Here is a 57,671-nt window from a genome sequence, read left to right as displayed (position 1 = left end):
CGGACGGACCGGCATGTCGGGACGTCCGGCCCTCTCGCCGGGCCCCCGATGGGCCCAAGCTGGGAGGAGAAGGGCCCTGCCGTCCGGCGGGCCCGACACCGCGCGCACGGAGGCATCCTGATGAGTCATGAGATCGTCGCTGGGGTGGACGGTTCCCCGGAGAGTCTCGCCGCGGCCGACTGGGCCGCCCGCGAAGCCCTCCACCGGGGGCTCCCGCTCCGGCTCGCGCACGCCTGGCGCTGGGAACCGCTCGACCTCCCCCTCGTGCAGGACCGCGCCGCCCAGGAGCGCGTCGCGGAGGCGGTCGTGCGCGAGGCGGAGGCCACGGTCGCCGCACGCCATCCGGACCTCGCCCTCACCGCGGAGGTGCTCGACGACACGCCCGTCACCGCGCTGGTCGCGGCGGCGGAGCGCGCCGAGATGCTCGTCATCGGCTCGCGGGGCCACGGGGCCGTGACCGGGTTCCTGCTCGGCTCGTACGGGCAGCAGATCATCGCCGCCGCCACCCGGCCCGTGGTGGCCGTCAGGTCCCGTGACGGCGATCCCGCCGAACCGCCCACGGGACACGTGCTCGTCGGGCAGCACGGCGACCCCGAGGACAGCGCCGCCGCGCTGCGCTTCGCGTTCGAGACGGCCGCCGCCCGCGGGGCCTCGGTGCGGGCCGTGCGCGCGTGGAGCCTGCCGCCGCTGTTCGCGTACAGCCCCACGTCGATGCGGCTCGCCGACGAGGCCGGCGGGCTCGTCCCGTACGAGGAGAAGGCGCTGCGCGAGGCGCTGGCGCCGTGGCGCGAGCGCCACCCGGACGTGCCGGTCACCGAGCACGTCGAACTGGGCAGCGCCGGTCAGGTGCTGCTCTCCTCCTCGGGGGCCGCCCAGCTCATGGTGGTCGGCCGGCGGGCCGGGCGGGGCGCGGTCGGGCCCCGGATCGGTTCCGTCGCGCACGCGGCACTCCATCTGGCTCCCTGTCCGGTGGCGGTCGTCCCGCAGGGCTGAAAGGGTTCGGATGGCGCACAGGGGGTGACGCGTCGCGTTGACGCGTCACGTTGACGAGGAGTGTCGGGGCGGACGGGGCCGGACAGAGTCACGTCGTCGCCCCGGTGGCTCTCCCCAGCGCCGGACCGTCCGGCGACCGAGAGAGCGGAGTTCCATGCGGTACCACGGCCACCCCCGTCGCCCCGAGCGCACTGAAGCCCTGTCGCGGCGGCGCCCGCCCCGCCGTCCGCCCTACGGCTCCTTCGTCACCGTCGCCGGGGCCGCGACGGCCGTCCTGACGGTGGCGACCGGCGTGTACCTGGCGACCTCCCCCGCCCCGGCCCGCCCGGCAGCGGCTCCCACGGTCGCCCCCTCGGGCGCGGACCCCTCGGGCGCGGTTCCCACGGTCGCGTCAGGGGCGGGCCCCGCGCCCGCCGCTCCCGCCGTCGTGGAGCCGGCACCGCCCCAGCGGGTGCCCCAGGGCGCGGCCAGGGCGGCCGAGGCGCCGAAGGGGGAGGCCGCCGGCTTCGTCCAGGATGTCGTCGGCCTCGTCAACGCCGAGCGTGAGAAGGCCGGTTGCGGTGCCCTGCGCGACGAGCCCCATCTGCGGGCAGCCGCCCAGAAGCACGCCGACGACATGTCCGCCCGCGACTACTACGCCCATGACAGCCCGGAGGGCCGCAACGGGGGCGACCGGATGAGCGACGCCGGGTACGAGTGGTCGGCCTGGGCGGAGAACATCCACCGGGGGCCGAAGACGCCGGGCGCAGCCATGGCGGACTGGATGGAGAGCTCGGGCCACCGGGCGAACATCCTCAACTGCGCGTTCAAGGACATCGGGGTCGGCGTCGCCCTCGGCGCCGACGGGCCCTGGTGGGTGCAGACCTTCGGCGCCAAGCGCTGAGCCACGGGGTCAGGAGAGGGGAGCCGCCAGCTTCTGCACCCATATCGTGCCGCCGGGGCCGGGCGCCGACGCCACCCCGGTGTCCCGGTACCGGCAGTCGAGCATGTTCTCCTCGTGCATCGCGCCGTCCGTCCAGTCGTCGACGACGGACGCCGGGTCGGCCGTACCCCGGTCGAGGTTCTCGGCCCAGGCGCTCCAGTCGTAGCCGGCGGCGGTGATCCGCTTGTCCGCGTGCTCTCCCTCGGGGCTGGCGTGGCCGAAGTAGCCGCGCGCCGCCATGTCCTGGGCGTATCCGCGGGCCGCCGCGGTGAGGCGGGGGTCGACGCGCAGCGGCGCGCACCCGCGCTCCGCCCGGAGCCGGTTGACGAGTCCGGTCACCCGCTCCTCGGCGTCGGGCGTCGGGGTGGGGCGGGGTGCCGGCGGCGTGGTCGGGGGCGTCGTCGTCGGGGCGGGCGCGGCGACGGTGGTGGCGGGGGCGGGGGTCGTCGGGGCCGGGGAGGGGACCGCCGGGGGCGCCGCGGCGGGTTCGCCGGGGCGCACGCGCGCGTGCGGCTCCTGCGGTACGAGGAGGGCGACCGCCCCGAGGACGGCGACGGCCGCGGCTCCGGCGAGTCCGGCGCGCCGGAGGCCGGCCGGCGTCCGGCGGGAGACGGTCTCCACGGCGAGGGGGACGGGGGTGGGACCGTCCATGACGGCGGCGGCGAGCGGGGGCACGAGGCCGAGGCCGACGAGGAGGCCTTCGACGGGGGCGAGACCGCGGCGGCCGGCCACCCGGGCGGCGCAGTCGTCGCAGGTCCGCAGATGGCGGGCGACCCGCTTGCGCCAGAGCGGGGAGGGGCGGCCGTCCCAGGCCGTGACGGTCTCGGCGAGGCCGGGGCACAGGGGTACGGCGTCGAGGGCGCGGACGACGGCCCGGCCGGTCTCGAGACGTTCCTTCATCCGCTGCACGCGGACGGCGGCGTGCTGCGTCGAGATGCCGCCGAGGCCCTCGGCGAGTTCGGCGCGGGTCAGCTCGCCCGTGGCCTCCAGCCACCAGAGGGCGAGGAGTTCTCGGTCCTCCTCGTCGAGCCAGCGGGTGGCGCGGGCGACGTCGCGGCGCTGTCCGGAGAGGCCGAGCCGGAGGATGGTGATCTCGGTGAAGTCACCGGCCGGGTCGGCGAGGTGGGCGGCACGGTCGAGGCCGGGCACGGGCGCCTGCCGGTGTTCGCGCCAGCGGCGCCGTACCCCGTTCATGGCGATGGCGACGAGCCAGGAGCGGAAGCGGGCCGGGTCGCGGAGGCCGGTCAGGCCGTCAAGGGCCCGGACCATCGTCTCCTGGACGATGTCGTCGGTGTCGGCGTGGCCGTCGAGGGCCCGGCCGACGATGTTGTGGACGAGGGGCAGGTACGCGCGCACCAGTGCGTCCTTCGCCTGGGCGTCACCGGCCCTGGCCGCTTCCACCAGCGCGGTGGTGCGGCCCTCGTCGATGTGCATGGATCTGCTCCCTCATCCCTGGTACGAGTCCCCCGTCGTACGGAGACCCGTGGGCGCGGGAGGGATAACGTTTTTCACGGTGCGGGGCGCGGGCCCCTACACCGGTGGTGCCGTGGGCAGGGTCGGGACCGTGGCCCCGTTCCCCTCCCGGACGGCTTCCACGACGTCGTCGTGGAGATCGCGGCTCTCCTCCTCCGTCGCGCACGGAACGGGACTGCCCGACATGGTGAACCAGTCGGACGCGCCGCTGTACTGCACGGCCACGCGTGCTTCGCCGTCGGCCCAGGTCGTGTGGACGGTCACATCGCCCGTCACGACGCCGGCCTCGTCGGTCAGCACCCCACCTCGCCCGGTGTAGACACCGGCGGTCGTCCAAGATGCCCAGCTCATCCATCCAGGTTCACACCCGGACGGCGGATGCGCCACCGACGGGACCGCCCCGGCCGGAGGAGTTCCGGCCGGGGCGGTCGAGGGTGTCCCGCGCCGGTCAGGCGAGGGACGCGACCGCCTCGTTGAACGTGGTGGACGGGCGCATCACGGCCGCGGCCTTGGCCGGGTCGGGCTGGTAGTAACCGCCGATCTCGGCCGGGGAGCCCTGGACGGCGACGAGCTCGTCGACGATCTTCTGCTCGTTGGTCGAGAGGGTCTCGGCCAGCGGGGCGAAGGCCTTGGCCAGGTCCGCGTCCTCGGTCTGGGCGGCCAGCTCCTGGGCCCAGTAGAGGGCGAGGTAGAAGTGGCTGCCGCGGTTGTCGATACCACCGAGGCGACGGGTCGGCGACTTGTCCTCGTTGAGGAAGGTACCGGTGGCGCGGTCGAGGGTGTCGGCGAGGACCTGGGCGCGGGCGTTGCCCGTGGAGGTCGCGAGGTGCTCGAAGCTGGCGGCCAGGGCGAAGAACTCGCCGAGGCTGTCCCAGCGCAGGTAGTTCTCCTTGACGAGCTGCTGGACGTGCTTCGGGGCGGAGCCGCCGGCGCCGGTCTCGAAGAGGCCGCCGCCCGCCATCAGCGGGACGACCGACAGCATCTTGGCGCTGGTGCCCAGCTCCAGGATGGGGAAGAGGTCGGTCAGGTAGTCACGGAGGACGTTGCCGGTGACGGAGATGGTGTCCTCGCCGCGGCGGATGCGCTCCAGGGAGAACTTGGTGGCCTCGACCGGGGACAGGATCTTGATGTCCAGGCCCTCGGTGTCGTGCTCCGGCAGGTACTGCTTCACCTTGGCGATGAGCTGCGCGTCGTGGGCGCGGTTCTCGTCCAGCCAGAAGACGGCCGGGGCGCCGGTGGCGCGGGCGCGGGTGACGGCGAGCTTGACCCAGTCCTGGATGGGCAGGTCCTTGGTCTGGCAGGCGCGGAAGATGTCGCCCTCGGCGACCTCCTGCTCCAGGACGACGGAGCCCGCGGCGTCGACGAGGCGGACGGTGCCGGCCTGGGCGATCTCGAAGGTCTTGTCGTGGGAGCCGTACTCCTCGGCCTTCTGCGCCATGAGGCCGACGTTCGGGACGGAGCCCATGGTCGCCGGGTCGAAGGCACCGTTGGCGCGGCAGTCGTCGATGACGACCTGGTAGACGCCGGAGTAGCTGTGGTCCGGGAGGACCGCGAGGGTGTCGGCCTCCTGGCCGTCCGGGCCCCACATGTGGCCGGAGGTGCGGATCATGGCCGGCATCGAGGCGTCGACGATGACGTCGGACGGCACGTGGAGGTTGGTGATGCCCTTGTCGGAGTCGACCATCGCCAGGGCGGGGCCGGCGGCGAGTTCGGCGTCGAAGGAGGCCTTGATCTCCTCGCCGAGGCCGTGCGGGAGGGACTCCAGGCCCTTCCAGAGGCCGCCGAGGCCGTCGTTCGGGGAGAGGCCGGCACCGGCGAGCACCTCGCCGTACTTGGCGAAGGTGGCCGGGAAGAAGGCGCGGACGACGTGACCGAAGACGATCGGGTCGGAGACCTTCATCATCGTGGCCTTGAGGTGCACGGAGAAGAGCACGTTCTCGGCCTTGGCGCGGGCGACCTGCTCGCTCAGGAAGGTGCGCAGGGCGGCGGCACGCATGACGGCGGCGTCGACGACCTCTCCGGCGACGACCTTGAGCGGCTCGCGCAGCTCGCTGGTGGTGCCGTCGGCGGCGGTGAACTCGAACCGGAGGGTGGTGTCCTCGGCGACGACGACGGACTTCTCCGTGGAGGCGAAGTCGTTCTCGCTCATGGTGGCGACGTTCGTCTTGGACTCGGGGGTCCAGGCGCCCATGCGGTGCGGGTGGGCCTTGGCGTAGTTCTTCACCGAGCCGGGCGCGCGGCGGTCGGAGTTGCCCTCGCGCAGGACCGGGTTGACGGCCGAGCCCTTGATCTTGTCGTAGCGGGCGCGGATCTCGCGCTCCTCGTCCGTCTTCGGGTCGTCCGGGTAGGCCGGGAGGGCGTAGCCCTGCGCCTGGAGCTCGGCGACGGCGGCCTTGAGCTGCGGGATGGACGCCGAGACGTTCGGCAGCTTGATGATGTTGGCGCCGGGCGTCTTGGCCAGGTCACCGAGCTCGGAGAGGGCGTCGGCGATGCGCTGGCCCTCCTCCAGGTACTCGGGGAAGACGGCGATGATGCGGCCCGCGAGGGAGATGTCCCGCGTCTCGACCGTGACGCCGGCCTGCGAGGCATACGCCTGGATCACGGGCAGGAACGAGTACGTCGCCAGGGCGGGCGCCTCGTCAGTGTGGGTGTAGATGATGGTCGAGTCAGTCACCAGGGTTCTCCAGCTCCACGTCTGCGTATGCGAGATTGCTCGACATCAAGATATCTCGTGATCGAGGTCCTCGGTAAAGGGGCCCACGAGCTCGGCGTCCGCGGGTGCTCCGGCTGCCTCGACGAAGGGTCCGCCGAGCCGGAACGGAACCGGGGGGCGCTCCAGCTCGACGTGGCGGAGCAGGGCGAGCAGGAGGAGCCCCGCCGCGGCGACGACGCCCGCGGCGAGGGCCTGGCCGCAGCGGTGGGCGAGCCGGAGCTCGGCCGGGTCGTAGGGGGCGGTGGCGGGCAGGGCGAGGGTGTCGCCGAGCAGCCAGAGGCCCGCGCCGAGTCCTGCGGCGGCGACGAGGAGGAGCGGCAGGGTGGCGGGGAGGCCGGACAGGGCCGCGCCGCGCCGGGCGCCGGGGCGGACCCGTCCCTTGCGGGCGAGCAGGGAGTGGAGGCCGCAGTGGACGGCGAGGACCACCAGGGCTCCGGCGATGACGTCGCCGGGCCGGTGCCGGCCGTCCGCGAGGGTGTACGCGCCGACGGCGACGGCCCAGAGGGTGGCGGCTGCGACGACGAGGCCGCGCTGCCGTTGCGGGACGACGAGCGCCAGGCCGAGGGCGATGCCCAGGGCGAGCGTCGTCTGGGCGCTGGGGAAGCCGCTCGGGACGAGCGCGCCGCCGGGGTCCAGGAGCCGGGGGCGCGGCGCGTAGCGCTGCAGCAGCGCGGTGAGCGCGAGGGCGGTGACGACCGCGCCGGCCGCCAGACCGGTGAGGGCGTACCGCCTCCGTATGAGGCCGACGACGGGCAGCAGGAGGCAGCCGAGGACCAGGGAGAGGGTGATGAGTCCGGAGAGTGAGGGGTGCTCGCGGAGGAGGGTGGTGACGACGGTGTCGGCGCGCCGACCGGTCAGGGCGGCGTCGCCCCAGCGGCGGCCGGTCGCGGTGAGCACGAGGCCCGCGTAGACGACCGTGAGGACGAGGACGGCCCCGAGACAGGCACGCCGGGTCCGGGTGCGGACGCGGGTGCTGAACGAGCCGGGCGCCTCGGCGGCCACGGCGGCGTACCACCAGGTGTCACCGGTCCTCGGCGGCCTCGGGGAGCCGCCCGCGCGGGACCTGTCGTAGGAAGCCATGCCCCGATTCGAACCCACGGCCGGTGGCCCCGCCCGCTGGACGCACCCGAACGGCACGCCGACCGTAGCGGGCTCAGCGGTCCCGGGCGGGGCGCTGGGCGAGGACGAGGAGGACGAGTCCGCCCGGCAGGCCCATGCCGGAGGCCACTCCGAGGCCGGCGCGCAGTGCGCGGTCGTCGGTGAGCTGTCCGCGGGCCTGGAGCGCGAACACCGGGGCCCACCAGCCGGCCCCAGCCGTGCGGCGCCGCCCCGAGGACGCGCCACCGCTGCCAGGACGGGACCCGGCCGTGCGCGGGGCGGCCCCTCCGGAGCACACGAGCAGGAGCGCGAGTGCGCCCGGTATGACGACGTGCCCGTCCATGGCGGCCCCCTGGCTCCTCCGGCTCCCTGCCGAGGGCGGCGCGATCACGCCACGGCGAGGTGACGGGAGGGCGTACGCTCGCGGCGGCGCGAGCCGTACAGCGTGAACGCGGTGTTCACCAGGGCCACATGGCTGAGCGCCTGGGGCATGTTGCCGAGCTGGCGTCCGGCCACCGGGTCCCATTCCTCTGCGAGGAGGCCGACGTCGTTGCGGACGTCGAGGACCCGCTCGAACACGGTCCGGGCCTCGCCGGGGCGGCCGGTCAGGGCGAGCGCGTCGGCGTACCAGAACGTGCAGGCGAGGAAGGCGCCTTCGGTGCCGCCGAGGTCGTCGAGCTCGTGCGTACCGCCGTCGCCGACGTCGCCGTAGCGGCGCAGGAAGCCGTGGTCGTCGAGCCGTTCCATGGCCCGTACGGTGCCGAGCACTCGGGCGTCGTCGGCGGGCAGGAAGCCGAGCCGGGGGATCAGCAGGGCGGTGGCGTCGATCTGACTCCCGCCGTAGTACTGGGTGAAGGAGTGCTGCTCCTCGCTCCAGCCGCGGGCGCAGACCTCCGTGCGGAGCTCGCGGCGGAGGGCCTGCCAGTGGCGGAGGGAGCCGCGGAGTCCGGCGACGCGGGCGAGGCGGACGGCGCGGTCGGCCGCGACCCAGGCCATCACCTTGGAGTGGACGAACTGGCGCCGTGGTCCCCGGACTTCCCAGATGCCCTCGTCCGGCTCCTGCCACCGCTTGCCGAGGTACTCCAGGAGCGAGGCCACCAGGGCCCAGGCCGGGGCGTCGAGGGCGACCCCGGCCCTGACGGCCGAGTAGACGGTGTTGAGGACCTCGCCGTAGATGTCGAGCTGGAACTGGCCGACGGCGGCGTTGCCGAACCTGACGGGGCGTGAGTCCTCGTAGCCGGGCAGCCAGTCGGCGCACGTCTCGGGGAGCCGGCGCTGCCCGTCGACCCCGTACAGCGGCTGGAGGTCGGCGGGGTCGCCCGCGACGGCGCGGACCAGCCAGTCGTTCCAGGCGAGCGCCTCCCTGCGGTAGCCGCCGCGCAGCAGGCAGGAGAGCGTGAAGGTGGAGTCGCGCAGCCAGCAGAAGCGGTAGTCCCAGTTGCGCTGCCCGCCGATGGACTCGGGCAGGGAGGCGGTGGCCGCGGCGACGACGCCGCCGGTGGGGGCGTACGTGAGGGCCTTGAGGGTCAGCAGGGAGCGGATCACGGCGTCGCGGGCGGGCCCCTCGTAGCGGAGCGTTCCGGCCCAGTCGCTCCAGAAGGCGAGGGTGCGGGTGAGGGCGGCGTCGATGCCGGCGGGCGGGGCGGCGGGCGGCGGCGGCGCGTGCGAGGGGCGCCAGCCGAGCACGAACGCGATCCGTCGGCCGGCCGTGACGGTGAAGTCGAAGGTGGTGCGGTCCGGTTCGACGACGGGTTCCACGCCGGGACCGCAGGACAGGTAGGCGGCGTCGGGTCCGGCGACGGAGGCGACGGTGCGGCGGTCGAGCGTGCGGGTCCAGGGCACGATGCTGCCGTGGTGGAAGCGGACGCTCAACTCACCGCGCACGGCGACCCGTCCGGCGATGCCCTCGACCACGCGGACGATGCGGGGCGCGTCCTCGCGCGGCGAGCGCGGGGGCATGAAGTCGGTGATCCTGACGGTTCCGCCGAGGGACTCCCAGACGGTGTCGAGGACGAGCGAGTCGCCCCGGTAACTCCTGCGCGTGCAGCGGCCCTTGCCGACGGGTGCGAGGAGCCAGCGGCCGTGCCCCGCGTCGCCGAGGAGGGCGGCGAGGCAGGCGGGCGAGTCGAAGCGCGGCGCGCACCACCAGTCGACGGACCCGTCGGTCCCGATGAGCGCAGCCGTCTCCAGGTCACCGACGAGGGCGTAGTCCTCAATTCGCCCTGCCATGACCGGATTGTATGCCTCCTGGAATGCGTGGTCGATTCGACCGGTAATCGTTTCACGGGCGGTCGCATATTCTTTCGCCCCTCCTTGACGAGGTGACTCCCGCGCAGGATTCTGAAAAGCCACGGGATTTCGAGAACGCGGACCCGCCGCGCGGAGAGCCGTACCGATGAGTAGCGATTCGCATCCCCTGCGCCGCTCGACCGACCGCTCACCCGGCCCCGGCACGCGGACGGTGAGTCTCGTCCTCACGGTCCGCCCCGGCGACGGGGATCCCGGACCGGCGCTCGACCGGCTCCTCGGCGAAGTACCGCCGAGCGTGCGGGACGTGGTCCTGATGGGCGGGCCGGCCGGGGACCGCCGGGCGCGGGCCGGGATTCCCGTGCGCGGACTCGGTGCCTGGGACTCCGCCCGGGGCGACATCCCGCACGCCGGACTGCTCGCGGCGACAGGGGACCTGATCGTGGTGATGAACGCCGACGGCAGCATGTCGCCGCACGAGATCCCGCATTTTCTGCATTACCTGGAAAGCGGTTACGACTTCGTCAAGGGATCGCGTTTCATCGCGGGCGGGGAATTCGTCGACCATTCGCTCCCCCGGCGGCTCGGTCACCGTGCCCTGCTGCGCGTGGCCCGGCGCCTGTACGGCCAGCACCTGACCGATCTCTGGTACGGGTTCTGCGCGTTCCGGCGCCCCTTCGTGGACCTCCTCGACCTGCGCGAGGACGGAGTCGAACTCGGCGCGGAACTCGTGACCCACGCCCTGCACTACGGCCTGCGCGTCGCCGAGGTGCCCAGCCGCGAACTGCCGCGCCGTCACGGCCCGTCGCACCCCCGCACCATCCGTGACGGCGCCCGCATCCTCGGGACGCTCGTCGGCGAACGGCCGCACAACGCCCTGGGGCGGATCGCGCGCCGCCGGGCACCGTCACCCGGCGTCTCCGGTTGACGAACCAGCCCCATCGGTGCTAACCGTGGAAACAGCATCATTTCAGGAAAAAGATCCTGATACCCCGTGTGCGCGGACCCCTCAGAGGGTCGGTTGCCGGAAGAGGCTCGTCGTGACCTCCACCCCCCTCGGCCGAGCGCCGGCGGCACCCGTACCGCATCCCCTGCGGCGGATGACCGACTGGCCCCTCGCCGATGCCCGGCACCCCTCACCCCGGCGCTCCGCCCACCACCCGGCACGCCGGGCGTCCGACCGGGCCACCGCCGCCGTCCCGCCGCCCCGTAGCCGGGCCTGCCGGCCACGCGGTGCCGCGCGCCGACGACGCGCCCGTGTGACCCACGCCCGCACCGCACGCCGCAGCCGCGGCTCCGGCGGACCAGCCGGGCCACCGGCCGGGCCATCGGAACCGGCCGGTCCCCCCGCACCCGTACCCCGCGCGACCGAGCGCCCCGCGCCCCGCGCCCTCCCCCGAGGAGGCGAGGCGTGATGACCGCCGCTCGCGCGCACGCGCCGCTCCCCCGCCGGCTCGTCCGACCGCCGGTGGAACTGGAACTCCTGATCCCGGCCTTCAACGAGCAGCGCCGGCTGCCGGCGACGGTGGCCGCCAGCGTCGACTACCTGACCGAGCGACCCTGGTCCTCCGCCGTCGTCGTCGTGGACAACAACAGCGCCGACGGCACCCTCGACGCGCTGGAGCGCTTCGCCGGCTCCCCCGTCCCGGTGCATGCCATCGGCTGCGGCGACCAGGGCAAGGGGGCGGCGGTCCGGCGCGGCATCGAGACCTCCTCCGCGCGGTTCATCGGCTTCGCCGACGCCGACAACGCCACCCCCGTCGAGACCCTGGACCGGGTGATGGAGCTCCTGCGGGCGGGGCACGGCGCCGTCATCGCCTCGCGCCACGCGCCCGGCGCCCGCCTCGAGGTGGAGCAGTCGGCGCTGCGGCGCGGCGGCGGCCTGCTGTTCCGTTCGCTCGCGCGTCTGTCGCTGCCCGGAGTCACCGACACCCAGTGCGGGTTCAAGTTCTTCTCCGGCCGGCTCGCCCGCGCGGTCGTGCGGGACTGCCACATCGACGGCTTCGCCTTCGACGTGGAGCTGCTCGCCCGCGTCGTGCGCGCCGGGCGCGACGTCGTGGAGGTGCCGGTGGTCTGGCACGACGTGCCCGGCTCGACCTTCTCGGTACGGCGCGACGGACTGCGTTCCATGGCCGACCTCCTGCGCATCTCGCTGGCCCGGTGATTCCCGTGACCGCTCTCGAACGGCTCGCCCGCACCGACATCGCCTTCCTCAACTGGCGCGACCCCGGACACCCCGACGCGGGCGGAGCCGAGGCGTACTGCTGGGAGATCGCCCGGCGCTTCGCGGCGGCCGGAGCCCACGTCACCCTGATCTCCTCGCGGTACCCCGGCTCACGCGCCCGGGAGTACCGCGAAGGCATCCGCCTCGTGCGGGGCGGTGGCACGTTCGGCGTGTACGCGGCCGCCGCCGCGCACCTGCTGCGGAACCGTCACGCGTACGACGCCGTGGTCGACTTCCAGAACGGGATCCCGTTCTTCTCGCCGCTCTTCACGCCCCGGTGGACCGCGGACATCTGCGTCATCCACCACGTCCACCAGCGCCAGTTCGACACCCGGTTCCCCTGGCCGATGAACGCCGTGGGGCGGCTCCTGGAGAAGCAGGTCAGCCGGCGCGTGTACCGGGGGCGGCCGGTGGTCGTCGTCTCGCCGTCCACGCGCGAGGCCACCCGCCGCGAACTCGGCTTCGGCAACCCCCTGCACATCGTGCCCAACGGGCGCCCCGACCCCGCCCTCACGGCCACCGCCGGACACCGGTCCGCCACCCCCGTGCTCACCGTCGTCAGCCGGCTGGTGCCGCAGAAGCGCGTCGACCTGATCCTCCGTGCCGTTCCCGCGCTGTTGCGGGACCGTCCTGAGCTGCGCGTCCATCTGTGCGGGGACGGGCCGGAGGGCGAGTCGCTGCGGAAGCTCGCCGCCGGACTCGGCATCGGAGCCGCCGTCGAGTTCCACGGACACGTGTCCGACGAGCGCAAGGAGGAGCTGTTCCACCGGGCGTGGCTGACGGTCGTGCCGTCCGTCGCCGAGGGCTGGGGGCTCGCCGTCATCGAGGCGAACGCCGTCGGCACCCCGGCCCTGGCCTTCGACGTGCCGGGGCTGCGGGACGCGATCCGCCCGGGCGTGAACGGGTGGCTCCTCGACCCGGACGCGGACCTGGCGGCCGGCGTCGCCTCGGCCCTCGACGCGCTGTCCACGCCGGAGGCACGGTCGCTGAGCTCCGTCCGCTGCCGTGCCTGGGCTGCCGCGTTCTCCTGGGACGCCAGCGCCGAGCGGCTCGCCCACGTCGTCCTGGAGGACCTCCAGCGGGTCCACCGCCACCGGCGTTCCCGCCGTTCCCCCTGCGACCTGTCCGTCCTCACCCGTTTCCTCTCCCCCGACCCCGAGAACACCGAGCGCGCGGTACGGAATTCGCTGCGTCAGACCGACGCCTGGCACCGGGACGGTGACGCCTTCCGTCTGCTGCTGCACGGCTGCGATGAGGTACGGGCGCTGAGGGCCCTGCACCGCCTCGATGTGACGGAGGCCGACATCTCCCTGGCGCACGGCCACGACGTGCTGCTCGGCGCCGCGGAACCGGACGACGGCCCCGAGCGGGGCCGGGCCCCCGGGCGGCGGCCGTGATCGCCGCGGAGCGCGTCGCCGAGCGGTCCCGCGTCCTCCAGGACGAGGTGACGGCGGTGCTCGGCGCGCGCTGGATCGCCACCTCGGTCGTCGTGGTCGGCGCCCTCAACTACGCGTACACCCTGGTCCTCACCCGGCTCCTCGACGTCTCCGGGTACGCGACCTTCGCCGCCGGTCAGGGGCTCGTCGTGTGCACCGCGGCGGTCGCCGTGGTCACCGTCCCCTGGATGCTGGCGCAGGCACTCGCCCGGGCGCGCTCGGACGCCGAACGGGGCGAGGCGGTCCGCTTCGCCGTCGTCACGGCCGTCGTCGGCGGCACGGTCGCGGCAGGCGTGGTGGGCGTCGTGGCGATGGAGTTCGCGAGCACACCGACGACGCTCGTCATCGCCGGCTCCACGCTCGCCGTCTACGTCACCCGGGTCAGCGCCGGCTGGCTCCAGGGCACCGAGCGGCTGCGGACCCTCGCGGTGCTCATCACCGCGGAGGCCGCCCTGAAGTTCGGCGTGGGCCTGTTCTTCGTGTCGGCGCTGGGCCTCGGCGAGACGGGCGCCCTCGCGGCCTTCGGGATCGCCGTCCTGCCGTACGTGTTCTTCCGGCCGCGACGGTTCCGCGACGGGCGTCACCGCACGTGGCGGGCGGTGAGCGTCGACCGCGACCTGTGGCGGCGGGCGGGCGGCGTCGCCTCGCTCCAGGGCGTGGTGGCGGTGCTCGCGGCCGTGGACATCGTCCTCGTCGCGATGCTGCCCACCGACCGGGCGGCGGCGGCCAGTTACCAGGCCGCGGTCATGCTCGGCAGGGTCCCGCTCTTCCTCGCCGGGGCCGTCTCGATCGCCTTCCTGCCCGCGCTGTCGCGGCGGCGGGCCGGTGACCCCCTGACGGCGGGGGCGCTGAGGATGTACGTGACCGCGGCGCTGCCGCTGACCGTGGTGGCGGCGACGGTGCCGGGCGCGGTGCTCACGCGCGTGTTCCCCTCGGGGTACGAGACGGTCGCCACCCTGATGGCCTGCACGGCGACGTCGGGCCTCGCGCTCGGCGCGCTCGTCCTGCTCGTGACGTTCGCGCAGGCCGTCAACGACTACGCGTGCCTGCGGACCCTGCTCGCCGGCCTCGCCCTGTACGTGACCGCCCTGGTGTCCGGCTGGGTCACCGGCGGCGTGCTCGGCATGGCGATCGGCGGGCTGTGCGGCACCACCGCCGCCCTGGCCCTGCTGGCCGCCCGGCACGCCCGCCGCCACGGGTTCGGGCTGGCTGAACAGCCGTTCGGGCGCATGGTGATCCCGGTGCTCGTGCTCGTCGGCGGACTCGTGCTGCTCCACCCGTACCCCGTCGCCTGGTTCACCGCCGCGCTGGCGGTCACGGCGGCCGCCCTGTGGCGCTTCTTCGGACTGCGGCGCGAGGCCCCCGCCCCCGTGGAGGGCCCGGAGCCGGACGGCGGCGCGAGCCCCCGGCCGGCGGCGGAGCCCGTAGCGGACCGCCGACGGGAGCGGTCGTCCGACCGCCGCCCGTACTGGACGCCCGACGGGCACGACGGCCGGACGGCCGGACGGCCGGGGGCGCCGTCCGTGGTGGACGGCGAGCGGCCCGCGCCGCTGCTCGTCGACGCCGTGTGGCGGGGCCGGCTCAGGCCGGCCCGTGACGAGGAGCTCCTCGCCGCGCTGGCCGAGGCCCGGCGCAACCAGGTCGAGGGCCGGCTGGCCCGTGCCTACCCCCGTCAGCTCGCGGCGACGCTCACCGAGGTGGAGCTGGCGACCGGGCTGTTCCGGCGGAACCTCGTCGAGTCCACGGACCGGCTGCGGGCCGCGGGCATCCCGACCGTCCTCATCAAGGCCGACCTCGCGGGGGACTACGTGTACGGGAACTTCGACCTGGTGGTGCCTCCGGGACGGCTCCGGGCGGCGCAGGCCGCGCTCGACGGCTGGTACGCGCACCGCACGACGTACTGGCTGGAGCGGTCGACCAAGGTGCTCCTGGAACCCCCGAGCGGCCCGGCGGCCCATCTGCACGGTTCGGTCTCCTGGTTCGGTGTACCGGTCGTCCCGACGGAACGCCTCTTCGACCGCGCCGAACGGCCCGCCTCGACCGACGGCCGCGGCGACGGCTGCGCCTGGCTGACACCCTGTCCTTCCGACCGGCTGCGGATCTGGCTGGCACACGCCCTGTTCCAGAACCTGAGCCTGGATCTCTCCGAACTCCTCGCACTGCGCCCGCTGCTGCGCCCCGAGGTCCTGGCGGAGGCCCGTGACGAGGCCGCCCGCGAGGGCTGGTGCACGGGCGGGCGGCAGGCACTCGCCGCCGCCACCGAGGCGATGGCACGGCTCGACCGGGGCGAGTCCGTCCCCCTGCCGCTGCCGCTCCCGGTGCGCACCTCGCTCCGGGCGGGGGCCGAGCACTCCGGCCACCTCCTCGTCGAGGGCCGGGTGCGGGCGGCGACCCGTGAGGCATCCCTCCGGATACCTCTCGTGATGACCAAGAGACTGCGGAGGCGGGTGCCATGACGACCCCACGAGGCCCTCTCCTCGTCGCCGTGTCAGGACCCGACGGCGCCGGCAAGTCCTCGCTCGTCGGCCGGCTCGCGGCGATGCTCGCCGAGCGCGGCCTGACCGTCGTCACCCTCCACTGCTACGGCTGCTTCCTGTGCCGCAGGTTCCCGGTCCCGCCCCGTGTGAAGGACGCGGCGGAGCCGGGCGGGGACGGGTGGGCACGGCGCGCGACGGATCCACAGCGCGGGGGATCCCGACTGCGCCGTGCCCACGCGTTCCTGGACGCGGGTGAGCTGGCCGCCCGGATCGCGGTCGCCGGGCTCCGGGCACGTGCGGGAGCGCGGGCGCGCGGCGGGGAGGCCGTGATCCTGACGGACCGCGGGCCGCTGGACGGTCTGGCGAAGTTCGACCCGCCGGCCGGCTCGGGGGCGGCGGCCGTCTTCCGCCGGATCGCCGGCCGCTACGCGCTGACCCTGCTCGTGGAGACCTGCTCCGACACCCTCCGGCGCCGTGGCTGGGAGGAGGTCGCCGGGCCCCCCGCCGGGTGGTGGGCGCGCTACCGCAACTGGTCGCGACGGCTGCCGCGGATCGTACGGCTCGACGGCGAACGGTCGCCGTCCCTGGTCGCCGGCGAGGCCCTCGACCGGATGCTCGACGCCGCACGGGAACGGGACCGCGCGCATGCGGTACGGGAGGATGCCCCCGTGCCGGACCGGCGACTGCGGCACGTGGTGATCTCCGTCTACGACGACGCGGAGAACCCGGCCTATCGCGGCGGAGGCGCCCTGGTGGTGGGGAAGGTGGCCCGCCGGCTCGCCGAGGACTTCCGGGTCACCGTCGTGACGGCCGGACGGAGCGGCGGCACCGAGGAGCGCGACGGCATCCGGTACGTCCGGCTGCCGGTCTGCCGGGCGGGTCCGCGCGCCGGCCAGCTGCTGTTCCTGACGCTGCTGCCGTTCGTCGCCCGACGCGTCCGGCACGACCTGTGGCTGGAGAGCTTCACTCCCCCCTTCTCGACGAGCTTCCTGCCCCTGGCGACGCGCGCCCCCGTCGTCGGCGTCGACCAGGGCCGCAGCGCCGAGGCCCTGTGGCGGCGCTACCACATCCCCTTCTTCCTCGTCGAGCGCCTCGGACTGCGCTGCTACCGGCACATCGTGGTGATGAACGCGGCGGACGGTTCGGTGGTGCGGCGGCTCAGCCCCCGGGCCGACGTGCAGGTCATCGCCAACGGGGTCGAGCAGCGCACGCTCGACGAGTCCGGGCTCGGGACGGGGCAGTTCATCCTCTTCCTGGGGCGGATCGACACCTGGGTCAAGGGCCTCGACCTGCTGCTCGACGCGTACGACCGGGCCGCGCCACCGCTGGACCTGCTCCTCGCGGGCAGCGGCACTCCGGCCGAGGAACGCCGGCTCGCCGCGCTCGTCGCCGCCCGCGGCCACGGGCCGAGGCCCCGGATCCACTGGGTGGGATACGCCGAGGAGGAGCGCAAGCACCAACTCCTGCGCGACAGCGCCTTCCTGGTGATGCCCTCCCGCCACGAGACCTTCGGCCTGGTGGCCCTCGAAGGCATGTCGTACGGCAAGCCCGTCCTCCACTTCGACCTGCCCGCGCTGCGCTGGATGCGTGACGGCGGCGACGTGGCCGTCCCGCCGTTCGACGTGGCGGCGTTCGGCCGACGGATGACCGAGCTGGCCACGGACGCGGCGCTGCGCCGCCGGCTGGGGCGGCGCGCCGGGCTCGCCGCCCAGCGCTACACGTGGGACGAGATGACGGGTCGCTATCTGGCCCTGGCCCACCGACTCGTGGACGCTCCCGCCGCCGTACGGCGGCCCGGCAGGAGGGGTACGCCATGGCTGACGACCCACTGACCCGATTCGTCCGGACCCTCGTCCGATCGGAGGTCCCGGTCCTGGTCCTCTCGCCTCACCTGGACGACGCGGTCCTGTCGTGCGGCGGACTGCTCGGATGGGCGGGGCGCCGGGCGCCGGTGACGGTCGCCACGCTGTTCACGGAGGCCGCGCCGCCGCCGCACACCCTCTCCGCCCGGCAGTACCTGAAGCAGATGGGCGCCGGCGACGCGGAGGAGCTGTACGCCGAACGGCGGGCCGAGGACCGGCGGGCCCTGGCGCGCCTCGACGTCCGGCGGTACCACGCGGGCCTGGTCGACGGGCTGTTCCGGCGGCTCCCGCGGGCCCGTCCCGGCACGGAGCGGCTCGCCCGGCTGGTGCCCGAGGCCGTCCACGTGTACCCGACGTACCGGCTGCACCTCTCCCGGGGACACGTCTCCCCGCACGACACCGGAACGCTCCGCGCGGTCGGGGAGACCGTCGACGCCCTGCTGCCCGGACGCACCGGCGGGCTGGTCCTCGCGCCCCTCGGGGTGGGCGGCCACGCCGACCACGTCCTGGTCCGCACCGCCGCCGAACGCAGCGGCCGCCCGGTCGTGTACTACAGCGACTTCCCGTACGACCTGCACGCCGCCGCCGACCCCCGGTTCACCGCCCGGCACCGGCTCGTGGCCCGTGACTGGGTGCGGGGCCTCGACCGCAAGGCGGAGCTGATCCGGGAGTACCGGACCCAGGCCGACGCCCTGTTCCCCGGCGGCCGCGTCCCGCGCGTGCCCGAGGTCTACCTGCTGCCGGAGGCGGCCTGGGAGACCGGGCCGCCCGCGTCGGCCGCACCCGCGCAAGGCTCCGGTCGGCGGATCCGTACCGCGGGAGGTGTGCCGTGACGGTACCGCGCACCGCTCCGCCGTCCGCCCGGGCCGAAGCGACGACGGCGGCCCCCGCCCCGCCCCCGCGCGGGCGGCGTGGCCCCGCGCCCACCGTCGTGTACGCGGCGGTGGCGGCCCTGCTCGCCGTTTCCCTCCGGCTCGTGCAGATCGGACGGGCCGGGGACCTGTTCATCGACGAGCCGATCTACCGGCGGCTCGGGGAGAGCGCCGCCGCGGGCGGCTTCCCCCGGACCGACGAGGGCCTGTTCTTCCTCCACCCGCCCGGCTACTTCTACCTGGAGGCGGCCTGGACCAAGGTGGTCGGGGAACACGCCGACATCATCGCGGGCGTGCACTCCTCACGGGTGCTCAACGCGCTCCTGGCGGGGGCCACTGCGGCCCTCCTCGTCCTCCTCGTCGCCCGGGTGCGGTCGCCCGCCGCGGGTCTGGTCGCCGGGCTGGTCTTCGCCGTCGACATGTTCTGCATCCGGCAGAACGACCGGGTGCTCCTGGAGACCGGGACGATGGTGTGGGTGCTCGCCGGATACCTGGTCCTGGTGGGTCTGGCCCGGCCCGACCCACCCGCTCGGCCCCGGGCCCGGGCCGTGCTCGCCGGGCTGTTCCTCGGGCTCGCCGTCCTGACGAAGGACCACGCGGCACTGATCACCGTGCTGCCGCTGCTCGCCGCCCTGGCCCTCGGCTGGGGGCCGCCCCGGCGCCTCGTCGCCCTGACCACGGCGACGACCGTCCTCGTGTACGGCGTGTACGTGGCCCTGGTGGTCGGCTTCGGGCACTTCGAGGCCTTCTGGGACGCGAAGGCCGCCGGCGCCCGACGGCTCCTCGGGGTCGTGCAGGAGACCGGCTTCAACGCGGAGGGCACGCCCTCGCTGGCGGGCCGGCTCGTCGCCGAACTCCCCGCGTACGGGACCACCTACCTGCTGCTCGCCCTCACCCCCGTGGCGCTCGTCCTGCTCCTGCGCCGCAAGGAGCCGGTGTACCGGCTGCTCGCGCTCTTCCACGCCTCGGCCATCGTCACCCTCGGGTACGCGATCGGCGTGGGCACCCTGGAGGAGCAGGCGCTGTACCTGCTGTTCGTGCCGAACCTGGTGGCGCTCGCGGTCACCGTGCCGATGCCGTCCCGGCTCCGGCCGGGGCTGCGCCTGCTGGCCTGCGGCGCGCTGGTCGCGCTGCTCGCCGTCCCCGCCTCGGTGTACGCCCGTGACCGGGGGGCCGCCGACGACGGCTTCCAGAGACTGCGGACGTACCTGCTCACCCATGTGCCGGCCGGCAGCGGGATCGTCACCGTGGACGGGCAGCGGACCCGGGGCGTGACGAACTGGACGCTGCGCGACACCTACCGGCTCGGCCACTGGACGACGCCCGAGCAGCGGGCCGTCAACGGCGCCGCGTACGTGGTCGTGCCGTGGCGGGTCCTGGAGCAGGGGTACGGGCACTCCACGCTCGCGGAGGTGCAAGGGCTCACGGCCGGGCTGCGGCCGGTGTTCTCGTTCGACGGGGACATGTACGGCACGCTGGCCCTGTACCGGCTGCCGTCGCCGGTCCCGGGACCGAGCGTCGTGGAACTCGCCGTGCCCGGTTCGGCCGTGACGGGACCGCTGCTCCCGGCGCCGGCTCCGGCGGGCGCCGCGACCGGGACGTCCGTGCCGGAGGCGGGCGATGCGGCACGCTGAGCGGCGGCCCCGCGTCCTCCTCCTGACCAGCAGTCCGCTGGACGGGGCGGAGGGCTGCGACGTGCGGCTCGCCACGGACGTCCTCGACGTGCTGCCCGATGTGGACTTCGTCTGGTTCTCCCAGTGGCCCGGCCGGCGGCAGCCCTCTCCGACGCGCGGGCGCGCCGTCCGCATCCTCTCCCGGGACGGTGTGCCGCACGTTCCCGAACGGGCGCAGTCCGCGCTCGCCGGGGCCGTGTTCGCCCGCCGCGTCGACCTGGTCCACGCCTTCCTGACCATCGGCCGTACCTTCCCGGCCTTCTCGTGGCTGCGTCCGCTGCTGCTCGGGAGGCGGCCCGTCGTCCACACCGTGCCCGGGGCGATGGACGCCCGCTATCTGACGCACACCCGGCCGCTGGGGACGACGGTCGCCCTGTCCGAGTCGATGGCTCGACGGCTCCGGGCGGCGGACTTCGGGGACGTGCGGGTCGTGCCGCCGATGATCTGTCTGGACGCGTGGCCGTACCTGCCGCGTCCGGAGGGGTTTCCCGTGGTGCTGTTCGCGGGGCACCACGATCCGCACGGCGGGGCGGAGCTGGCCATCGACGCGGCGGCGGAGGCCGTCGGGGCCGGTGCCAGGTTCCGGCTGGTGCTGGCGATGCGCGGACGTCCGGGCCAGGACCACGCCGCCCTGGACGAGGCCTTGCGGGAGCGGGCCGGGGCGGCGGGCCTCACGGACTTCGAGGTGCGGGGGTACGTCGAGGACATGCAGGCCCTGCTGGCCTCCGTCCAGGTGCTGCTGTTCCCGCCGCCCGTGCTCGGCGGCAAGGCGGACGTGCCGCTCACCGTGCTCCAGGCGCTCGCGTCGGGGCGGCCTGCGATCCTCAGCGACCTCCCCCAGTTCGCCGACTTCGGCCACGCGGTGCTGCGGGCCCCGGCGGGTGACGCCCGCCGCACCGGGCAGCAACTGGCGTGGCTGCTCGCCCAGCCCCGCTCCTGGGACGTGCTCGCCGAGCGGGGCCGGGCGGTGGTCGAGGAGCACTTCGGGCCCGAACCGTTCGCGGCCCGGTACGCGGCGCTGTACCGGGAGCTCCTGACATGACGGCGCCGCGGTGGACGAGGGCCCGCGCGGCGGCCGCGACCGCGCCGGCGGCGGTGGTCCTGCTGCTCGTGGGGACCTTCGGCGCGATACGCCCCGAGGCACCGGACCCGCGGCCGGAGCCGTACTGGTACGGCACCCTCCAGACCGATCCGGACCGGGCGCGCACCGAGTACGAGCACGGCCTCCGGGTGGCCCATCTCCAGATCGACTGGGGCAGGTTCGAACCGGAGCAGGGCGAGTACGACGAGGAGTACGCGCGCGAGGTACGGGACCGGCTCGACACCTTCCGTGCGGCGGGGCTGCGGGTGGAGGCCGGACTCGGCCTCAACCATCCGCCGTCCTGGCTGCCGGACGCCTTCCCGGAGTCCGTCTACACGAACCAGTTCGGCGTGCGGTCCACCGAGACGCCCAACATGGTGTTCAGCGAGCCGGTACGGAACCACATCGCCGAGTACGCGCGCGCGGTGGACCGCATGATCGGTCTGGAGAACTTCTGGGCGGTCCGGGTCGGCGTCAACGAGAACGGCGAGTTCGCCTACCCGTCCCCCATGTCGGAGGGGGACGGCCCCGGCGAGTTCTGGGCGTACGACAACCACGCCCAGCGGAGCAGCCCCTACCCGGGCTGGCGGCCCGGCGAGCGCACGTACAAGGGGAAGCCGTTCACCCGGGAGCAGGTGGCACGCTGGTACGACTGGTACGCCGGGGCGCTGGCAGGGGCCGTGAACTGGCAGCTGGACCTGTACACCTCGCTCGGGTACCGGGGAGCGCTCAAGGTCCTGGTGCCGGGGGCCGGTTTCTACCCCTCGGACCTGCGGGCCGCCGTCGACGCCCGGCTCGTCGACTCGCCGTCGATCCGGCTCGTCGCGCGCGGCGCCGGGTTCTTCGTGACCCTCCCCCGCGTCGAGCACCATGAGACGGTGCGGATCGTCACCACCGCCCTGGTGGACGGCACCGGCGATCCCGACGACAACGGCTGCGCTCCGGCCGACGCGAGGACGGACGTGGCCCACCCGGACGACGCGGTGGTGCGCGACTGGTCCTCGGCGCGCTGGGTGGTGGCGGTGGCACGGAGCGCCGGTTTCACCCGGCTGGCCGGGGAGAGCGCGGGCCCGCAGGTGGCCGCGTACCGTCCCGGGGTGACGGAGACGGCGTACCGGCAGATGGCGTCCTGCGGTCTGGAGGGCATGATGTGGGCCTTCGACTGGCAGCTGTACGACGGGACGCCCGGTTCCTCGCTCGCGGAGTACGCGGAGACCATCCGGCGTCACGACTGAGGCGCCGGTGCGGCCGGGTCACGCCGCCGGGCCGTGAGGAGCAGGATGCCGGTGTCCCCGTACTCGGGGAGGGTGCGGTCCTTCGCGAGCCGGGAGATGCGCAGCCCGGTGGTGCGGGGGGTGAAGACGGCACGCAGGGCGGCCTCGTCGACCGGGTGGGCGGGCCAGACGGGGCCTTCACCGATGCGGTAGCTCGGCATGCGTTCCATGAAGGCGGCGAGGAGCAGGCCGCCGGGCCTGACCGCGCGGACGAGGGCGGCGCAGACGGCGGCGAACTCGTCGAGGTCCTCGGTGACGCTCTCGGCGACGAAGTGCATCGAGGCGAGGTCGTAGGCGCCGGGGGTCAGGTCCTCGGCCGTCCCGCGCACGACCCGCACCGGGCGGAGCGCCTCCGCGCAGCTCGCCGGGAGGGCGGGGTCGAGGGAGCGGCACAGGCGGTAGAAGGGCTCCCAGCTGTCGTCGGGGCCGTGGTCGAGCTGGCGGCGCAGATAGCGGACGTTGGCGGCGCTCGGTTCGACGGCGTCGACGCGGCGGCTGGCGGCGCCCGCGAGCATCAGCGGGTAGAGGTTGGGCCCCGCCCCGAGTTCGAGGGTGCGGGCCAGGCTGCCGGGGGCGCACCGCCGGTAGACGGCGGCGTGGTGGCGGATGACGCCGACGTCGCAGGGGTGGAGGCTGCGGTAGTTCTCGGCGAGGTAGTCGGCGACGGGCCAGGCGTTCCAGTCGGCGTCCCGGTTGCGGCGCACCGGGCGCGTCTCCGGAGGGCCCGTCCCGGTCCCTCCCGTCCGCGGGTCCATCACTTCTCCGGTACCGGTAGGGCGTCGGGGCGCGCGGTGGGGGCGGGCTGGAGGGGGAAGCGTCCGGCGAGCTCGGTGAGGGCCTGGCACAGCTCCTCGATCTCCTCGTCGGTGTTGGCGGCGGTGATCTGGACGCGGAAGCCGACCCGGTCGCGGGGGACGAGGGGGTAGGAGGCGAGCGTCACGTAGATGCCGTGTTCCCAGAGGAAGGCGGCGACGTCGTCGAGGTCCTCGGCGCGGCCGAGGGGGATCTCGACGATCGGCAGCCCGTCCGTGTTGGGCGTGGCGATGCCGAGGGCGCGTACGTGGCCGAGGACGCGGGCCGTCTTGCGGTACAGGGCGGCCCGGATGTCGTCGCCGCGTTCGTCGTTGACGTCGAGACCGGCGAGGGCGGTGGCGAGCGAGGCGGTGGGCGAGGGCCCGGAGTACAGGTAGGGGGCCGCCGCCACCTTGAGGTGGTTCTTGAGCCGTTTCGGGACGGCGAGGAAGGCGAGCAGCGAGGAGAACGCCTTGGAGAAGCCTCCGACCAGGACCAGGTCGTCGTAGGTCTCGCCGAGGTGGCGGACGAGGCTGTTGCCCCGCGCGCCGTACGGGCTGCTCTCGCCGGGGCGGCGCTCGCCGATGACACCGAAGCCGTGGGCGTCGTCGACGTACAGCAGGGCGCCGTTCTCCCGGCAGACGGCGGCCAGGGCGGGCAGGTCGGGGAAGTTGCCGGTCATGCTGTTGACGCCGTCCATGCAGACGAGCCGGCTGGCGTCGCCGGGCGCGCCGCGGAGCAGCGCCGCCAGTTCGACGGGCCGGTCGGCGTGGAAGCGGTGGATCTCTGCGCCCTGGCCACGGGCCGCGACGCAGCCGTCGTACACGGTGCGGTGGGCCTGCGCCTCGACGAAGACCTGTCCGGTGCCGGCGAGGATCGGGATCACCGACTGGTGGATGAGGGTGATGGTGGGCAGCAGCAGGGTGTCGGGGGCGCCGAGGAGTTCGGTCAGCCGCTCCTCGATACGGGGGTAGAGCCGGGGGCTGCCGATGAGCCGGGACCAGCTGGGATGGGTGCCCCACTGCCTGACCTGCGGTTCGATGGCCTCGATGACCGTCGGGTCGAGGTCGAGGCCCAGGTAGTTGCAGGAGGCGAAGTCGATCAGCCAGTCGTCGTGGACGCGGATGCGGCGGCCGTCGATCTCGTCGATGACGGCGTCGCACATGCGGCTGGTCCGGTGCAGGTGCTCCAGGTCGCGCCAGCGGGACGCGCTCGGGGGGTGTCCCACCCGGCCGGCGGGTCGGGGCGCGGGCCGCTCGGCCGGGGGCCGGCCGGTGGGGGGCGGGGCGCGGTGCAGATAGGACTCGGCCTGCTGGGCGGTCATGGGGCGGGCGAACAGATAGCCCTGTCCGTAGCGGCAGCCCATCTCGGCGAGGAGTGCCCGTTGTTCCTCGTACTCGATGCCTTCGGCGACGACCTGGAGGCCCAGGACCTCGGCGATGCGCACGATGCCTTCGACGAGCGCCACCTGTTGCGGGTCGGTCGTGATGTCGTCGATGAACGACTTGTCGACCTTGAGGACGTCGATGGGGAACTCGCGGAGGTAGCTGAGCGAGGAGAAACCGGTGCCGAAGTCGTCCACGGCGATGGAGACGCCCATGTCCTTGAGGGCGGCCATGGTGGTCTTGATCTGGGCGTCCCCGCGCATGAGGACGCTCTCGGTGAGCTCGAGGACGAGCGATCCCGGTGCGAGCCCCGAGGAGCGGAGGGTGCGCCGTACCCCGTCGAGGAACCCGGGGTCGCGGAACTGGCGTGCGGACACGTTGACGCTGGCGTACAGGGGGGCCTGGCCCGGGCCCGCGCGCTGCCAGCGGGCGATGTCGAGGGCGGCGTGTTCGAGGACCCAGGCGCCGAGGGGCATGATGTGGCCGCTCTCCTCGGCGAGGGCGATGAACCGGTCCGGGGGGACCATCCCGCGCCGGGCGTGGGGCCAGCGGACGAGCGCTTCGAGGCCGGCCGGCGCTCCGTCGCGCACCTCGACGATCGGCTGGTAGCGCAGGGCGAACCTGTGGTCGGCGATGGCGGCGTCCATGCCCGCCTGGAGTTCGTGCCGGGCGACGAGCCGGGAGTGGAACTCGGGGTGGAAGAGCCGCCACCGCTTCTTGCCCGCGGCCTTGGCCGCGTACAGGGCGAGGTCGGCGTGGCCGAGGAGTTCCTCGGCGTGGGCGCTGTCGAGGACGGTGGCGATGCCGACGCTCGTGGACACGGACACCGCTCCGTCGGTGAGGTGGAAGGGCTGGCTCAGGGTGTGCACGATCTCCGCCGCGAGGGTCTCGGCGTCGCGGGGTTCCCGTGCGCCTTCGATGAGGACGGCGAACTCGTCGCCGCCGAGCCGGGCGGCCGTGTCGCTGAGCCGGAGGACGGAGGTGAGGCGTCGGGCGACGGCGACGAGGAGTTCGTCGCCGACGGAGTGCCCCATGGTGTCGTTGACGACCTTGAAGTCGTCGAGGTCGACGAAGAGCATGCAGGTCAGGGTGGATTCGCGGCGGCCCCGGAGCAGGGCGCGCTCGACCCGTTCGAGGAGGAGGACGCGGTTGGGCAGTCCGGTGAGGGAGTCGTGGAACGCCCGGTGCGTCAGCTCGCGTTCCAGTTTCCGCTGCTCGGTCACGTCGCGGAGGGTGAGGACGAGGCCGTGCACGGTGCGTTCGTCGCGGAGGTTGCTGCAACGGACCTCGACCTCCAGGTCGGAGGAGCCGCCGTGGACCAGCTTCCAGTCGTCCCGGGCGTCGACGGCGGCACGGGACCGCGTGTCGGCGAGGACGCGCAGGGCGGCGCGGGTGTCGGCGGGGGCGATGAGGTCGGTGAGGGGTGTGCCGGGGAGCAGGGGGCGGCCGAACATGGACTCGGCGGAGGGGCTGGCGTAGCGGACGGTGTCGTCGTCGTCGACGATGAGGATGACGTCCGAGGTGTTGTGCACGAGGGTGCGGAAGTAGGCCTCGCTGGTGCGGCGGTTGACCTCCTCGCTGAGCGCGAAGCGTTCGAGGGCCAGGGCTGCCTGGGAGGCGAGGGACTGGGCGGGGCCGGAGATCTCGGCGAGCTTCTTCTCGGAGCCGGCGAGGAGGAGGACGCCCAGCAGCGGTTCGGGGCCCGCCGGGGCCTGGAGCTCCAGGGGGCAGAGCAGGGCGAAGTGCTCGGGAGCGGCCTCCGCGGCGACGGCGGGGTCGAGCCGGGACACGGGGAGGATCCGGGTGCCGTCCGCCACCGAGGCGGGCCAGGGCGTGGCGGTGGGGCGCGTCGGCGGGGTGGTGGGCCGGGGCGGCCCGTGTGCCGGGGGCCCGGGTTCCTGGTCGGCCCGGGGCAGGGTCAGTACGTCGGTGCGGCAGCTCCAGGGGTGGTCGGCGGTGGCCACGGCGCTGAGGCCTCCCCGCTGGTCCCGGATGAGGAGCAGGGCCCGGTGGTCCGTCCCGGGGCCGAAGAGCGTGGAGGACGCCGTCTCCACGGCGCCGGCGACCTCTCGGGGGCTTAGGGCGGCGACGAGGGAGGCGGCGGCGGTTCTGAGGCTGCGCTCGCGTGCCTCGGCCTTGCCGTGGTCGTTCATCATGCCCCAGAGCCGGGCGAGGACCAGCAGGAACATGAGGGCGGAGAAGATCGCGATGACGGCGATGTCCTGGTCCCGGTCGTCGCGCAGGGTCTGGAGCAGGAGCAGCACGGGGGCGACGAGCGAGGCGCCGGCGAGGAGGGCGAGTCGCCGCTCGGCGACGCGTGGGGCCGGTTCGGGGGCGCGCTCGGTGAGTCCCCGCATGGAGGGGTGGAGGGCGGCGAGTCCCCAGGCGGTGAAGAAGACGACCCAGCCGAGGTCCCAGGGGGTGCCGACCTGCCAGGTGCCCTTGAGCTGGAGCGTGCCGTAGGTGACGTCGGAGGCCAGGATGCCGCAGGTGCCGAGGGTGAGGAGCTGTACGGACCGGGAGCGCAGCCCGCCGGGGACGAGGAGCCGGGCGAGCATGGCGAGCATCAGCACGTCACCGAGGGGATACGCGATGGAGATGGCCTTCTCGGTCCAGCTCATGTCCTCGCTCCTGGCCAGCGGGGTGATGAGGTTGACCCAGGAGAGCAGGGCGAGGCCCGAGGTGAGGATCAGGGCGTCGAGGACGACCCCGAGGTCGCGTCCGACGGCGCGGTAGCGGATGAAGCCGAACAGTCCGATGGCGAACAGCGGGTACGTGATCAGGTACAGGGCGTCCGCGACGGAGGGGAAGGGTCTGGTCTGGCCGAAGAAGGCCTCCAGGGCGTTGTACGCCGTGTCGCCGCCCACGAAGGCGAGGTTGGCCGCGGCGAGCACCAGCCAGGGCCAGCGGCGGGAGGGCCGGTGCAGATGGACGCCGACGAGGATCGCGACGACGCCGCTGAGCCCGATGAGCGCCCACAGGACGGTGTGCCGCGCGGGGAACTTCAGGTAGCCGACCGTGAGCAGAGTCACCGTCAGGATGTACAGCGATACCCATCGGCGCAGTCTCCCGGTCGCGGTGGGCGGCCGGTTCGGCCGGCGCAGCGACATCGTCGACCGCCCCCTCGCCGGGTCGGACGCCTGATGCGCCCTGGTCGCGGACATGGGCTCCGTACGGTCTCCATTGTCCGGGGCTCCCGGGGCGGCTGCATCTCGGCCGCGGGACGCCGGCCGGTTACGGAGAACGGAGGCCCGGCGCTCAGGAGGACGCGCGGACCACGAGTTCCGTCGGGAGCATGCGGCGGGGCTGGTCGTCCGGGTCGCTGGGCGCGGCGATCTCCTGGAGGAGCAGCCGGGCCATGGCGCGGCCCATCTCCTCGATGGGCTGGCGGACGCTGGTCAGCGGCGGGTCCATGTGCCGGGCGACGGCCGAGTCGTCGACGCCGACGAGCGCGACGTCCTCGGGGACGCGGCGGCCCGCCTCGCGCAGCACGCCCCTCGCGCCCGCCGCCATGACGTCGGATGCGGCGAAGACGGCGTCCAGGTCGGGCCTGCGGTCCAGGAGTTCCCGCATGGCGCGGCGGCCGCCGTCCTCGGTGAAGTCACCGCCGGCGACGAGGGTCTCGTCGGAGGTGAGTCCGGCGTCGGCCAGGCCCTCGTGGTAGCCGTCGAGGCGGCAGCGGGCCACGTACATGTCGAGGGGGCCGGTGATGGTGGCGATCGCGCGGCGGCCGCGCGCGGCGAGATGGGCGACGGCGGTGCGGCCGGCGCCGGTGTTGTCGGAGTCGACGAAGGCGACGCGCTCGTCCTCGGTGCGGCGGCCGTTGAGCACGGCGGGCAGGCCGAGGGCGCGGACCTGGTCGGGCAGCGGGTCGGCGCCGTGCACGGAGACGAGGAGGACGCCGTCGACGCGCTGGGCGGCCAGGTACTGCTCGAAGCGCTGCCGTTCCTGTTCGCTGCGGATCAGGGTGAGCAGCAACTGCTTGTCGGCGTCGGCGAGTTCACCGCTGACGCCGCGGATGATGTCGAGGAAGTACGGCTCCGCGAAGAGCCGGGCCTCGGTCTCGGGGATCACCAGGGCGACGGCGTCGGTCCGGCTGCCGGCGAGTGCGCGGGCGGCCCGGTTGGGCACGTAGCCGAGCTCGGCGACGGCCCGTTCGACGGCGGCCTTGGCCTGTTCGCTGACCCGGGGGGAGCCGTTGATGACCCGGGAGACCGTGCCGCGGCCGACTCCGGCCCGCGCCGCGACCTCTTCCAGGGTGGGTCTGCCGGTCTGTCGCCCGCTCACCGCCATGTGCCGCTTCCTCCTCGGGCCGCCGCCCCGCCTGCGTGTGGACGCGAACCTATCAGGCGGTACGGCGTGTCCCGAGGGTGCCGGACACCGGCTCAGGCGCCGGTCGGCGCGAGTTCGGCCATGGCTCCCCAGCCCTGTTGGGGCACCTCGACGTTGATGATCTCGGGGGTGGTGGCGATGGCTCCGGCCATGGCGGCGAGGCCGGCCGTGAAGTGCGCGGACGCGACGTGGGCCGCGCCCGCCTCGGCGTCGGCGAAGGCTTCGAGGAGGACGAAGACGTTCGGGTCGTCGACGCTGCGGGACCAGTCGAAGAACAGGTTGCCGGGCTCCTCGCGGGTGGCGCGGGTGAAGTCGGCGACGAGGTCGAGCCAGCGGTCGGCGTGGTCGGGACGGGCGGTGAACCGGACGGCGATGAAGATCATGCGTCCAGCCTGCGGCGTGCCGGCGGGCGCCGCCAGCCGGTGCGGTCAGGATTCCGGCAGGGCCGGAAACTCCGGCACGGCGCGGGTGAGCGCGGCCCGGATCTCCCCCTGCCGGCGTCCGAGGTCCCCGGTCGGCAGCGACACGGAGAGGGCGTGCACGATGCCGTCGCCCCGCTCGGGCAGCGCCACGGCGAGACAGGTGTACGCGAGGTCCGCCTCGCCCACCGACACGGCGAAGCCCTGGTCGCGGACCAGGCCGATCTCGGCCTCGAAGCGTTCGGCGCTGGTGATGGTGCGCGTGGTGAAGCGGGCCATCCCGTGGTCGGTGAGGTAGCGGCGGCGCAGGGGGCGCGGCAGCGCGGCGAGCAGCGCCTTGCCGTGGGCGGTCGCATGAGCCCGGCCCTCGGGGCCCGGTGCGAAGGGGTGGGCGGTGTCGGTGACGGGGGCGGTGGTGTCGACGACGGTGATCAGGCCGTCGCGGTAGGCGGTGTGGTACGCCTCCGCTCCGGTGGCCCGCCGCAGCCGGCCGAGGAGCTCTCCGGTGCCGGCGCCGAGTCCGTGGTGCCGCTGGTGCGAGCGGTGCAGGGCGGGGACGCGGGGTCCGGGCGCGTAGCCCTCGGCGGTGCGGACGAGGTAGCCGCGGGCGAGCAGGGGGCCGGTGAGGTGGTAGACGGTGGAGAGGGCGCAGTCGAGTCGCCGGGCCAGGGCCTTGGCGCCGATGGGCCGGGCGGCGTCAGTGACGGCGTCGAGGACGGCGAGGGCCCGGTCTACGGACTGCGGCCCGGGGATCGGGGTGGCTGGCATCGCTCCAGCGTAGGGGGCGGCTCCGCCGCCGGGCGCGGGGCCCGGCGCGACCGTCCGGGGACGTTCCGTAGGCGCCTCGCTCCCCTTCGTATTGCGCCAGGTCAGACCGTACTTATGTGCATAAGACACTCTTTTGGCGTACCGTCGTGTGGATTCCCCTCATCGCCGACGCCACGGGAGAGCGTGTGCCCCGCTCCAGGACCGACCATGTCCCGACGCCCCAGGAGGGGCGCCGTCCGCGTCTTCGGCCGGTGGTCATCGCGGCCGGTGTGGTCGCCGTCGCCGCGGGCGGGCTCTACGTGGCGGGGCTGCTCACGACCGGTGACGACATATCCGCCGGCACCCGGGTCGCCGGTGTGGACGTCGGCGGGATGAGCCGCGCCGAGGCCCGTGCCAAGCTCGCCGCGGAGGCGCCGGCCGCGTGGAGCGCACCGATACCCGTGCGGGTGGGCGACCGCACCACGACCGTGCAGCCCGCCTCCGCCGGTCTGACGGTGGACCTGGAGAAGACCGCCGACGAGGCGGCCGACCCCTCCCGTGATCCCGTCACCGTCATCCGGCGTCTCTTCTCCTCCGGTGAGCGGGACATCCGCCCGGTGTTCGCGTACGACGCGGACAAGGCGAAGGCGGCCGTGGCCGAGCTGGCGAAGAAGAACGACCGCGCGGTGCGGGAGGGGTCGGTCGCCTTCCGCGGGGGCGAGCCCGTCGCGACCCAGCCGGTGACGGGCCAGAAGCTGGACACCGGGAGGGCCGTCGAGACCCTGCGCGCGGCCTATCCCGCCTCGGGCTCCGCGCCCGTGACCCTGCCGGTCGCCGTGACCGAGCCGAAGCTCGGCGCGACCGAGGTGACCCGTTTCCTCGACACGTACGCGAAACCCGCGGTCTCCGGCCCGGTGACGCTCACCGCGGGCACCGACCGGCTGCGGATCTCCGCAGCCACCCTCGGCGACCACCTCACCGTGAAGGCCGCGAACGGCCGGCTCGCCGCCACGCTCGACGCCGAGGCGCTGCTCCGGGACCCGGACGTGGCCCGCCCGGTCGCCTCGCTGACGAACGCGCCCGTCGAGGCCACCCTCGGGGTGCGGGACGGCAAGGTCGTGGTGGAGTCCGAGGGCCGGCCGGGCCACGAGGTGACCGCGAAGGCCCTCGGCGAGGCCGTGAACCCGCTGCTCACCAGGACCGGCACGGCCGCCCGGACCGCTCCGGTGGCCACCACGGTCACCGAGCCCGAGCTCACCAGCGCCTCCCTCGCCCGTCTCGGCATCACCGAGGAGATGTCGACGTTCACGGTGGACTTCCCGACCGCGCCGTACCGCACGACGAACATCGGCCGGGCGGCCGAGCTCATCAACGGCTCCGTCGTACGCCCCGGTGAGGTGTGGAGCTTCAACAGGACGGTCGGCGAGCGCACCCCGGACAACGGTTTCGTCGACGGCACGATGATCCTCGACGGCCAGTACCAGTCCGCGCCCGGCGGTGGGGTGTCGGCCATGGCCACCACCGTCTTCAACGCCATGTTCTTCGCCGGGGTCAAGCCCGTCGAGTACGGCGCCCACTCCTTCTACATCGAGCGCTACCCGGCCGGCCGCGAGGCGACCGTCGCCTGGGGCAGCCTGGACCTGAAGTTCCGCAACGACACCGGGAAGCCGATCTACATCAAGGCGGGCGCGACGGACTCCTCGGTCACCGTCAGCTTCCTCGGGACGAAGAAGTACGACTCCGTGGAGGCGGTCGCCGGACCGCGCACCAACCTCAAGGAGCCCGCGAAGCGCGAGGGCACCGGCGAGAAGTGCATGCCGCAGCAGCCCCTGGAGGGCTTCGACATCGCCGTGGACCGGGTGTTCAAGAACGGCGGCGCCGAGGTCGGGCGGGAGACGTTCAAGACCCACTACACCCCGCGCGACGAGGTGACCTGCGACTGACCCGCGCGGGTCCCGACAGGCGCGCACGGACGGAAGGGTGTCTTCCTGTACGGCCGGGGCATGACTCCGGAGCACGGCCCACCAGGCCAGGGCCGCCCGCTACCCGTCGGAGGCACGCCTTGGCGCAGCGCAGCGACCCGTTCGAGCGGCTCCTCGGCGACGCGGTGCGCGCGGGCGTCTGCCCCGGCGCCGTCTGGGCCCTGGGCGACGCCCGTACGACCGTGTCGGAGGGGGCCGTCGGGCTGCTCGACCCCGCCCGCCCCGGAGAACCCACGCGGCTCGACACGCTCTTCGACGTCGCCAGCCTCACCAAGATCCTCGCCGTCTGGGCGGTGACCGGCACCCTCGTCGACGCGGGAAAGCTCGATCTCAGCGCGCCGCTCGGCTCGTTCTGGCCGGAGGCCGCGGGACGGCCCCTCGCCGATGTCACACCCCACCATCTGCTCACGCACACGGCGGGGCTGCCGCTGCGGGCCAACCTGCGGCACAGTTACGGCTCCGACCCGCAGGACGTCAGGGACGGCGTCCTCGCCGAACCGCTGCGGCACCGGGCCGGAGCGGCCGTCGCGTACACCGACCGCGCCGCGCTCATCCTCGGCTACCTGGCCGAGCACCTGACCCGGCGACCGCTCCCCCGCCTCGCCGAGGAGCGGGTCTGGAGCCCGCTCGCGATGACGGAGACGCGGTACGGTCCGCTCCCGGCCCCGGTCAGGGAGCGGTGCGCGCCCACGGAGTACGACGAGGAGAGCGGCGCCCCGCTCCGGGGCGTCGTGCACGACTTCTCCACCCGGCTCCTCGGCGGCGCCTGCGGGATCGCGGGGGTCTTCACCACGGCCGCCGACATCGGGCGGTTCCTGCGCCACCTCCTCGCCCCGGTGCCCGGTGTGTTCTCCGCCGCGTGGACGGCGGACTCGCTCCGCGTCCACACCGGCGAGCTCGTCCCGCCGCGCGGCCTGTTCTGGCATCCCGCGCCCCGCACGGCCCCCGCGGACGACGTCTGGGCCCACTTCGGCTTCACCGGCACCGGCCTGTGGGTGTCGCCCGCCCAGGACCGGTGGGCGGTCCTGCTCACCAACCGGCTGCGTCTGACCCGCGACCCGGGCCCGCTGACCGCCGTACGGAACGCCTTCCGGACCCTCGCCTTCCGCTGACGGCCGCCAGGAATCCGGGTGCCGTCCGGTCAGCGCTCCGCGACCCTGCACCTCGGCCGGGGGATCGTCCCCCGCCCGACGCGAACGGAGTGCGCACCATGGGTTTCACGCTGGTAGGGCCGGTCCTGGAGGGCGCGTTCGTGCGCCTGGAGCCGCTCGGGCGGCACCACGCGGTCGGTCTGGCCGAGGCGGCGGAGGAGGACCGTGACGCGTACCACTACACCTGGGTGCCGGGCCGGAGGACGTCGGGGCGTACATCGAGGCGCAGCTCGGTCGCGCGGCCGACGGCAGGCTGGCCCCGTACGCGCAGGTGGACGTGGCCACGGGCCGTGTCGTCGGACACACCTCCTTCTGGGACCCGCGTCCGTGGCCCTCCGGTGAGGGCCTCTGCGCGATCGAGATCGGCTTCACCTGGCTCGCCGCCTCCGCGCAGGGCACCGGGGTGAACGCGGAGGCCAAGTACCTGCTCTTCCGGCACGCCTTCGAGAGCTGGGACGTGGCACGGACCGACCTCAGGACCGACGCCCGCAACGCCCGCTCCCGGGCGGCCATCACGAGCGTCGGCGCGAGCTTCGAGGGCGTCCTGCGCAAGTCGGTCCGCTCCTGGGCCCCTGGCGAGGACGGGCGCCTCCGCGACTCCGCCGTCTTCTCGATCATCGCCGAGGAGTGGCCGGACCGCCGGGCGGCGCTCGAACGGCGCCTGGCCGCCATCCGGGAGCGCCGCGCGGGGTGACCGAGGCCCGGTCCGGCCCCCTTGATGGGGCGGACGGGCCGGGGGTTACCATATGAGCGCCGCCTAGCTCGAAAGATAAACTTGTGACTGTCAATGACGACTCGTTCACCAGCTGGAAGAACCGCGAGGAGATCGCGGAGTCGATGATCCCGATCATCGGGAAGCTGCACCGGGAGCAGGACGTCACCGTCCTCCTCCACAGCCGCTCCCTGGTGAACAAGTCGGTGGTCAGCATCCTCAAGACCCACCGCTTCGCCCGGCAGATAGCCGGCGAGGAGCTGTCGGTCACCGAGACGCTCCCCTTCCTCCAGACGCTCACGACCCTCGACCTCGGCCCGTCGCAGATCGACATCGGCATGCTCGCCGCCGAGTACAAGACCGACGACCGCGGTCTCTCGGTGGCGGAGTTCACCGCCGAGGCCGTCGCCGGCGCGACCGGTGAGAACAAGATCGAGCGCCGCGACGGACGCGACGTCGTCCTCTACGGCTTCGGCCGCATCGGCCGCCTCGTCGCCCGCCTCCTCATCGAGAAGGCCGGTTCGGGCAACGGTCTGCGCCTGCGCGCGATCGTCGTCCGCGGCGGCGGCGAGCAGGACCTCGTGAAGCGCGCCTCGCTGCTGCGGCGCGACTCCATCCACGGGCAGTTCCAGGGCACGATCACGGTCGACGAGGCGAACAGCACCATCGTCGCCAACGGCAACACGATCAAGGTGATCTACGCCAACGACCCCTCCGAGGTCGACTACACGGCGTACGGCATCGACAACGCCATCCTCATCGACAACACCGGCAAGTGGCGCGACCGCGCGGGCCTCTCCAAGCACCTGCGCCCCGGCATCGACAAGGTCGTCCTGACCGCGCCCGGCAAGGGTGACGTGCCGAACATCGTGCACGGCGTCAACCACGAGACGGTCAAGCCGGACGAGAAGATCCTGTCCTGCGCGTCCTGCACCACCAACGCCATCGTCCCGCCGCTGAAGGCCATGGACGACGAGTACGGCGTGCTGCGTGGCCACGTGGAGACGGTCCACTCGTTCACGAACGACCAGAACCTCCTGGACAACTACCACAAGGCCGACCGTCGCGGCCGTTCCGCGCCGCTCAACATGGTGATCACCGAGACCGGTGCCGCCTCGGCCGTCGCCAAGGCCCTGCCGGACCTCAAGGCCCCGATCACCGGCAGCTCGATCCGCGTCCCCGTCCCGGACGTCTCGATCGCGATCCTGAGCCTGCGCCTGGGCCGCGAGACCACCCGCGACGAGGTCCTCGAGTACCTCCGCGACGTCTCGCTGCACTCGCCGCTGAAGCGTCAGATCGACTTCACCACGGCCCCCGACGCCGTCTCCATGGACTTCGTCGGCTCGCGCCACGCGTCGATCATCGACGCCGGTGCGACCAAGGTCGACGGCGACAACGCGATCCTCTACCTCTGGTACGACAACGAGTTCGGCTACTCGTGCCAGGTCATCCGGGTCGTCCAGCACGTCTCCGGCGTGGAGTACCCGACCTTCCCGTCCCCGGCGGTCTGATCCCCGCCCCGCCCGACGGTCCGACGGCGCGCCGCATCCCCACGGGGGTGCGGCGCGCCGCTCGTCGTGGGGGGCGGGCCGCGAACCGACCACGGCGGCCCGGCGTCCCTCCCGCCATGAAGACGTTCACGCACGGGATACACCAGCTCCTGGTCTTCGCGGTCCTCCAGGTACGGTGCTGCGCCTTCGCCTTCGCGCTCATCGGCGGCATCGCGGTCTCCACCCTGCCGCCCGAACTGCCGGTGGCCCGCTACGACCTGCTCCTGGTGTACGGCATCGGGCTCACCCTGCTCGCGTGGAAGGTGGGCTGGGACACCGGCCGGGACGTCGCCGTCATCGCCGGCTGCCATGTCATCGGTCTGCTCTTCGAGTTGGTCAAGGTACGGATGGGGTCGTGGAGTTACCCCGAGGAGGCGCTGACGAAGGTCGGCGGGGTGCCGCTGTACGGCGGGTTCCTCTACGCGGCTCTGGGCAGTTACGTCTGCCGGGCCTGGCGCCTGTTCGACCTGCGGCTCACGGGCTACCGGCCGCGCGTCACGGCGGTGCTCGCCGGTGCCGTGTACGTCAACTTCTTCAGCCACCACTGGCTGCCCGACGCCCGCTGGGCCCTGGCCGCGCTGCTCCTGGCGGCGACGGCGGGGACCTGGGTGCGGTTCCGGGTGGGCGAGCGGGACCACCGGATGCCGCTGGCCCTGTCGTTCGTCCTGATCGGCTTCTTCCTGTGGGTCGCCGAGAACGCCGCCACGTACGTCGGCGCCTGGAGCTACCCGGACCAGCTGGACGGCTGGCAGCCCGTGTCCTTCGCCAAGTTCGGCGCCTGGGCGCTGCTCATCACGGTCACCTTCGTCCTGACGGCCCACCGGGGGCGGCCGGCGGATCCGACCCCGTCGGCCGGGAAAATGTTCCCGACCCGCCGGCGAGGGCAATAGGCAATTCCGTGCACGCCTCCCGCCGACGTGCTACAGTCAACAGCAGTTGCAGTCGTGGTTCCCAAAGAAACTTACAAGTGCCTTTGACGATTCGACATCGTCAGGCACTTTCTGTGTTTTCGGTGCAGTTTTCCGGACGGGGCAATCATCACGGCGACTCCGGGACCCGCACAGTGCGGTTCCCTGGGCTACGCCCCGAAGGAGATTTGACATGGCTAACGGCACCGTGAAGTGGTTCAACGCTGAAAAGGGCTTCGGCTTCATCGAGCAGGAGGGTGGCGGCCCGGACGTCTTCGCCCACTACTCCAACATCGCCACCTCTGGCTTCCGTGAGCTCCAGGAAGGCCAGAAGGTGACCTTCGACGTCACGCAGGGCCAGAAGGGCCCCCAGGCGGAGAACATCCTCCCCGCCTGACGTTGACACGTCCGACGCAGCTGGGGCCCTCACCCGTGTGGTGAGGGCCCCGGCTCGTTGCTTTTTCCAGGTATTCTCACGGACCGGACGCCGATTTCCACCCCCTCGGCATGGCCGGATCCGCACGCATATGGCGTTCGGTACGTTCCTGTAATTCATTGGGCTGGCTGCCCGTCGCGAATTCCTCGAAGCGCACCGTCTCGAGGAAGGTCCCCATGGACAGCACGCACAGCACCTCCCGTACCGACAAGGCACGACGCGCCGCCGCGGCGCGGGACGAATTCGCGGTGACGGCCTCCGTCACCCCCGCCCTGCCGCCGGCCGCCACCTTCGCCGAGCTCGACCTGCCGGCCGAGGTACTCGCCGAGCTCACCCGGCTCGGCGTCGACGAGCCGTTCCCGATCCAGTCCGCGACGCTGCCCGACGCCCTCGCCGGCCGTGACGTCCTCGGGCGGGGGCGCACCGGCTCCGGCAAGACCCTCGCCTTCGGCCTGGCCCTGCTGGCCCGTACCGCCGGGCAGCTCGCCGAGCCCCGTCAGCCGCTGGCCCTGGTCCTGGTCCCCACCCGGGAACTCGCCCAGCAGGTCACCGACGCCCTCACCCCCTACGCCCGCGCCGTGAAGCTCCGTCTGGCCACCGTCGTCGGCGGGATGCCGATCGGCAGGCAGGCGGGCGCGCTGCGCGGCGGCGCCGAGGTCGTGGTCGCCACGCCCGGGCGCCTCAAGGACCTCATCGACCGCGGCGACTGCCGGCTCGACCGGGTCGCGGTCACCGTCCTGGACGAGGCCGACCAGATGGCCGACATGGGCTTCATGCCGCAGGTCACCGCCCTGCTCGACCAGGTCCGCCCCGACGGCCAGCGGATGCTGTTCTCCGCGACCCTGGACCGCAACGTCGACCTCCTGGTCCGCCGCTACCTCAGCGACCCCGTCGTCCACTCCGTCGACCCCTCCCAGGGCGCGGTCACCACGATGGAGCACCACGTCCTGCACGTCCACGGCGCCGACAAGCACCGGCTGACGACGGAGATCGCGGCGCGCGACGGCCGGGTGATCATGTTCCTGGACACCAAGCACGCCGTGGACCGTCTCACCAGGCACCTTCTCGGCAGCGGCGTCCGCGCCGCGGCGCTGCACGGCGGGAAGTCCCAGCCGCTGCGGACCCGCACCCTGGAGCGCTTCCGGAGCGGCGAGGTCCCCGTCCTCGTCGCCACCAACGTGGCGGCGCGCGGCATCCACGTCGACGAGGTCGACCTCGTCGTGAACGTCGACCCGCCCGCCGACCACAAGGACTACCTGCACCGGGGCGGGCGCACCGCCCGCGCCGGCGAGTCCGGGGCCGTCGTCACCCTCGTCACCTCCGAGGAGCGGCGGGACGTGGCGCGCCTCATGACGGCCGCCGGAATCGTGCCCCGGACACCCAGGTCCGCTCCGGCGAGGCCGAACTGAGCCGCCTCACCGGCGCCCGCACCCCCTCGGGCGTACCGGTCGACGGCAGCGCGCCGAGCCAGGAACGCCCCAAGCGCGGCGGCGCGGCCTTCCGGGGCATCGGCACCGTCCCGGGCCGCCCCGGCCGCGCCAAGAACGAGTCCCGGCGGGCCGCGGAGGCCCGCAAGACGGCGGAGGCCCGCCAGGCCGCGAGGATCCGCCGCGGCGGCTGAGCGGTGCCCACTGGGGCCCGTCGGCCGTCCCCGTGCCGTGCCTGGCCGTCCCGGGGTACGGCGGCCGCGTGCCGGACGCCAGGCGGTAACGGTTGCGCCGCATCTCACGCGCGTGCGTGAGGTAACCGGCCGCCTCCAGGTCGGGGGCCGATCGCCTGCACGGTCCTCTCGGTCACCCCGGGCGCGGCGGCGACATCGATTGACACATTACGGTGATCAAGGGGACGATAAGGGCGGAAAGACCAGGTTGGTTGGATTGACCGGCCCGAGGGAGCAGACCATGCGTCCCCTTCCGGATCGCTCCATCGATCTCCCGGCGCCCGCCGTCGACATCGCCCTCCAGTCGTCTGCGCAAGACCCCGGCAGCCCGTTGACCGTCGAGGTCGCCCCGGACGGCACCGTCGTCGCCGACGGAGAGATCGACATCGACAGCGCCCCGTATCTGCACGAGGCCCTGGAGGCCGCCCTCCGCGTCCACCCGGAGGGGGTCACGCTCGACCTCTCGGCCGTCACCTTCTGCGACTGCGCCGGACTGGGCGCCTTCCTGGACGCCCGGCGCCGCCACCTCGCCGGCGGGTCCTGCCCGCTCAGGCTCGGCCCCGTGAGCCCGCCGATGGCCCGGCTGCTCCGGCTCACCGACACCGAGGCCCTCTTCGCGGGTCACGCGACGGGGCGGTGAAGGGGCAGCCGAACTTCGATTGTCTTGCCGCCGTGCGACGGGAGGCAGAGCCTGATCTCCAGCGCGAGCAACCTGATCAGGGGCCAGCCGAAGCCGCCCTCCCCCGGTCCGAAGTCCCGCTTCCCGCCCTGACCGCCCGTGAGGCGGGGCAGTTCACCGCTGGCGTCCGCGACGGTGATGGTCACCGCCGCCCGGTCCCACTCCACGGCGAATCCGGTGAGGCCGCCCCCGTGCCGCAGTGCGTTGCTCACCAGCTCGGACGTCACGAGGAGGGCGTCCCCCAGGGCCGTCGGGGACGGTGGCCTCCCCGTAGCGGCTCCCGCCCGTGCGAACGCCTCGGCCACCCGGGCACGCGCGTCGGCGGCGTCGCGCGGCACCCGTGACCGGACGCTGTCCGACGTGCGATGCCCTGCGGTCACGGCTCTGCCCTCCCGGTCTCGTTCCAGCCGGTTTGTTCTCACCGTTCACGAGGCCCCTGCCCCGACCCACGCGTCGCATTCCCCCTCCCCCTCGAACGGTGACGGACCGCTCTCGTACGAAGACACGAAGATCCTTGCGGGGGCGGATGCGGCCGAGCAGGCGGGGGCACACGCCTCGTACGGCCGTTCGGGTGACGGGGGCCGCTGAACCGGAGGGTAGTGGGATGAGTGACCGTGAGAACGGGCGGGGACGGGACGAGACCGCGGACGAACGCGCGGACCGGCAGTGGCAGGACGTCCTGCAGGAGATACGAGTGGCGCAGACGGGTGTGCAGATCCTGCTGGGGTTCCTGCTGACCGTCGTCTTCACGCCCCGGTTCGTGGACCTGAGTTCCACCGACAAGACGATCTACGTCGTGACGGTGATCCTCGGATCGCTGGCCACGGGCGCACTCATAGGCCCGGTCTCCTTCCACCGGCTCGTCTCCGGTCACCGGCTCAAGCCGCAGGCGGTCGTCTGGGCGTCCCGGCTGGTCATGACCGGCATCCTGCTCCTGCTCGCCACCCTGACCTCCGCGCTCTTCCTCATCCTGCGCGTGGCCACCGACGACTCACTCGTCGCCTGGCTGGTGGCACCCGTCCTCGCCTGGTACCTGCTGTGCTGGTTCGCCCTGCCGCTGTGGGCCCGGCGCCGGCACGGCCGAAACGGTGACGCGTGACGGACGGTCGCGCGGGTAGCCGCACGGCGAACCCCGCCGGACACGCCGGAAGGAGAGACACCATGCCTCGCGGATCCAGCCCCAAGCGCGAACGGCAGTACGAGCACATCAAGGAGAGCGCGGAGGACCGCGGCGAGAGCACCGAGCGCGCCGAGGAGATCGCCGCCCGCACCGTGAACAAGGAGCGGGCCCGGCACGGCGAGTCCAAGACCTCCAGCAAGCTCTCCCGGGAGGACATGTCGTCCGGCGAGCGCGGGGGCAAGCGCTCCCACAGCGGCGCCCAGGGGCGCACGTACGACCAGCTCTACGAAGAGGCCAAGCGCCGCAACATCGACGGCCGCTCGAAGATGAACAAGGCGGACCTCACGCGCGCCCTCGGCGACAGCTGAGGCGAGGCGGACCGACCCTGGACGCAGTCCGGACCCCCGGCCCTTCCGGGTCAGCGGTCCTGGACGCGCCGGAAGGGGCGGTCCGCCTCCAGTGCGAACGCCACCTCCAGCAGGGTCCGTTCACTGCCGGGGCGGCCCGAGAACATGACCCCGACGGGCAGCCCCTGGTCCGTCGCGCTCGCGGCGGGCACCGAGATCGACGGCGTACCGACGACGTTGTTCACCGGGGTGAAGGCGACGTACGCGAGGATCCGTTCGATCAGGGTCCGGTAGGGGACGGTCGGGCTGAGGTGGCCGATCTCCGGCGTGGTGTGGGCGAGTACGGGTGTGAGGATCAGGTCGAGTCCGCGGAACGCCGCCGCGTACGCCTCTTTCGTACGCCTCAGCCGCCGGAGCACGCCCGGGGTCCGCCGCCACGCCTTCAGGTAGTCCTCGCGCAGGCCGCGGCTGAGGCCGTCCATCCGGCGCCGGTCGAAGTCCGTGCCGAGGGACCGTCCTGTGACACCGAGGAGGAAGGACAGCATCCCCCAGTAGGTGAGGAAGTCCTCGGTGAAGCGGGGGTCGAGGGACAGCTCCACCGGTTCCACGGTGTGCCCGAGACGTTCGAGGGTGGCCGCCGTCTCCGTGACGGCCGCCCGGGTGGCGGTGTCGGCGTGGACGCCGTTCGGCGAGTCGACCAGGAACCCGATGCGCAGCCGTCGGCCCGAGGGGCCCTCGACCAGGCCGAGCGGCGGCAGTTTCGGGTTGCGCCAGTACGTCTCCGCGGCCGCGAGGAACGCCGCGGTGTCCCGTACGGAACGGCTCACGATGCCGTCGGACACGATGTCGAGGGGCAGTTGACGGCTCTGGGCGTTCGTCACGACCCGGCCGCGCGTCGGCTTGAGTCCGACGAGGCCGCAGCAGGCGGCCGGGATGCGGATCGAGCCGCCGCCGTCGTTGGCGTGGGCGATCGGGACCGCTCCGGCGGCGACGAGCGCGGCGCTGCCACCGGACGAACCACCCGCCGAGTGGTCCGTGTTCCACGGGTTGCGCACGGGTTCCGCGCCGTCGTACTCCGTCGCCGGGCTGAAGCCGAACTCGGGCAGCCGGGTCTTGCCCAGGACGGCGACGCCGCTGCTCAGGAACTGCCGGGTGAAGGGCGCGTGCCGCCGGGCGGCCCTCGGGGTGAAGGCGGCGCTGCCGTGGCCGGTGGGAAGGCCCAGGTAGTCGGTGTTGTCCTTGACGAACGTCGGCACCCCGGCCAACAGCCCGTCGCTCGCGCCCGTCGCGGGAGGGTCGAGGTGCACCTGGACCGCGTGGAGCCGCCCCTCGACCGACCGTACCCGCTCGGCCGCGTCCCGGGCGGCCTCGGCGGCGGAGACCTCGCCCCGCCGGATCGCCTCGGCGAGCCCGACGGCGTCGTGCTCCCCCAGCGCGTCGTCCCGGAAGGCGTGCACCGTCGCCCGTTCCTCGAAAGTCGTCACCGCTGCCTCAGCCCCCGGCCGTGTGGATGGTGGACCGCCAGGATGCCCTACCAGTCGGTAACACGCGAGTGTCTCGGCCTTCGCCCGTCCGCGGGTTCGGCCGGACGGGTCGGTGCAGAATGACGGCATGACCATGGAGATCAGCCCCGTGCGGGTGCTGCGAGCCGGAGCCGCGCCGGAGCCGACGGTGCCGCTCCCCGCCGACGGGTCGGTGGCGCTCTGGCTGCTGCGGGTGGCGGAGGACCCCGGGGCGCACGACCTTCTCGACGCCGAGGAGCGGCGGCGCTGGAAGGCGCTGGTACGGGAGGGCGACCGGGCGCGGTATCTCGCCGCGCACGGCGGGTTGCGGCGTCTGCTGGGGCGCTACCTGGACGTGCCGGCGGGCGAGGTCGTGTTCGTCAGGGAGGACTGTCCGCTCTGTGGAGGGCCGCACGGCCGGCCGGCCCTGCGGGGCGGGGGGATCCACTTCTCCCTCTCGCACAGCCGGGATCTGGTGCTGGTCGGGGTCGCCGCGAGGCCGGTGGGGGTGGACGTCGAAGCGTATCCGGAGGCCGAGGTGGCGGACCTGGTCGCGGTCAGCCTGCACCCGAGGGAGCGGGAGGAGTTCGCCCTGCTGCCCGAGGACGCCCGGCAGGCCGCGTTCACCCGGTGCTGGGCGCGCAAGGAGGCGTACCTGAAGGGAACGGGTGAGGGGCTCGCGGGCGGGCTGGAGCGGACGTACGTGGGCCTGGGTCCCGATCCGTCCGCGGTGCCGGGCTGGTCTCTGACCGACGTACCGGTCGGGGCTTCCTTCGCGGCGGCGGTCGCCGTCGCCGACGGGCCTGAGATCCGGCTGGGGTGAAGTCGTGGTGTCCAAGGGGGGACTTGAACCCCCACGCCCGATAAAGGGCACTAGCACCTCAAGCTAGCGCGTCTGCCATTCCGCCACTTGGACCAGGTGTGCGTCACTCCCGGGATGATCATCCGCGGCGGCGACAGGTATGAATATATCAGGGGTTCGGCGCGTGATTCACGTGCGTTTTCCGTGGTCAGCGCGGTGCGGGGCACGTCGGGGGACGACGGCGAGAGCGTCACCGCCGACGTGCCCGCCGGAATCGGAGCGGGCGGCGATACGGGTGGCACCCCTCAGCCGGCGCCGGCCAGCGCTCCGAGCCCCTTCCGCAGGTCCTCCGGGTTCATGACCGGGGCGTAGGAGATCTTGGCCTCCAGCTCGAGGAAGAACGGCTCGGAGAGCTTCGGCATCTGGGAGGGGTCGGTCAGGTCGAAGAACATGTACGCGGTCCGGCAGCCGTTCTCGACGCCGAAGTAAGCGGCTTCGGGACGGAGTTCGCTCATCGCGTTCTCCATCAGCTTCGACAGGGTGCCCTGCCTGATGGCCTCGTTGGAGGCCTGTGTGTCCATCTGAACCTTCAGCAGCATGCGCATGGCGCGGCCTTTCGCGACCGGGCAGGCATGCCGATCGGTACGCCCTCGTCACCCGGACGCCCTTTGATTCCAGCGTCCCCCCTCCATCTCGGCGGGACCACTCGGGCGGCCGGGGAGGCGCCGCACGGCCGGCCGGCGGCCGGGGCGGGCACCGGTATGACTGCGACGGCGACGGCGGGGACGGCGGCGGCCGGTCAGTGGCCGGCGAGTTCGCCGGTGAGTCTGGCGTGGAGGTCGGCGCTGGGGTGGTTGAGGCCGGTGATCTCGACGCTCTTGCCGCGCTGGGCGTACTTGGTCGCGATGGCGTCGAGGGCGGCGACGGAGGAGGCGTCCCAGACATGGGCGGCGGAGAGGTCGATCACGACCCTGTCCGGGTCCCCCGCGTAGTCGAACCGCCCGACGATGTCGTTGGAGGAGGCGAAGAACAGTTCGCCGGTGACCTTGTACAGGGCGGTGCCGCCACCGGGGGCGAGCACGGGCACGACCTCGGCGACGTGGGCGACGCGCTTGGCGAAGATGACCATGGCCGTGATCGAGCCGACGACGACACCGACGGCGAGGTTGTGCGTGACCACGACGCACACGACGGTGATCACCATGACGGCGATCTCCCCCGCGGGCATCCGCCGGAGCGTCTTCGGGGCGATCGAGTGCCAGTCGAAGGTCGCGAACGTCACCATGATCATGACGGCGACCAGAGCGGCCATCGGGATCTCGGAGACCACCGGCCCGAAGACCACGCACAGCACCATCAGGAACGCCCCCGCGAGGAACGTCGACAGTCGGGTGCGTGCCCCGGAGACCTTCACGTTGATCATCGTCTGCCCGATCATGGCGCAGCCGCCCATGCCACCGAGGAAGCCGGTGACGATGTTCGCGAGGCCCTGGCCGACGGACTCGCGGGTCTTGTCGGAGGGCGTGTCGGTGATGTCGTCGACGAGCTTGGCGGTCATCAGGGACTCCATCAGGCCGACGAGCGCCATGGCGACGGCGTACGGGGCGATGGTGGTCAGGGTGTCCAGGGTGAACGGCACGTCGGGAAGGCCCGGCACCGGCAGTGAGGAGGGCAGGGCGCCCTTGTCGCCGACCGTCGGGACGGCGATCCCGGCCGCGACGGTGATCGTCGTGAGGACGGCGATCGAGACGAGCGGCGCCGGGACGGCCCTCGTGATCCTCGGGAAGAACACCATGAGGGCCAGACCGCCGACGACCAGCGGGTACACGGCCCACGGAACGTCGCGCACCTCGGGGATCTGGGCCAGGAACATCAGGATCGCGAGGGCGTTGACGAAGCCGACCATCACCGAGCGGGGGATGAACCGCACCAGCTTCGCCACCCCGAGCGCCCCGAGCACGACCTGGAGGACACCGGCCAGGATGACCGCGGCGACCAGGTGTCCGAGACCGTGCTCCCGGTTCAGCGGGGCGATCACCAGGGCCACGGCGCCGGTGGCCGCGGAGATCATCGCGCGACGCCCGCCGAAGACGGAGACGACGGCGGCCATGGTGAACGACGAGAACAGTCCGACCGCGGGATCGACACCCGCGATGATCGAGAACGAGATCGCCTCGGGGATCAGCGCGAGCCCGACCACCAGACCGGCCAGCACCTCGGTGCGCCAGACCTTCGGATCACGCAGCCAGTCGGGCTTCAGACGGCGGAGGTACGCGGCCGGGGACACGGTGGAAGCGGGAGAGGACAAAAGACGGAAACCTGTCGGGCTCGGGCACACCCCTGGTCGGCGGGCCGGGCGGGCTGGGGGCGCGGAGGAGCGGCCCGCACCCCGCGAGGGACCCCGTCGGCGTCGGACCTTCGCCGGGGGTCACCTCGGCCCCGACACGTGATCGGGGAGGCGACGGCACGCCGCTCTCGCCCGGCAACTCTACCCGCCGTACGGAACCCGCCCGCGTGCGCCGGTCACTCCCGCGGCGGCGGAGGGGCCATGATCACCCAGCGGAGGCCGGCGGTGATCGCACGGCCCCCCGGTCGTCCCAGCGGCAGCATGAGCCGGGTGGCGGCCGGCGGGTCCAGGTAGGCCCTCGCCCAGGCGGGCAGCAGCTCGACCGCCGCGGCCGCCAGGAACGCGTAGGGAAAACGGGCGAGCGCCGGCAGCGGTGGATCCGAGAGCAGGAAACGGGCCGCCGCCCTCGACGCGGGCGTGGCCCGCAACTCGGGCCGGTACTCCGCCAGGCGGGCCGCGAGTCCGGCGCGGCTCCCGGGCGGGCTCTCCACCCCCAGCCGCCGCGCCACCTCGGCCATGTCGGCCACGTAGCCGTCCGCGGCGGCCGGGTCCAGCGGGGCCCGGCCGTACCGCTGGTGGGCCCGGAGGAAACACGCCGTCTCGGCGACGTGCACCCAGCCGAGGAGATGGGGGTCCGAGGCGCGGTACGGCACACCCTCGGGCGTCGTGCCGCGGATGCGCGCGTGCACCTCCCGTACCCGTGTCACGGCCGCTTCGGCGTCCTCGCTGGTCCCGAAGGTGGTGACGGCGAGGAAGGTGCTGGTCCGCTGGAGACGCCCCCAGGGGTCCCCCTGGAAACCGGAGTGGGCGGCGACCGCCGCCATCGCGGTGGGGTGCAGCGACTGGAGCAGGAGGGCGGCGAGACCGCCGATGTACATCGACGCGTCGCCGTGCACGACGCGGATGGGACGGTCGGGGCCGAACCAGCGCGGGCCCGGTGTGCCGTGGATGCGCGCGCGCTTCCGGTGCGCCTCGGGGCCCGCGACCCGGTGCAGCAGGGACTCACCGGCCCGCTCCCGCAGGGCGACGACGCACGACGGTGACCGAGGCACACCTCCAGTATGGCCGGTCGGCCGGAGCCGGGGCTGTCACCCGTATGCGCGCGGCCCGTGACGCATGAAGCCCGCGGCGGGGGGCAGCCGCCCCTCCGGCGGCCGGCGCCCCGGCGCCCGTACGGCCGCCGCCGTCAGTCGAACGGTCGGCGGAACCGAGCGACGTACCGCCGGTGCTGAGGCAGGCGGTCCGTCATGTGGTGCCCGGAGGCGATCGATGAGCTTTCCCCTGCCCGACAGCGTCGACGCCCTGAAGGGCATGATCGGCCGTGAGGTCACCTCACTGCGCGCGACGGTACGCCGGCACGCGGAACGCCCCCTGAGCGGATCGGGCGGTACGGAGCTGGCGTCGCCGTTGCAGTCCCTGGCGGTCCTCCCGCCGTCCGCCGAGCTCGACGGGGCCACCCGGTGCCTGTGCGGCACCCACGAGCCGGGCGGTAGCGGGGTCTGCTCCGTGCTCGCCGCGATCCCCGTCTCCGCCGTGCTCCTCGAACCGGTGTGGGACAGGGCGGGCTCCGTCCTCGACTTCCGGATCGTCGCCGGCAACCGCTTCCGGTCGGCGGAGTGGCTCGACGCGCCGGACCACCAGGTCGGCCAGCGGCTCCTGGAGGCACGCCCCGGCGCGGCGCACTCGGGGCTGCTCGGCGCGCTGGCGGACGTCGTGGACACCGGCAAGCCCCTCGACGGGATGGTGGTGGACTACACGGAGGAGCGGCTCGGCCGGATCCACCGGGCTCCGCTGCTGTACTCGGCGGCCCGGTGCGGCGAACAGGTGCTCGCGACGTGGCGGCCCGTGCAGACCCAGGCGGAGCTGCTGACCGTCGACGCCCAGTTCCTGGCGTCGATGGGGTGGGGGAACTGGGACCTGCTCTCCGGGAAGGTCACCTGGTCGGAGGGGCTGAGCCGGATCTTCCACGCCGATGTGCGGATGCCGTGGACCCTGGACCAGTTGTGCGACGCGCTGCTGCCGGGCGATCTGACGGCGTTCTCCGAGTTCCTCACCTCGGTGCTGGCGGGCGAGGAGCCCGCCTGGACCCGGATCCGTTTCGTGGTCCTCGGCGAGGTCCGTACGCTCGACCTCCTCGGACGGCCCGTCACCGGGACGGACGGCAGGACGTGGGCCGTCAACCTCGTCGCCCGCGACCTCACTCCGCAGATCCGCAGTCGGCGGCGCCTCGCCGAGACGGAGCGGGAGTCGGACCGGCTGCGACGGCAGACGGAAGCGGAACGGCGGGTCGCGGACGCGCTGCGCGAGGCGATCCTTCCCACGCACTCGGAGGCGCTGGCGGCGGTCGGGCTGACGGTGGCCGCCTCCTACCGGCCGGCCGAACCCGACGCGGCGGTGGGCGGCGACTGGTACAAGTGCCGGCTGCTGTCGGACGGCCGGGTGCTCGTGGCGATCGGTGACGCGTCTGGGCACGGCCTGGAGGCCGTCGCGCGCATGGCGCAGCAGCGGCACGCGCTGGCGGGCCTGGCACAGACGAACTCGTCGGCCGGGGAGATCACCACCTGGATGAACGACCTGGTGTGCAGCGATCCGACGGGGCAGACGGCCACGATGGTGGCCGGCCACCTCGACGAGGACAAGGTCCTGCACTGGGCCGACGCCGGCCACCCCGCGCCGCTGCTGCTGCGCGACGGCCGGGCCGAACCGCTGGCGACGGAGCAGCGGGGCCCGCTCCTCGGCGCGCTGCCCGGGTACGCGTACGAGACCTCGTCGACGCCGCTGCTCCCGGGCGATCTGCTGGTGCTGTACACCGACGGCATGGTCGAGCGCCGGGGCGAGGACGTGACCGTGGGGATCGACCGGCTGGCCGCCGCGGTCGAGGCGTCGTCCCCCGCGGCTCCCCAGCAGGTGATCGACGCGCTGCTCGCGGACGCGGAGATCGCGGGTCACGAGGACGACGCGTGCGTTCTGGCGATCCGGGTGGAGTGAGGCCGGCCGGGGCGGACGCGAGCGGGGTGCAGCGGGTCAGTCGCCGAGGAGGCGGCGGGCCTGCGAGAGGAGGCGGAGGAGTTCGGTGCGGGAGGGGTCGTCGGCGGTGTCCGCGGCAGGCAGGCGTCGGGTGTGGGTGACGAGGACGTGCAGGGCGACGGCCGCCTGGCGGGCGAAGAGGCAGAGCAGGTCGAGCTCCGTCAGGCTGGACCGGGCCTGGGGGGACGGGTCGAGCACCTCCAGGACCCCGAGGACCCGGTTCCCGTGGATGAGGGGGGCGGCCATCAGCGCGTTCGGGACGTAGCCGGTGGACTCGGCGATGTCCCGGTCGAACGGCGCGCTGTCGTGCAGGTCGTCGACCACCATCGGCTCCCCCGACGCGGCGACCCACCCGGCGATCCCCCGGCCCGCCGGGAACCGCCGGCCGACCAGGAAGTCCTGGCCCTGCCCGGAGACGGCCTCGAAGACGAGCTCGTCTGCCGCGGCCTCCAGGAGGAGGATGGAGCTGGCCTGGGCGCCGAAGATGGCCCGCGCGGTGTCCACCACCGACTGGAGCAGCTCCTCCATGGCCGGATCGGGTTGGCGTGCCGCGGACGCGACGGGGGTGATCGTCTGAGCCATGGGGGTTCCCTTCCGGTGCCGGTCGTTACCGGCGTCCGTGGACACGGACGTTGGCTGCGGACAGATACAGGGCGTTCTTCAGCTGGAACGGCGTCAGCCGGGGACGGCTCGACAGGATCCGCGCGCACAGCCCCGCGATGAACGGGGTGGCGAAGCTGTTGCCGGAGCTGCGGATCGACGTGCCGCCGAGCCACGCCACCTGGACCCGCTGCCCCGGGGCGAAGAACTCCACCGGCGGCTCCGGGTTGTAGAGGTGGAGGTCCGGGTCGTCCTCCTGGTGGCTGCCCACCGAGATCACCGAGGAGAAGCGCCAGGGAAAGCTCTCCACGTGCGTGTTGTGCGCGGAGGCCACGATCACGGTCTGCTGGAAGTACGCCTCGTCTGCGAGTCGGCGCAGTTCCTCAACGAAGCGGTCGCTGCTGGTGGACAGGCTCAGGTTCACCACGTCGAACCGCTGCCGCACCGCCCATCGGATGCCTTCGAGCAGGACGTCCCCGCTGCCGGAGAAGCGTTCGCCGAGTACGCGGACGCTGGTCAGCTCGCAGTCGGGGGCGGTGCGCCGGATGATGCCCGCGCAGGCGGTGCCGTGACCGCAGGCGTCGCCCTCGTCCGTCTCCTCGACGTGGACCCCTTCCTCGTCCTTGAAGACGCGCCACGAGCCGTCGAGCGGGCCGACCATGGGGTGGTCCCGTTCGACACCGGAGTCGACCACGCAGACGCGTACGCCGCGGCCGGTGCCGCCGAGGAGTCCGGGGCCGCCCTCGGGCGGGTCCGGTGGCCCGTCGGCCTCCACGGGTACGTCGGCGGGGCCTCGCCCCCGCAGCCCCCAGGTGAGTCCGGGCGCGGGTCGCCGCGCGGTCGTCATCGTGGTGCCTCCTCTCCGGTGCGGGTGCCGGTGCCGGTGCGGGCGACGCGTACGGCCGTGGCCTCCGGTCGCCCTTGCGCGCAGGCGTCGGCCGCCGCTTCCGCCAGGCGTACGGCGGGGAGATGGCCCTTGGCCGCGAAGTACGCGCGGGCGCGAGCGGCGGCCTCGGCCCCGTCGGCCGGGCGGTCCAGGGCGAGGGCCGTCCGGGCGAGGTCCAGGGCGGCGAGGCCCTGGACGAGGGGCGAGTCGGTACGGCGCGCGGTGGTGAGCGCCCTCGCGGCCAGCCGGGTGGCGGTCGTGGACTGCCCCCGTGCCGCGGCGATCCGGGCGCGCAGGCCGTCGAGGTCGGCCGACTCGGCGCGCGGCCGGGCCGGTTCGGCCCGCGGCTCCTCCAGTTCGGCGAGGACGGTGTGGGCGGCACGCCAGTCGCCGAGGTCCAGCCGGATGCGGGCGGCGTCCAGGAGGGTGCCACGCAGGAGGCCCGTGGCGCCGAGGTCCCGGGCGGAGGCCGCGGCCCGTTCCAGGCTCTGGAGGGCCTCCCCCGGTCGGCCGGCCAGGTCGGCCACGGTCGCGGTGAAGATCGGCAGGAACGCGTCGGCCTCGGCGTATCCGAGCCGCTTCGCGAGCTGCTCCGCCTCCGCCAGGCAGGCGAGCGCCCCTTCACGGTCGTCGTCGAGGGCGAGGAGTACGGCCAGGGGGCAGTTGAGGGTCAGTCGTACGGCCCGGCGGCCGGCCCCCTGGTCGGCGAGGAGCTCACGGCAGCGGGCGACGGCGTCCGCGACGGGTTGCGGCCCGCGCCACAGCGAGACGCCCGTCGCGCCGAGCGCCGCGGCCCGCTCCGGCTCCGCGTCCGCGCGTACGGCGTGGCCGAGCGCGCGGCCGAGCAGCCGCTCCGCCTCCCCGTGGCGGCCCTGTTCCTGGGCCCGCTGGGCGAGCCGCAGGCAGGCCCTGGCCTGGCCGAGGTCGTCGCCTGCGGCGGCGAAGACCGGAAGGGTGGCGCTCGCGGCTTCGGCGGGCGACTCGCCGTGCCCGGCCGACGGCCCGGCGGAGGCCAGGGCGAGACGGGCGTGCGCGGCCTCCACGACGGCCTCCGCGACGACCTCGCCCACGGCGGGGAGGGCGGGGGCGGCAATGCGGCCGACGTCGGGCGCGGTGGTGGCGGAGGCCCCGACGGCGGGGACGTCGGCGGGGACCTCGGCGGGGCCGGGGGTTGAGGTCGCGTCGGTGGGGACGTCCCCGGCCGCGTCGGGGGCGTGGGCGGAGTGGGCGTCGGCGGCCGCGTGGGGGTGGCCGTCGACGGCCGAGGTGGTGGCGAAGGTCCCGACGGCGGGGCCGGTGGCGGAGGCGGCGTCGGTGGGGACGTCCCCGGCCGCGTCGGCGGCGGAGGCGGCGGGCGGCGTGTACTCCGCGAGGACCTCTTCCAGCAGCGCCCTGCCTTCCGTGCCGCGGCCGAGGTCCAGCAGTGTCTGGCCGAGGCGCCGCCGGGTCGTCGTGCTGCCCGGCTCGCCCGCCGCGTACCGGGCCGCGGCCCGCGCGAGGAGGTCGGCGGCCCAGACGGGGTCGGCGTGGGCGAGGGCCAGCCGTCCGGCCTCGGCGAGCGCGTCGGCGGCGCGTCGGCGCAGCCCGTCGGTGTGCGGGTCCTGGGCACCCAGCTCGACCCGGTAGCGGTGGGCGTGTTCCAGATGGGCGCCGACCGCGGCTCCGCCCCGTGCGCGGACCGAGTCGAGGCGTGCCGCCCGTTCGTGCCGGTCGGCCCGGTCCATCTTGGACTGGCTGGCGTAGACGACCTCCTGGATCAGCCCGCCCGCGAACCGGAACGCCTCCCCGTGCGGCCTGATCAGGCGGTGCCGGACCAGGCGGTGGATCGTGGACAGCAGCTCGGGACCGGTCCACGTCTCCGCCGGATGTCCGGCGAGCGCGGTCAGTTCGTCGGCGGTGAAGTCGCCGCCGAGGACGGACGCCACGCCGAGGGCCCGGTGTTCCGGCGGGTCGAGCGCGTCGATCCGCGCGCCGATCAGGGCCTGGAGCTGGAGCGGGACGCTGTCCGCGTCGACCTGGTCCCCCGCGAGCAGCAACTGTTCCAGGTGCAGCGGATTCCCGCCCACCCGTGCCAGGACCCCGGGGCCGAGCGGCTCGCCGTTCGCCGCTCCCCCGGTCAGCTCGGCGGCGAGGAGCTGGGCCTCGGCGTCGGAGAGGCCGCCGAGCGGCACGGCGTCCGCGGCGAGTTCGGGGCGGGCGTCGAACAGTTGCGGCCGGGTCAGCAGGACGATCAGGACCGCGGCGTCGGTGAGTGCACGCAGCAACCGTTGAAGGGCGTCGAAGAGCGGCTGCGCGGCCCAGTGGCAGTCGTCGATCACCAGGACGACGGGTTCCGTCGCGGACAGCTCGGCGAGGACCTTGGCGAGCGCCGCGCAGGTGTCCGCCGGCGACGGGTTGGGCGTCCCGTCCAGGAGCAGACCTCCGTCGAGCAGGTCGAGTTCGGGAGAGGGGGCGGGCCTGCCTCCGGTCTTCAACAGGTCGGCCACGGCGTCGGCGAGCGGGCCGAGGCTGGGCTGTTCTCCCCGGGCCCGACAGCGCCCCACGCCGTGACGCGGGCCGGCGGCAGGCGTGGTGAGCGCGGCCTCACGCGGAGGCGTGACGGTGACAGCCGCGACCGTCGGAGCCGTCAGGGCCGTCGGGGCCGTCTGGGCCGTCTGGGCCGTCTGGGCCGACTGGGCCGACTGGGCCGACTGGGCCGTCTGGGCCGTCGGGATGGTGGCCGTCAGGGCCGCGCCCGTCGCACCCCGCGCCGGCGTCGCCCGGTGGATCCACTCGCGTACGAGCCTGGTCTTGCCCTGGCCCGCCTCACCGCCGACCACCAGGCGACCGGCCCGGCGGGTCCGTACCACCTGGGCCAACGCCTCGTCCAAGAGACCGATTTCGCGGGAGCGGCCGACGAAACCGAGGTCGAAGCGGCGCAGCGCCTCGGGGCCCTCCTCCTCGTCGACGCCCAGCAGGAGGTGGGCGGGGACGCGGTCGCTCTTGCCCTTGAGCAGCAGCGGGCCCGTCTCGACCGTACGGACGCCCGGACCGGCCGCCGCCAGGGTGTCGGGTCCGATGAGGATCTCCCCGGCGGCGGCGTTCTGCTCCAGGCGCGCGGCGACGTTGACCGCCTCACCGGAGACCATCGCCTGCCGCAGGGTCGCCGAACCGGTCACCACCTGACCGGTGTTGACGCCGATGCGCATCTCCAGGCGTACGCCGACGGCCTCCTCCAGGCGGGCGTTGAGCCCCGCGAGCGCCTCGCGCATGGCGAGGGCCGCCGCGAGGGCCCGCCGGGCGTCGTCCTCCCGTACGGCAGGCACGCCGAAGACGGCCATCACGGCGTCGCCGATGAACTTCTCCACGGTGCCGCCCTGTTCCTCGATCCGCTGCCGCATGAGGTCGAACCAGCGGAGCGTCACCGAGCGCAGGGTCTCCGCGTCCAGCGCGCCGGAGAGGGCCGTGGAGCCCACCAGGTCGCAGAAGAGGACGGTCACCACCTTGCGGCCGGTCGGCTTGGCCATGACCGGCCCGGGGGTGCTCGGGCTGCCGCACGAGGGGCAGAACCGGGCGCCGGGCGGCAGTGCGCTCCGGCACGAGGCGCAGGGCATGGGTTCCTCCGGTGGACGCGGGACGGGGGGCGGCCGGGCTCAGAACAGGGCGCCGCCCGCCACGTCGGCATGGGCCTGGACCTCGGGCGCCGCCGCGTCGAGCCGGCCCCGGATGTCGACCAGCAGGTCCAGTTCCTCCGGGGTGAGGGCGCGCAGGACCTCGTGCTGCTCGTCGCTGAGGACGTCGACGTCGAAGCCCGCGGCGGCGAGCGCCTCCAGGGTGGGCTCGGGGAGGGAACCGGAGGAGGGTGATCCGGCGGACGCGGTGGCGTCGTCGTGCGGCGTGGTGTCGTCGGTCACGGGTGTCCTCCGGGGGTGGCGGCGAGGGAGAGGAAGAGCCGGGTGAGCAGGTGGGTGGTGTGCAGCGCGCTGACGGAGACGGCGGTCCGCTGGGCCGGGGTCGGCGCGAGGGCGTCGAGGACGCGGTAGAGGTCGTCGAGGTGGTCCCCGTCGAGCTCGGCGTGTTCCCTGAGGGTGCGGAACGCGGCGTCGGGGAACCCGGTGGCCGCGGCGAGGCGGTCGGCGAGCCGTGGCCCGGGGGCGTTCCCCTCCAGGACGGCGATGTAGCCGAGCAGGGTGACGGGGTGCTCGTGCTCGATCCGGTAGTACTGCGCCCCGGCGAGTTCGACGGCGACGGGGTGCGGCACGGCGTCCGGCGCGGCACCGGTGGCCGCCAGGTCCTGGAGGAGCCAGAGGTCGTGGCCGCGCTCCTCCTCCGCGTGGCGGACGCAGTACGCCTGGAGCAGTCGCGCGGCCGGGTCGTCGAGCTCGCCGCACCGCGCGGCGGCCCGTCGGAGGAGCGGCACGGAGGCCCGTACGAGGGGATGCATGGCGGCCAGGTAGCGCGGATATCGCTGCCGCAGACCGTCCGGTCGCCAGAGCGACGCGAGGGCGGCCCGCAGGACGGGAGCGGTGGGTGTCAGCGTGGTCCTGAGCGCGAGGGACGCGGTGGTGTTCATCGGCGGCTCCACGGGTTCTCGGGGGCTGTACGTGTCGGTCGGAGGCAACGGCCGTACGTCGGCCGCCTCGCCCGGACGTCGACGGCCCCGCGTGCGCGTCGCTCGCTCATCGGCCGCTCCGCTCCTGTGGGGGAGGCGATTCGACCAGGTGCGCGTAGCGGGCGCAGCCCAGGCGGCGTACCAGGGCGGTGGGTCCCGCGGCCAGCTGCTGGCGCGCGCTGAGCCGGTCGAGCACCTCGCCGACCCGGCCGCCGGCGTCACGGGCGGCGCCCGCGAGGACGTCCGGGCGGTCGGCGAGCGCGTGGCAGCTGCGGCAGTAGCCGGCCGGGGCGGGCGAGGCCGTGTACCGGGCGTGCAGGCGCTGGGGGCCGACGGTCCGCAGCATGCGCAGCACCGGGGAGTCGAGGGAGCGGGCGCGGACGGCAGGCCAGTCGTCCTCGGCGATGTGGCCGAGCCGCAGGTGCGGGGGGACCGGGCGCCGGTCCACCGTCCACTGGTTGCAGCAGGCGGCCACGGTCCCGTCGTAGGCGACGACCGGCCAGGCGGCGAGGGCGCACGGCGCGGTCCGGGAGCCGCCGGGTCCGGGCGGTGTGGCGCGGACGAGGCCGGCGGCGCGGCCGAGCGGCCGGACCTCGTTGACCAGCAGCGGCACCCGGCCGTCGAAGACGCGGCGGATGTCCGCGACCGCCTCCGCCAGGTACGGGTCGTCGGGTCCGGTGCCGGTGAGGTGGACGCTGACGGGGGTGCCCGCGTCGAGGACGGACCGCAGGACGCGCAGCACGTCCGCGCGCGGGACCTCGCGTTCGTGGTGGACGTCCAGGCTGGCCGAGAAGTGGTCGAGGGTCGTGATCGCCCGCATGATCCGGTCCGGGACGCGCCCGTCACGGGCGAAGAACATCCCGCTGAGCAGCGCCGTTCGGGACCCCGCTTCGCGCGCGCCCTCCGCAAGACGGACGACCAGCTCCGGCAGCAGCAGCGGTTCGCCGCCGGTGAGCATGACCACGTCGGGGCGGTCGTCCGGGCCGAACGAGCCGACGAAGCGCAGCAGTTGCCCGGCGTCGGGTTCCTCGGACGCCGCCATGGAGGAGTCGGTGGAGCAGTGGGCGCAGCTCAGGGGGCAGCGGCGGGTGAGCGCCATCAGGAGGCCGCCGCAGGGCACCGGCCGCAGGCCGATCAGCTCCGCCAGTTCCACGTCTCCTCCTCCGTACTCCTCCGCGCTCGCACGCCGCTCGTACGTCGTCCGTACGCCGTAGGTGCGTCATGGGTGCGTCGCGCGGGGCGTCGCCCGGATCGTGACGCGCGGCGCCACACTTCCGGTTCGGGAACGCCTGGGAAACGGTTAAGAGGCAGGTGGGGGCGGTCGTGAGGGCTCGGGCGGGGTGCGCCCGGGAGTGTGCGACGGGGCGTGCGGCCGGGGTTCCACGGTGTTCCGCGCCCCCGTCGTCGTCCCATACCGGCCTCCAACCGGCGACCAGGCGTTCCCATACCGGGCGTCCGTACGTTCATTCCCAGCCGGCGCAGCGACGCCGCCGACCAAGGAGGAACAACATGCCCGAGAACACGAACCCGAAGCCGATCGAGGACGAGGACATCGAGGTCGTGGCCCACAGCGAGGACGAGGAGGCCGAGGCCGGCTGCATCGTCAACAACTCCAGCGACCTCTCCTGACCGAGGTCGTCGGGTTCTGAAGCACCGCGCGGGCCACTCGGTTCTCGGCAGATCCTGCCAGGAACCGGGGGGCCCGCGGCCCATCCCGGCCGTACCGCCCGGCCTTCCGGCCCGGCCGGCCGGCCACCCGCCCGCCACCGCATCCGAGGGAGCACGCACGTCGTGAAGATCCTGCTCTGCCCGCTCAGCGACGGCGGCTACCTCTACCCGACGATCGCGGCCGGACGTGAACTGCGCCGCCGCGGCCACCAGGTCAGCGTGCTCGGCCGGTCCACCGCCGCGCCCGTCGCGGCGGAGGCCGGGCTTCCGTTCGCGGCCGCGGAGGACTTCGGCGGGCGACGGGCCTTCTCCGCCACCTGGTGGGGGAAGACGGGCCCGGCGCAGTACCGGGCGACCCTGCGCGCCGCCCGGGACACCGGCGCCGACGTGCTGGTCACCTCCGTGCTGTGCAACGGCGCCCTGCTCGCCGCCGAGAAGCTGGACCTTCCGGTGGTCGTGGTCGGCCTCTCGGTCCATCTGTGGGACTACCGGACGGGGGGCGGCGACGAACCGCACCTGGGCAGGACCCGGGCGAGCAGGACGCTCGACTGCCGGCAGATCCACGCCGCCACGCGCGAGGAGGTCGGCCTGGCGGGGCGCGCGCCCCGGTGGGCGGACGACCCGCTGCCCGGCGACGCGCTGCTGCTCCGGGGGGATCCGGCACTGGAGTACCCGGGCGCGGAACTCCCCGAGCGCGTGACGCACGTGGGCCCGCTGGCCTGGGAGCCGAAGCCGGACCCGGCCGAGGTCGAGGCGGTCACGGACCGGGTGGCACGGTCCGGCAAACCCGTCGTCTACGTCCACCTGGGCCGCTTCTTCGGGGGCAACAGTCTGTGGCCCCGGCTCAACGAGGCGTTCACCGGCGGCCGGTTCCAGGCCTTGGTCGAGCAGGGCCGGTCCACCGAGCCCCGGCCCGCGCCGGACGCCGACATCCTGCTGGTCCGCAAGCCCTGGATGGGCCCGCTCGTCGACCTGGCCGGGATGGTGCTGGCGAACGGCACCTCCGCCCCGGTGCTGGCCGCCCTGCTACGCGGCCGGCCCCTCGCCCTCTCGCCCAACGGCTCCGAGCAGCCGCTGCTCACCGGCGCCTGCGTACGGGCCGGCGTGGCCGTGCGCCTCCCCGCCGCCCCGTCCGCCGATCCGGCGGCGCTGCTGGAGCGGGCGTGGCACGACGACGGTCTGCGCGCCCGCGCCCGCGCGCTCGGTGCCGGCCTCGCCGCGCGGGACAGCGCCTCGCACGCGGCCGACGTCGTCGAGCGCGTCGCCGGCGCGTCCGTACCGCCCGCCGCCCGGACATCCGTACCGCCGGCCGCTCAGGCGCCCGCGCCCACCGCCACCCCGGCGTCCGCAATCCCGAAGGAGGACCATGAGTACGCGACCAGCCGGCCTCGATGAGGCCGTGACGAGTCTGTCCGCGGGTGTGCGGCACTGGATCGGGCAGCACGCGGGCTTCCTCGACTCCCCCGCCGGCCACGCCGAGCTGCCGGTGACCCCGCGCGTCAAGGCCCTCCTCCAGCTCGCGCTGCTGCGCCGGCACTGGGGGTACGCGGCGCCTGACGACCCCGCCCTCGCCGAGGTGGCCGCCGTGGTCGAACAGGCGTGGGGGCGACCGGACTTCCCACGGCTCCTCACCCTCGACCGCCGGTACGCGCGGCAGTTCGAGCTGATGTACGCGGCGCTGGC

Annotated in this window: 45 protein-coding genes, 1 tRNA gene and 2 pseudogenes (1 of these 48 only partly in view); 25 read left to right on the top strand and 23 right to left on the bottom strand. The window is 74.0% G+C overall.

Annotated elements, in window-relative coordinates; all coding sequences use genetic code 11:
• Positions 1–120: 120 nt before the first annotated feature.
• Together AMK29_RS25100 and AMK29_RS25095 are read left to right on the top strand one after the other, a co-directional pair.
• Entirely contained in the window at positions 121–993 is an 873-nt protein-coding gene (locus AMK29_RS25100) for a universal stress protein (protein WP_073817046.1), read from the top strand.
• A 154-nt stretch (positions 994–1,147) separates the two neighbouring features.
• Positions 1,148–1,876, top strand: coding sequence for a CAP domain-containing protein (locus AMK29_RS25095; RefSeq protein ID WP_073817043.1), 729 nt, complete (start codon positions 1,148–1,150; stop codon positions 1,874–1,876).
• Positions 1,877–1,885: 9 nt separating this feature from the next.
• Here the strand turns inward: AMK29_RS25095 and AMK29_RS25090 are convergent, their stop codons facing one another.
• The 6 genes from AMK29_RS25090 to AMK29_RS25065 all read right to left on the bottom strand — a co-directional run bounded on the left by AMK29_RS25090 (position 1,886) and on the right by AMK29_RS25065 (position 9,428).
• Positions 1,886–3,349, bottom strand: a complete 1,464-nt coding sequence (locus tag AMK29_RS25090) for a sigma-70 family RNA polymerase sigma factor (RefSeq protein WP_073817042.1) — start codon at positions 3,347–3,349, stop codon at positions 1,886–1,888.
• 96 nt (positions 3,350–3,445) lie between these two features.
• Positions 3,446–3,739: a hypothetical protein gene (locus AMK29_RS25085; RefSeq protein WP_073817039.1), complete on the bottom strand. Its 294-nt coding sequence runs from the start codon at positions 3,737–3,739 to the stop codon at positions 3,446–3,448.
• A 97-nt stretch (positions 3,740–3,836) separates the two neighbouring features.
• Positions 3,837–6,062 carry an NADP-dependent isocitrate dehydrogenase gene (locus tag AMK29_RS25080; RefSeq protein ID WP_073817036.1) on the bottom strand — a complete coding sequence of 742 codons (2,226 nt, stop codon included), beginning with the start codon at positions 6,060–6,062 and terminating at the stop codon, positions 3,837–3,839.
• A 45-nt stretch (positions 6,063–6,107) separates the two neighbouring features.
• Positions 6,108–7,181 (bottom strand): phosphatase PAP2 family protein, encoded by a 1,074-nt coding sequence (locus AMK29_RS25075; RefSeq protein ID WP_073817031.1) that lies wholly within the window; start codon positions 7,179–7,181, stop codon positions 6,108–6,110.
• 73 nt (positions 7,182–7,254) lie between these two features.
• Entirely contained in the window at positions 7,255–7,542 is a 288-nt protein-coding gene (locus AMK29_RS25070; protein ID WP_073817028.1) for a hypothetical protein, read from the bottom strand.
• Between the two features lie 44 nt (positions 7,543–7,586).
• Positions 7,587–9,428: a glycoside hydrolase family 15 protein gene (locus AMK29_RS25065; RefSeq protein ID WP_073817025.1), complete on the bottom strand. Its 1,842-nt coding sequence runs from the start codon at positions 9,426–9,428 to the stop codon at positions 7,587–7,589.
• Between the two features lie 166 nt (positions 9,429–9,594).
• Between AMK29_RS25065 and AMK29_RS25060 the strand changes: the two genes are divergently transcribed.
• The 9 genes from AMK29_RS25060 to AMK29_RS25020 all read left to right on the top strand — a co-directional run bounded on the left by AMK29_RS25060 (position 9,595) and on the right by AMK29_RS25020 (position 22,306).
• Positions 9,595–10,374, top strand: a complete 780-nt coding sequence (locus AMK29_RS25060) for a glycosyltransferase family 2 protein (protein ID WP_073817021.1) — start codon at positions 9,595–9,597, stop codon at positions 10,372–10,374.
• 486 nt (positions 10,375–10,860) lie between these two features.
• A complete protein-coding gene (locus AMK29_RS25055; protein ID WP_073817018.1) occupies positions 10,861–11,610 on the top strand; it encodes a glycosyltransferase in 750 nt (249 codons plus the stop codon).
• Positions 11,611–11,615: 5 nt separating this feature from the next.
• Positions 11,616–13,067, top strand: coding sequence for a glycosyltransferase family 4 protein (locus AMK29_RS25050; protein ID WP_158071356.1), 1,452 nt, complete (start codon positions 11,616–11,618; stop codon positions 13,065–13,067).
• Positions 13,064–15,562, top strand: coding sequence for a lipopolysaccharide biosynthesis protein (locus tag AMK29_RS25045; protein WP_073817012.1), 2,499 nt, complete (start codon positions 13,064–13,066; stop codon positions 15,560–15,562). Before AMK29_RS25050 ends, AMK29_RS25045 begins: the two co-directional genes overlap by 4 nt.
• A complete protein-coding gene (locus AMK29_RS25040; RefSeq protein ID WP_073817008.1) occupies positions 15,559–17,415 on the top strand; it encodes a glycosyltransferase family 4 protein in 1,857 nt (618 codons plus the stop codon). The genes AMK29_RS25045 and AMK29_RS25040 overlap by 4 nt, the downstream gene beginning before the upstream one ends.
• Positions 17,397–18,278 (top strand): PIG-L deacetylase family protein, encoded by an 882-nt coding sequence (locus tag AMK29_RS25035; RefSeq protein WP_073817004.1) that lies wholly within the window; start codon positions 17,397–17,399, stop codon positions 18,276–18,278. Before AMK29_RS25040 ends, AMK29_RS25035 begins: the two co-directional genes overlap by 19 nt.
• The gene (locus tag AMK29_RS25030) at positions 18,275–19,951 is read left to right on the top strand and encodes an ArnT family glycosyltransferase (RefSeq protein WP_073817000.1); all 1,677 of its coding nucleotides are present in this window, start codon (positions 18,275–18,277) and stop codon (positions 19,949–19,951) included. The genes AMK29_RS25035 and AMK29_RS25030 overlap by 4 nt, the downstream gene beginning before the upstream one ends.
• On the top strand, positions 19,938–21,032 hold the full coding sequence (locus tag AMK29_RS25025; RefSeq protein ID WP_073816997.1) for a glycosyltransferase family 4 protein: 1,095 nt from the start codon (positions 19,938–19,940) through the stop codon (positions 21,030–21,032). The genes AMK29_RS25030 and AMK29_RS25025 overlap by 14 nt, the downstream gene beginning before the upstream one ends.
• Positions 21,029–22,306: a beta-galactosidase gene (locus AMK29_RS25020; protein WP_073816993.1), complete on the top strand. Its 1,278-nt coding sequence runs from the start codon at positions 21,029–21,031 to the stop codon at positions 22,304–22,306. Before AMK29_RS25025 ends, AMK29_RS25020 begins: the two co-directional genes overlap by 4 nt.
• Here AMK29_RS25020 and AMK29_RS25015 read toward each other — a convergent pair.
• The 5 genes from AMK29_RS25015 to AMK29_RS24995 form a co-directional block, all read right to left on the bottom strand.
• Positions 22,297–23,100 carry a class I SAM-dependent methyltransferase gene (locus AMK29_RS25015; protein ID WP_073816990.1) on the bottom strand — a complete coding sequence of 268 codons (804 nt, stop codon included), beginning with the start codon at positions 23,098–23,100 and terminating at the stop codon, positions 22,297–22,299. The two genes, AMK29_RS25020 and AMK29_RS25015, sit on opposite strands and share 10 nt — an antisense overlap.
• Positions 23,100–27,632: an aminotransferase class I/II-fold pyridoxal phosphate-dependent enzyme gene (locus tag AMK29_RS25010; protein ID WP_443334080.1), complete on the bottom strand. Its 4,533-nt coding sequence runs from the start codon at positions 27,630–27,632 to the stop codon at positions 23,100–23,102. The genes AMK29_RS25015 and AMK29_RS25010 overlap by 1 nt, the downstream gene beginning before the upstream one ends.
• Before the next feature lie 148 nt (positions 27,633–27,780).
• On the bottom strand, positions 27,781–28,815 hold the full coding sequence (locus AMK29_RS25005; RefSeq protein WP_073816987.1) for a LacI family DNA-binding transcriptional regulator: 1,035 nt from the start codon (positions 28,813–28,815) through the stop codon (positions 27,781–27,783).
• A gap of 92 nt (positions 28,816–28,907) precedes the next feature.
• Positions 28,908–29,237 carry a putative quinol monooxygenase gene (locus AMK29_RS25000; RefSeq protein ID WP_017242279.1) on the bottom strand — a complete coding sequence of 110 codons (330 nt, stop codon included), beginning with the start codon at positions 29,235–29,237 and terminating at the stop codon, positions 28,908–28,910.
• 45 nt (positions 29,238–29,282) lie between these two features.
• The gene (locus tag AMK29_RS24995) at positions 29,283–30,041 is read right to left on the bottom strand and encodes an IclR family transcriptional regulator (protein WP_073816983.1); all 759 of its coding nucleotides are present in this window, start codon (positions 30,039–30,041) and stop codon (positions 29,283–29,285) included.
• Positions 30,042–30,226: 185 nt separating this feature from the next.
• Between AMK29_RS24995 and AMK29_RS24990 the strand changes: the two genes are divergently transcribed.
• From AMK29_RS24990 to AMK29_RS24955, 8 genes and pseudogenes are all read left to right on the top strand, one after another.
• Positions 30,227–31,963: a VanW family protein gene (locus AMK29_RS24990; RefSeq protein ID WP_079197115.1), complete on the top strand. Its 1,737-nt coding sequence runs from the start codon at positions 30,227–30,229 to the stop codon at positions 31,961–31,963.
• A gap of 119 nt (positions 31,964–32,082) precedes the next feature.
• Positions 32,083–33,114 carry a serine hydrolase domain-containing protein gene (locus tag AMK29_RS24985; protein WP_073816972.1) on the top strand — a complete coding sequence of 344 codons (1,032 nt, stop codon included), beginning with the start codon at positions 32,083–32,085 and terminating at the stop codon, positions 33,112–33,114.
• 98 nt (positions 33,115–33,212) lie between these two features.
• A pseudogene (locus AMK29_RS24980) lies at positions 33,213–33,847 on the top strand (GNAT family N-acetyltransferase).
• A gap of 83 nt (positions 33,848–33,930) precedes the next feature.
• A complete protein-coding gene (locus tag AMK29_RS24975; RefSeq protein ID WP_073816969.1) occupies positions 33,931–35,376 on the top strand; it encodes a glyceraldehyde-3-phosphate dehydrogenase in 1,446 nt (481 codons plus the stop codon).
• Between the two features lie 116 nt (positions 35,377–35,492).
• Positions 35,493–36,305 (top strand): DUF817 domain-containing protein, encoded by an 813-nt coding sequence (locus AMK29_RS24970; RefSeq protein WP_073816966.1) that lies wholly within the window; start codon positions 35,493–35,495, stop codon positions 36,303–36,305.
• A gap of 211 nt (positions 36,306–36,516) precedes the next feature.
• Complete coding sequence (locus AMK29_RS24965; protein ID WP_030218719.1) at positions 36,517–36,720, top strand: cold-shock protein; 204 nt, start codon at positions 36,517–36,519, stop codon at positions 36,718–36,720.
• A gap of 215 nt (positions 36,721–36,935) precedes the next feature.
• Positions 36,936–38,380 (top strand): annotated as a pseudogene (locus AMK29_RS24960) (DEAD/DEAH box helicase).
• A gap of 280 nt (positions 38,381–38,660) precedes the next feature.
• The gene (locus AMK29_RS24955) at positions 38,661–39,059 is read left to right on the top strand and encodes an STAS domain-containing protein (RefSeq protein ID WP_079197114.1); all 399 of its coding nucleotides are present in this window, start codon (positions 38,661–38,663) and stop codon (positions 39,057–39,059) included.
• On the opposite strand, the gene AMK29_RS24950 is transcribed toward AMK29_RS24955, so the two are convergent.
• Positions 39,041–39,478, bottom strand: a complete 438-nt coding sequence (locus AMK29_RS24950; RefSeq protein WP_073816962.1) for an ATP-binding protein — start codon at positions 39,476–39,478, stop codon at positions 39,041–39,043. The two genes, AMK29_RS24955 and AMK29_RS24950, sit on opposite strands and share 19 nt — an antisense overlap.
• 224 nt (positions 39,479–39,702) lie before the next feature.
• Here AMK29_RS24950 and AMK29_RS24945 point away from each other — a divergent pair, with 224 nt between their 5' ends.
• Both AMK29_RS24945 and AMK29_RS24940 read left to right on the top strand, forming a co-directional pair.
• Positions 39,703–40,197, top strand: a complete 495-nt coding sequence (locus tag AMK29_RS24945; RefSeq protein ID WP_073816959.1) for a DUF6328 family protein — start codon at positions 39,703–39,705, stop codon at positions 40,195–40,197.
• A 62-nt stretch (positions 40,198–40,259) separates the two neighbouring features.
• Positions 40,260–40,586 (top strand): plasmid stabilization protein, encoded by a 327-nt coding sequence (locus AMK29_RS24940; RefSeq protein ID WP_073816955.1) that lies wholly within the window; start codon positions 40,260–40,262, stop codon positions 40,584–40,586.
• Between the two features lie 50 nt (positions 40,587–40,636).
• Here AMK29_RS24940 and AMK29_RS24935 read toward each other — a convergent pair whose 3' ends face one another.
• Entirely contained in the window at positions 40,637–42,049 is a 1,413-nt protein-coding gene (locus AMK29_RS24935) for an amidase (RefSeq protein WP_073816952.1), read from the bottom strand.
• A gap of 127 nt (positions 42,050–42,176) precedes the next feature.
• Between AMK29_RS24935 and AMK29_RS24930 the strand changes: the two genes are divergently transcribed.
• Positions 42,177–42,890 carry a 4'-phosphopantetheinyl transferase family protein gene (locus tag AMK29_RS24930; RefSeq protein WP_073816949.1) on the top strand — a complete coding sequence of 238 codons (714 nt, stop codon included), beginning with the start codon at positions 42,177–42,179 and terminating at the stop codon, positions 42,888–42,890.
• A 5-nt stretch (positions 42,891–42,895) separates the two neighbouring features.
• Here the strand turns inward: AMK29_RS24930 and AMK29_RS24925 are convergent.
• The 4 genes from AMK29_RS24925 to AMK29_RS24910 form a co-directional block, all read right to left on the bottom strand.
• Positions 42,896–42,983, bottom strand: a tRNA-Leu gene (locus AMK29_RS24925).
• Positions 42,984–43,174: 191 nt separating this feature from the next.
• Complete coding sequence (locus tag AMK29_RS24920; protein WP_073816946.1) at positions 43,175–43,474, bottom strand: hypothetical protein; 300 nt, start codon at positions 43,472–43,474, stop codon at positions 43,175–43,177.
• Positions 43,475–43,668: 194 nt separating this feature from the next.
• Positions 43,669–45,156, bottom strand: a complete 1,488-nt coding sequence (locus tag AMK29_RS24915; protein WP_073816943.1) for a SulP family inorganic anion transporter — start codon at positions 45,154–45,156, stop codon at positions 43,669–43,671.
• Between the two features lie 236 nt (positions 45,157–45,392).
• Positions 45,393–46,268 (bottom strand): oxygenase MpaB family protein, encoded by an 876-nt coding sequence (locus AMK29_RS24910; RefSeq protein WP_073816940.1) that lies wholly within the window; start codon positions 46,266–46,268, stop codon positions 45,393–45,395.
• Positions 46,269–46,485: 217 nt separating this feature from the next.
• Here AMK29_RS24910 and AMK29_RS24905 point away from each other — a divergent pair, with 217 nt between their 5' ends.
• Positions 46,486–48,204 (top strand): PP2C family protein-serine/threonine phosphatase, encoded by a 1,719-nt coding sequence (locus AMK29_RS24905; RefSeq protein ID WP_073816937.1) that lies wholly within the window; start codon positions 46,486–46,488, stop codon positions 48,202–48,204.
• 36 nt (positions 48,205–48,240) lie between these two features.
• Here the strand turns inward: AMK29_RS24905 and AMK29_RS24900 are convergent, their stop codons facing one another.
• The 6 genes from AMK29_RS24900 to AMK29_RS24875 all read right to left on the bottom strand — a co-directional run bounded on the left by AMK29_RS24900 (position 48,241) and on the right by AMK29_RS24875 (position 55,473).
• Positions 48,241–48,825: a GAF domain-containing protein gene (locus AMK29_RS24900; RefSeq protein WP_073816934.1), complete on the bottom strand. Its 585-nt coding sequence runs from the start codon at positions 48,823–48,825 to the stop codon at positions 48,241–48,243.
• A gap of 25 nt (positions 48,826–48,850) precedes the next feature.
• Positions 48,851–49,690, bottom strand: coding sequence for a S8 family peptidase (locus AMK29_RS24895; RefSeq protein ID WP_073816931.1), 840 nt, complete (start codon positions 49,688–49,690; stop codon positions 48,851–48,853).
• Positions 49,687–53,322: an adenylate/guanylate cyclase domain-containing protein gene (locus tag AMK29_RS37690; RefSeq protein ID WP_079197113.1), complete on the bottom strand. Its 3,636-nt coding sequence runs from the start codon at positions 53,320–53,322 to the stop codon at positions 49,687–49,689. Before AMK29_RS37690 ends, AMK29_RS24895 begins: the two co-directional genes overlap by 4 nt.
• 39 nt (positions 53,323–53,361) lie before the next feature.
• Complete coding sequence (locus tag AMK29_RS24885; protein WP_398853561.1) at positions 53,362–53,622, bottom strand: aroma-sacti cluster domain-containing protein; 261 nt, start codon at positions 53,620–53,622, stop codon at positions 53,362–53,364.
• Positions 53,619–54,281 carry an iron-containing redox enzyme family protein gene (locus AMK29_RS24880; RefSeq protein ID WP_073816920.1) on the bottom strand — a complete coding sequence of 221 codons (663 nt, stop codon included), beginning with the start codon at positions 54,279–54,281 and terminating at the stop codon, positions 53,619–53,621. The genes AMK29_RS24885 and AMK29_RS24880 overlap by 4 nt, the downstream gene beginning before the upstream one ends.
• Positions 54,282–54,387: 106 nt before the next feature.
• A complete protein-coding gene (locus AMK29_RS24875) occupies positions 54,388–55,473 on the bottom strand; it encodes a radical SAM protein (RefSeq protein ID WP_073816916.1) in 1,086 nt (361 codons plus the stop codon).
• 638 nt (positions 55,474–56,111) lie between these two features.
• Here AMK29_RS24875 and AMK29_RS24870 point away from each other — a divergent pair.
• Positions 56,112–57,383: a glycosyltransferase gene (locus AMK29_RS24870; RefSeq protein WP_073816913.1), complete on the top strand. Its 1,272-nt coding sequence runs from the start codon at positions 56,112–56,114 to the stop codon at positions 57,381–57,383.
• Positions 57,355–57,671, top strand: partial view of a DUF6895 family protein gene (locus tag AMK29_RS24865; RefSeq protein WP_073816909.1) — the 5' portion only. It continues 649 nt past the right edge of the window; 317 of the gene's 966 nt are visible here — the first part of the coding sequence; the start codon lies at positions 57,355–57,357; the stop codon falls past the right edge of the window. Before AMK29_RS24870 ends, AMK29_RS24865 begins: the two co-directional genes overlap by 29 nt.

The organism is Streptomyces sp. CB02261 (assembly GCF_001905665.1).
Classification (GTDB): Bacteria; Actinomycetota; Actinomycetes; order Streptomycetales; family Streptomycetaceae; genus Streptomyces.
The sequence above is the reverse complement of the archived record's forward strand: the minus strand, read 5'-3'. Positions and strand labels throughout refer to the sequence as shown.

What these genes read in the sequence shown, in the direction of transcription:
- AMK29_RS25100 (WP_073817046.1), top strand. Translation starts at nt 121, where the DNA reads ATGAGTCATGAGATCGTCGCTGGGGTGGACGGTTCCCCGGAGAGTCTC.
- AMK29_RS25095 (WP_073817043.1), top strand. Translation starts at nt 1,148, where the DNA reads ATGCGGTACCACGGCCACCCCCGTCGCCCCGAGCGCACTGAAGCCCTG.
- AMK29_RS25090 (WP_073817042.1), bottom strand. Translation starts at nt 3,349, where the DNA reads ATGCACATCGACGAGGGCCGCACCACCGCGCTGGTGGAAGCGGCCAGG.
- AMK29_RS25085 (WP_073817039.1), bottom strand. Translation starts at nt 3,739, where the DNA reads ATGAGCTGGGCATCTTGGACGACCGCCGGTGTCTACACCGGGCGAGGT.
- AMK29_RS25075 (WP_073817031.1), bottom strand. Translation starts at nt 7,181, where the DNA reads ATGGCTTCCTACGACAGGTCCCGCGCGGGCGGCTCCCCGAGGCCGCCG.
- AMK29_RS25070 (WP_073817028.1), bottom strand. Translation starts at nt 7,542, where the DNA reads ATGGACGGGCACGTCGTCATACCGGGCGCACTCGCGCTCCTGCTCGTG.
- AMK29_RS25065 (WP_073817025.1), bottom strand. Translation starts at nt 9,428, where the DNA reads ATGGCAGGGCGAATTGAGGACTACGCCCTCGTCGGTGACCTGGAGACG.
- AMK29_RS25060 (WP_073817021.1), top strand. Translation starts at nt 9,595, where the DNA reads ATGAGTAGCGATTCGCATCCCCTGCGCCGCTCGACCGACCGCTCACCC.
- AMK29_RS25055 (WP_073817018.1), top strand. Translation starts at nt 10,861, where the DNA reads ATGACCGCCGCTCGCGCGCACGCGCCGCTCCCCCGCCGGCTCGTCCGA.
- AMK29_RS25040 (WP_073817008.1), top strand. Translation starts at nt 15,559, where the DNA reads ATGACGACCCCACGAGGCCCTCTCCTCGTCGCCGTGTCAGGACCCGAC.
- AMK29_RS25035 (WP_073817004.1), top strand. Translation starts at nt 17,397, where the DNA reads ATGGCTGACGACCCACTGACCCGATTCGTCCGGACCCTCGTCCGATCG.
- AMK29_RS25025 (WP_073816997.1), top strand. Translation starts at nt 19,938, where the DNA reads ATGCGGCACGCTGAGCGGCGGCCCCGCGTCCTCCTCCTGACCAGCAGT.
- AMK29_RS25020 (WP_073816993.1), top strand. Translation starts at nt 21,029, where the DNA reads ATGACGGCGCCGCGGTGGACGAGGGCCCGCGCGGCGGCCGCGACCGCG.
- AMK29_RS25015 (WP_073816990.1), bottom strand. Translation starts at nt 23,100, where the DNA reads ATGGACCCGCGGACGGGAGGGACCGGGACGGGCCCTCCGGAGACGCGC.
- AMK29_RS25010 (WP_443334080.1), bottom strand. Translation starts at nt 27,632, where the DNA reads ATGTCGCTGCGCCGGCCGAACCGGCCGCCCACCGCGACCGGGAGACTG.
- AMK29_RS25005 (WP_073816987.1), bottom strand. Translation starts at nt 28,815, where the DNA reads ATGGCGGTGAGCGGGCGACAGACCGGCAGACCCACCCTGGAAGAGGTC.
- AMK29_RS25000 (WP_017242279.1), bottom strand. Translation starts at nt 29,237, where the DNA reads ATGATCTTCATCGCCGTCCGGTTCACCGCCCGTCCCGACCACGCCGAC.
- AMK29_RS24995 (WP_073816983.1), bottom strand. Translation starts at nt 30,041, where the DNA reads ATGCCAGCCACCCCGATCCCCGGGCCGCAGTCCGTAGACCGGGCCCTC.
- AMK29_RS24970 (WP_073816966.1), top strand. Translation starts at nt 35,493, where the DNA reads ATGAAGACGTTCACGCACGGGATACACCAGCTCCTGGTCTTCGCGGTC.
- AMK29_RS24965 (WP_030218719.1), top strand. Translation starts at nt 36,517, where the DNA reads ATGGCTAACGGCACCGTGAAGTGGTTCAACGCTGAAAAGGGCTTCGGC.
- AMK29_RS24955 (WP_079197114.1), top strand. Translation starts at nt 38,661, where the DNA reads ATGCGTCCCCTTCCGGATCGCTCCATCGATCTCCCGGCGCCCGCCGTC.
- AMK29_RS24945 (WP_073816959.1), top strand. Translation starts at nt 39,703, where the DNA reads ATGAGTGACCGTGAGAACGGGCGGGGACGGGACGAGACCGCGGACGAA.
- AMK29_RS24940 (WP_073816955.1), top strand. Translation starts at nt 40,260, where the DNA reads ATGCCTCGCGGATCCAGCCCCAAGCGCGAACGGCAGTACGAGCACATC.
- AMK29_RS24930 (WP_073816949.1), top strand. Translation starts at nt 42,177, where the DNA reads ATGACCATGGAGATCAGCCCCGTGCGGGTGCTGCGAGCCGGAGCCGCG.
- AMK29_RS24920 (WP_073816946.1), bottom strand. Translation starts at nt 43,474, where the DNA reads ATGCGCATGCTGCTGAAGGTTCAGATGGACACACAGGCCTCCAACGAG.
- AMK29_RS24905 (WP_073816937.1), top strand. Translation starts at nt 46,486, where the DNA reads ATGAGCTTTCCCCTGCCCGACAGCGTCGACGCCCTGAAGGGCATGATC.
- AMK29_RS24900 (WP_073816934.1), bottom strand. Translation starts at nt 48,825, where the DNA reads ATGGCTCAGACGATCACCCCCGTCGCGTCCGCGGCACGCCAACCCGAT.
- AMK29_RS24895 (WP_073816931.1), bottom strand. Translation starts at nt 49,690, where the DNA reads ATGACGACCGCGCGGCGACCCGCGCCCGGACTCACCTGGGGGCTGCGG.
- AMK29_RS37690 (WP_079197113.1), bottom strand. Translation starts at nt 53,322, where the DNA reads ATGCCCTGCGCCTCGTGCCGGAGCGCACTGCCGCCCGGCGCCCGGTTC.
- AMK29_RS24880 (WP_073816920.1), bottom strand. Translation starts at nt 54,281, where the DNA reads ATGAACACCACCGCGTCCCTCGCGCTCAGGACCACGCTGACACCCACC.